The organism is Protofrankia sp. BMG5.30 (assembly GCF_001983005.1).
Lineage (GTDB): Bacteria > Actinomycetota > Actinomycetes > Frankiales > Frankiaceae > Protofrankia > Protofrankia coriariae.
Genome location: NZ_MOME01000009.1, coordinates 57672 through 115342, shown reverse-complemented (window position 1 = coordinate 115342; position 57671 = coordinate 57672). Strand labels below are relative to the sequence as shown.

General features: G+C 71.5%; 43 protein-coding genes and 1 pseudogene (2 of these 44 cut by a window edge). 14 read left to right on the top strand and 30 right to left on the bottom strand.

All coding sequences use genetic code 11. The features are described 5' to 3' along the window. On the bottom strand, positions 1 to 959 hold the start of the coding sequence (locus BL254_RS05395; protein WP_076842691.1) for an HAD-IC family P-type ATPase. The gene continues 1696 nt to the left of window position 1, outside the view; 959 of the gene's 2655 nt are visible here — the first part of the coding sequence; it begins with the start codon at positions 957 to 959; its stop codon lies off the left edge, out of view. Positions 960 to 1440: 481 nt separating this feature from the next. On the opposite strand from BL254_RS05395, the gene BL254_RS05390 reads away from it, so the two are divergent. From BL254_RS05390 to BL254_RS26840, 8 genes are all read left to right on the top strand, one after another. Then, positions 1441 to 2319, top strand: coding sequence for a LysR family transcriptional regulator (locus tag BL254_RS05390; RefSeq protein ID WP_047222258.1), 879 nt, complete (start codon positions 1441 to 1443; stop codon positions 2317 to 2319). Between the two features lie 522 nt (positions 2320 to 2841). Beyond that, positions 2842 to 3834, top strand: a complete 993-nt coding sequence (locus BL254_RS05385) for a PDR/VanB family oxidoreductase (RefSeq protein WP_047222257.1) — start codon at positions 2842 to 2844, stop codon at positions 3832 to 3834. A gap of 518 nt (positions 3835 to 4352) precedes the next feature. Beyond that, positions 4353 to 5531 carry an ABC transporter ATP-binding protein gene (locus BL254_RS05380; RefSeq protein WP_047222256.1) on the top strand — a complete coding sequence of 393 codons (1179 nt, stop codon included), beginning with the start codon at positions 4353 to 4355 and terminating at the stop codon, positions 5529 to 5531. A gap of 165 nt (positions 5532 to 5696) precedes the next feature. After that, a complete protein-coding gene (locus tag BL254_RS05375; RefSeq protein WP_076842700.1) occupies positions 5697 to 7079 on the top strand; it encodes an ABC transporter substrate-binding protein in 1383 nt (460 codons plus the stop codon). Positions 7080 to 7119: 40 nt separating this feature from the next. Continuing rightward, complete coding sequence (locus BL254_RS05370; RefSeq protein ID WP_235433383.1) at positions 7120 to 8100, top strand: metallophosphoesterase; 981 nt, start codon at positions 7120 to 7122, stop codon at positions 8098 to 8100. Beyond that, complete coding sequence (locus BL254_RS05365) at positions 8091 to 9038, top strand: carbohydrate ABC transporter permease (protein ID WP_076842689.1); 948 nt, start codon at positions 8091 to 8093, stop codon at positions 9036 to 9038. Before BL254_RS05370 ends, BL254_RS05365 begins: the two co-directional genes overlap by 10 nt. Before the next feature lie 256 nt (positions 9039 to 9294). Further along, positions 9295 to 10317: a carbohydrate ABC transporter permease gene (locus BL254_RS05360; protein WP_083730856.1), complete on the top strand. Its 1023-nt coding sequence runs from the start codon at positions 9295 to 9297 to the stop codon at positions 10315 to 10317. Positions 10318 to 10525: 208 nt separating this feature from the next. Then, entirely contained in the window at positions 10526 to 10687 is a 162-nt protein-coding gene (locus BL254_RS26840) for a hypothetical protein (protein WP_175648293.1), read from the top strand. Between the two features lie 149 nt (positions 10688 to 10836). Here the strand turns inward: BL254_RS26840 and BL254_RS28175 are convergent, their stop codons facing one another. Next, the gene (locus BL254_RS28175; protein WP_235433382.1) at positions 10837 to 11016 is read right to left on the bottom strand and encodes a hypothetical protein; all 180 of its coding nucleotides are present in this window, start codon (positions 11014 to 11016) and stop codon (positions 10837 to 10839) included. A gap of 282 nt (positions 11017 to 11298) precedes the next feature. On the opposite strand from BL254_RS28175, the gene BL254_RS05345 reads away from it, so the two are divergent. Both BL254_RS05345 and BL254_RS05340 read left to right on the top strand, forming a co-directional pair. Continuing rightward, positions 11299 to 11562 (top strand): hypothetical protein, encoded by a 264-nt coding sequence (locus tag BL254_RS05345; RefSeq protein ID WP_047222252.1) that lies wholly within the window; start codon positions 11299 to 11301, stop codon positions 11560 to 11562. Further along, entirely contained in the window at positions 11559 to 11975 is a 417-nt protein-coding gene (locus BL254_RS05340) for a PIN domain-containing protein (protein WP_047222251.1), read from the top strand. The genes BL254_RS05345 and BL254_RS05340 overlap by 4 nt, the downstream gene beginning before the upstream one ends. 29 nt (positions 11976 to 12004) lie before the next feature. Here the strand turns inward: BL254_RS05340 and BL254_RS28170 are convergent, their stop codons facing one another. From BL254_RS28170 to BL254_RS05210, 25 genes are all read right to left on the bottom strand, one after another. Next, a complete protein-coding gene (locus tag BL254_RS28170; RefSeq protein ID WP_235433381.1) occupies positions 12005 to 13153 on the bottom strand; it encodes a C45 family peptidase in 1149 nt (382 codons plus the stop codon). Positions 13154 to 13298: 145 nt separating this feature from the next. Continuing rightward, a complete protein-coding gene (locus BL254_RS05330; RefSeq protein ID WP_076842688.1) occupies positions 13299 to 13898 on the bottom strand; it encodes a GNAT family N-acetyltransferase in 600 nt (199 codons plus the stop codon). 18 nt (positions 13899 to 13916) lie between these two features. Continuing rightward, positions 13917 to 14180, bottom strand: coding sequence for a hypothetical protein (locus BL254_RS05325; RefSeq protein WP_086055298.1), 264 nt, complete (start codon positions 14178 to 14180; stop codon positions 13917 to 13919). A gap of 7 nt (positions 14181 to 14187) precedes the next feature. Next, positions 14188 to 15771, bottom strand: a complete 1584-nt coding sequence (locus BL254_RS05320) for an AMP-binding protein (protein WP_047222248.1) — start codon at positions 15769 to 15771, stop codon at positions 14188 to 14190. Further along, complete coding sequence (locus BL254_RS05315; RefSeq protein ID WP_047222247.1) at positions 15768 to 17825, bottom strand: class I tRNA ligase family protein; 2058 nt, start codon at positions 17823 to 17825, stop codon at positions 15768 to 15770. The genes BL254_RS05320 and BL254_RS05315 overlap by 4 nt, the downstream gene beginning before the upstream one ends. Next, the gene (locus tag BL254_RS05310; RefSeq protein ID WP_139342191.1) at positions 17822 to 18919 is read right to left on the bottom strand and encodes an FAD-dependent oxidoreductase; all 1098 of its coding nucleotides are present in this window, start codon (positions 18917 to 18919) and stop codon (positions 17822 to 17824) included. The genes BL254_RS05315 and BL254_RS05310 overlap by 4 nt, the downstream gene beginning before the upstream one ends. A 59-nt stretch (positions 18920 to 18978) precedes the next feature. Then, positions 18979 to 20274 (bottom strand): lysine N(6)-hydroxylase/L-ornithine N(5)-oxygenase family protein, encoded by a 1296-nt coding sequence (locus BL254_RS05305; RefSeq protein WP_047222246.1) that lies wholly within the window; start codon positions 20272 to 20274, stop codon positions 18979 to 18981. Next, a complete protein-coding gene (locus tag BL254_RS05300; RefSeq protein ID WP_047222245.1) occupies positions 20264 to 21508 on the bottom strand; it encodes an acyl-CoA dehydrogenase family protein in 1245 nt (414 codons plus the stop codon). The genes BL254_RS05305 and BL254_RS05300 overlap by 11 nt, the downstream gene beginning before the upstream one ends. 25 nt (positions 21509 to 21533) lie before the next feature. Next, positions 21534 to 23807, bottom strand: a complete 2274-nt coding sequence (locus BL254_RS05295; protein ID WP_076842687.1) for an iron-containing redox enzyme family protein — start codon at positions 23805 to 23807, stop codon at positions 21534 to 21536. Beyond that, positions 23804 to 24484, bottom strand: a complete 681-nt coding sequence (locus BL254_RS05290) for an SGNH/GDSL hydrolase family protein (RefSeq protein WP_047222244.1) — start codon at positions 24482 to 24484, stop codon at positions 23804 to 23806. Before BL254_RS05290 ends, BL254_RS05295 begins: the two co-directional genes overlap by 4 nt. Before the next feature lie 229 nt (positions 24485 to 24713). Next, entirely contained in the window at positions 24714 to 25847 is a 1134-nt protein-coding gene (locus tag BL254_RS05285; protein ID WP_047222243.1) for a diiron oxygenase, read from the bottom strand. A 79-nt stretch (positions 25848 to 25926) separates the two neighbouring features. Continuing rightward, complete coding sequence (locus tag BL254_RS05280; RefSeq protein ID WP_254857828.1) at positions 25927 to 26967, bottom strand: transglutaminase domain-containing protein; 1041 nt, start codon at positions 26965 to 26967, stop codon at positions 25927 to 25929. 17 nt (positions 26968 to 26984) lie between these two features. Next, positions 26985 to 27224 carry an acyl carrier protein gene (locus BL254_RS05275; RefSeq protein ID WP_013874118.1) on the bottom strand — a complete coding sequence of 80 codons (240 nt, stop codon included), beginning with the start codon at positions 27222 to 27224 and terminating at the stop codon, positions 26985 to 26987. A gap of 31 nt (positions 27225 to 27255) precedes the next feature. Next, on the bottom strand, positions 27256 to 28911 hold the full coding sequence (locus BL254_RS05270; protein ID WP_076842685.1) for an AMP-binding protein: 1656 nt from the start codon (positions 28909 to 28911) through the stop codon (positions 27256 to 27258). A gap of 60 nt (positions 28912 to 28971) precedes the next feature. After that, a complete protein-coding gene (locus tag BL254_RS05265) occupies positions 28972 to 30318 on the bottom strand; it encodes an acetyl/propionyl/methylcrotonyl-CoA carboxylase subunit alpha (RefSeq protein ID WP_047222242.1) in 1347 nt (448 codons plus the stop codon). Then, entirely contained in the window at positions 30315 to 30917 is a 603-nt protein-coding gene (locus BL254_RS05260) for a biotin/lipoyl-containing protein (RefSeq protein WP_076842684.1), read from the bottom strand. The genes BL254_RS05265 and BL254_RS05260 overlap by 4 nt, the downstream gene beginning before the upstream one ends. Further along, positions 30917 to 32875 carry an acetyl-CoA carboxylase, carboxyltransferase subunit beta gene (accD, locus tag BL254_RS05255; protein ID WP_076842683.1) on the bottom strand — a complete coding sequence of 653 codons (1959 nt, stop codon included), beginning with the start codon at positions 32873 to 32875 and terminating at the stop codon, positions 30917 to 30919. Before accD ends, BL254_RS05260 begins: the two co-directional genes overlap by 1 nt. After that, a complete protein-coding gene (locus BL254_RS05250) occupies positions 32872 to 34593 on the bottom strand; it encodes a PfaD family polyunsaturated fatty acid/polyketide biosynthesis protein (protein WP_076842682.1) in 1722 nt (573 codons plus the stop codon). Before BL254_RS05250 ends, accD begins: the two co-directional genes overlap by 4 nt. Then, positions 34587 to 37250 (bottom strand): beta-ketoacyl synthase, encoded by a 2664-nt coding sequence (locus BL254_RS05245; protein ID WP_076842681.1) that lies wholly within the window; start codon positions 37248 to 37250, stop codon positions 34587 to 34589. Before BL254_RS05245 ends, BL254_RS05250 begins: the two co-directional genes overlap by 7 nt. A 76-nt stretch (positions 37251 to 37326) precedes the next feature. After that, positions 37327 to 44373, bottom strand: a complete 7047-nt coding sequence (locus BL254_RS05240; RefSeq protein ID WP_076842680.1) for a type I polyketide synthase — start codon at positions 44371 to 44373, stop codon at positions 37327 to 37329. 476 nt (positions 44374 to 44849) lie between these two features. Further along, positions 44850 to 45500: an SGNH/GDSL hydrolase family protein gene (locus BL254_RS05230; protein WP_047222278.1), complete on the bottom strand. Its 651-nt coding sequence runs from the start codon at positions 45498 to 45500 to the stop codon at positions 44850 to 44852. Between the two features lie 525 nt (positions 45501 to 46025). Beyond that, positions 46026 to 46550 carry a PaaI family thioesterase gene (locus BL254_RS05225; RefSeq protein ID WP_235433376.1) on the bottom strand — a complete coding sequence of 175 codons (525 nt, stop codon included), beginning with the start codon at positions 46548 to 46550 and terminating at the stop codon, positions 46026 to 46028. Between the two features lie 169 nt (positions 46551 to 46719). After that, positions 46720 to 47946, bottom strand: coding sequence for an acyl-CoA dehydrogenase family protein (locus tag BL254_RS05220; protein ID WP_083730855.1), 1227 nt, complete (start codon positions 47944 to 47946; stop codon positions 46720 to 46722). 198 nt (positions 47947 to 48144) lie between these two features. Further along, complete coding sequence (locus BL254_RS05215; protein ID WP_076842679.1) at positions 48145 to 49383, bottom strand: NAD(P)/FAD-dependent oxidoreductase; 1239 nt, start codon at positions 49381 to 49383, stop codon at positions 48145 to 48147. Positions 49384 to 49646: 263 nt separating this feature from the next. Then, positions 49647 to 51449 (bottom strand): long-chain fatty acid--CoA ligase, encoded by a 1803-nt coding sequence (locus tag BL254_RS05210; RefSeq protein WP_076842678.1) that lies wholly within the window; start codon positions 51447 to 51449, stop codon positions 49647 to 49649. 541 nt (positions 51450 to 51990) lie between these two features. On the opposite strand from BL254_RS05210, the gene BL254_RS05205 reads away from it, so the two are divergent. From BL254_RS05205 to BL254_RS05195, 3 genes and pseudogenes are all read left to right on the top strand, one after another. After that, on the top strand, positions 51991 to 53523 hold the full coding sequence (locus tag BL254_RS05205; protein WP_047222234.1) for an MFS transporter: 1533 nt from the start codon (positions 51991 to 51993) through the stop codon (positions 53521 to 53523). A 57-nt stretch (positions 53524 to 53580) separates the two neighbouring features. After that, a pseudogene (locus BL254_RS29255) lies at positions 53581 to 53786 on the top strand (GNAT family N-acetyltransferase); the annotation flags it as partial. 532 nt (positions 53787 to 54318) lie between these two features. Beyond that, positions 54319 to 54801: a PaaI family thioesterase gene (locus BL254_RS05195; protein ID WP_043606559.1), complete on the top strand. Its 483-nt coding sequence runs from the start codon at positions 54319 to 54321 to the stop codon at positions 54799 to 54801. A gap of 42 nt (positions 54802 to 54843) precedes the next feature. Here BL254_RS05195 and BL254_RS05190 read toward each other — a convergent pair whose 3' ends face one another. The 3 genes from BL254_RS05190 to BL254_RS25720 all read right to left on the bottom strand — a co-directional run bounded on the left by BL254_RS05190 (position 54844) and on the right by BL254_RS25720 (position 56963). Next, positions 54844 to 55509: an HAD family phosphatase gene (locus BL254_RS05190; protein ID WP_047222276.1), complete on the bottom strand. Its 666-nt coding sequence runs from the start codon at positions 55507 to 55509 to the stop codon at positions 54844 to 54846. A gap of 87 nt (positions 55510 to 55596) precedes the next feature. Then, the gene (locus BL254_RS05185; RefSeq protein WP_047222232.1) at positions 55597 to 56448 is read right to left on the bottom strand and encodes an MBL fold metallo-hydrolase; all 852 of its coding nucleotides are present in this window, start codon (positions 56446 to 56448) and stop codon (positions 55597 to 55599) included. 272 nt (positions 56449 to 56720) lie between these two features. Continuing rightward, on the bottom strand, positions 56721 to 56963 hold the full coding sequence (locus BL254_RS25720; RefSeq protein WP_139342189.1) for a hypothetical protein: 243 nt from the start codon (positions 56961 to 56963) through the stop codon (positions 56721 to 56723). A 489-nt stretch (positions 56964 to 57452) separates the two neighbouring features. Between BL254_RS25720 and BL254_RS05180 the strand changes: the two genes are divergently transcribed. Beyond that, positions 57453 to 57671: the 5' end (the start) of an AMP-binding protein gene (locus BL254_RS05180; RefSeq protein WP_076842677.1), read on the top strand. Its footprint extends 1506 nt past the window's final position; the window shows 219 of its 1725 coding nt (coding positions 1–219); the start codon lies at positions 57453 to 57455; the stop codon falls past the right edge of the window.

Below are 57671 nucleotides of genomic sequence, written 5' to 3'. Positions count from 1 at the left end.
CACACGACGCTGACCCTGGCCAGTCCCTCGATGGCGGGCAGCTCCTGYACCAGGCACTTGCGGCGCCCCAGCCGGATGACACCGATCGCGAACGCGACGCTGGTGAGCAGGATGAGCCCTTCGGGGACCATGGGGACGAGYGCGGCCACCATCCCGCGCACCGCGTCGTCCGGGTCGGCGTCGTCGAGCCGGAACTGACTGAAGATCGTCAACGCRCCGGCGGGAATGATCAGAAAGGTGACGAACGTCAGGATCCGGTCGATGCCGCCACGCAGCTCCGAACGCACGAGCGTGAACCGGCTGGCCTCCTCCGCCAGCCGGGCGGCATAGGCCTCCCGACCGACCTTGGTCGCACGGAACACCCCGGTCCCGGCCACCGCGAAGCTGCCGGACATGACGGGATCCCCGGGGCTCTTGTCCACCGGGTCGGCCTCACCGCTGAGCAGCGACTCGTCGATCTCCAGCCCGTCCGCGGCCAGCACCACCCCGTCGACGACGACCCGGTCGCCGGGCCCGAGCTCGATGACGTCGTCGAGCACGACCTCGCTGGCGGAGATCTCGACCGCCCGGCCGTCCCGGCGGACCCGGGGCCGGGCCTCACCGATGATCGCGAGCCGTTCCAGGGTGCGTTTGGCCCGCACCTCCTGGACGATGCCGATCGCGGTGTTGACCACGATGATCAGCCCGAACAGGCCGTCGGGAACGACCGGCCCGATCACCACGATGACGGCGAAGAGCGCACCGATGATCGCGTTGAACCGGGTCAGGACGTTGGCCCGGACGATCTCGGCGACCGAACGGCTCGCCCGAACCGGAACGTCGTTGGTGCTGCCCGCCGCGATGCGCGCGGCCACATCCGCGGCGGTCAGGCCATCGTCGAGCCTGACAGCGGACTCCTGCGGAAGATCGACCGTTGCCACGGCAACGAGGCTATCGAGACAGTGGCCGACACCACGCATGCTCCCGCCCCGGATGCGGTCATGCCGTGCCCCCGGATCAGCTTCCGGGCCCCTGGGTCTGCTTCCAGCCGCCGTCCACGACGCCCGCGCGGGGACACACGGTCACGCGGGAGCCACTCCGTATTTCGTGTCCCGCGGCGCGCCGCCCGGGACACGAGTGACCATTTCGGGACGGATACGGGCACGCCGGGCGCTCGCCGTCCCGCCATATCCGCCCCGCCATATCCGTGTCACAGTACACGCCACCGTAATACAYGGTGTCTGCAATACACACCACCGTAATAAATGTCGCCGCAATATACGTCGCTGTACACGTGCGTATACGCGCTGTTTGTATGCGTATCATGCGCACGCCGCCGTCACACTATTCCCACCGGCGCCCCCGCCAACCGGCCCGACAGTTCTTCCGGACAACACTTACCCGTCACCGCTGGTTAGTCACCGCACGTAGGCTGTGCTGGGYCTGCGGAGGGGAGGCGCGATGGAGTTCCGGCACCTGGTGTCTTTTCTGGCGATAGCGGACGAGCTGCACTTCGGACGGGCCGCGGGCAAGCTCCACCTGGCCCAGCCCTCGCTGAGCCAGCATCTGCAACGCCTTGAACGTGAGGTCGGCGTCAAGYTGGTCGCCCGCACCTCCCACGARGTTCGGCTGACCCCGGCGGGCGTCGCGTTCCAGGCCGAGGCGAAGCGGATCCTCGACCAGGCGAGCCGGGCCGTGCAGGCGGCGCGGGACGCCGCCGCCGGCCGCGCCGGCACGATCAACATCGGCTACAACTTCCCGGCCGGCCAGCGCATCCTGCAGCCGACCCTGTTACGGCTGAACAACACCCACCCCGGGCTGACCGCCCACCTGTGGGAAAGGCGCACCGGTCCCCAGCTCAAGGGCCTGCTCAGCGGCGAGCTCGACATCGGCTTCATCTTCGGGCTGCCACCCACCAGCGACCTGCGTTCCCGGGAGGTGCTGCGGCTGCCGCTGGTCGCCGTGGTCGGAGAACAGCACGACTGGGCCTGCCGGGAACAGGTGTCGTTTCGCGAGCTACAGAACCAGGCCTGCATTCTGTTCAGCCGCACCCAGTCACCGGCGATGTACGACACGATCGTCACCACGGCCGAACGGGTCCGGATCAGCCTGCGGGTCGCCGCCGAAGTCGACGACCCGGGCGCGACCGCCCTCGTGGTCACCACCCGCCCGCTGGTGGGGTTCGCCTCGGTCGAACGAGCCCGCCGGACGAGAGGGCCGGTCGCCATCCCCCTCGTCGACCCGATCCCGATGCTCTCCGTGCACGTGGTGTGGCGGCCGCAGCGGAGCAAGGTCGTCGACGCCCTGCTGGACGCCCTCGACGAGGCCGGGCCCTTCTGACCGGCCGCCCGGCCGTCGAGCCTGATCCACCCGGCGGACGCCACCGGCGCCGCGAAACACCTGACCGGACCACCCGCCCCTTTGATCGCACCGTCCTCGACCGGACTCGCCGGCGGCGGCCCACACCGATGTGAAAACGACTCGAAGAACGACGGCGCCGCTTTTGGCCAAGCTGCCAGAAATAGCCTTCGGCGACGCATGTGAGCCCCGGTCGTGGTTATTGGAAAATCCAATCGCCCGAGTTGATTTTCCGTCTGTCGGCGACTTCTCCGGCCAGTCGGGAAATCAGTTGCGAAGATGTGGCCAGGCCCTGCGCCACGGGTGGTCCTACCGATAGAATTCGATGATGACCCGCCCGTTCGACCGACGTGCCGATCGCTGTTTCGGGCAGCTCGCTGTTTCGATCGACGTGCCGGCCAGCGGCCGGGACGGCGGATTTGCCGCCCAGAACGCGGACCCGGCAGGACGCCGGGAACCTGTACGTCCATTCCGACACGCCCAGAACTCCGCCGGAGGTCGGTCATGCCCGCCCCAGCATCCCACGATCAGTCGACCACGGTGCCAGCACCATCGGCCACCGCATTCCTGACCGTCGTCAGCAGGACCGTCGAGGCGGACGACGTCGTTTCCCTCGTCCTCGCCGATCCCGGCGGGCGGCCGCTCGCCCCGTGGGCTCCCGGCGCGCACGTCGACGTCGTCGCCGGGCCCGGGCGCGTCCGGCAGTACTCGCTGTGCGGCGATCCGGCCGACCGCGCGACCTGGCGTATCGCGGTCCTGCGCGAGGCGGCCGGCCGGGGCGGCTCGGTGTACCTGCACGACGAGGCCCGCGCCGGGTCGACGCTGGAGGTGGGGGCGCCGCGCAACAACTTCCCCCTGGCCGACGCCGGGCGTTACGTCCTGATCGCGGGCGGGATAGGGATCACACCGCTCCTCCCGATGATCGCCGAGCTGGCCGGGCGCGGCGCCGACTGGACGCTGCTCTACGGCGGGCGGCAACGAACGAGCATGGCGTTCCTCGCCACGCTGTCCGCCCACGGCGACCGGGTCGTCGTCCACCCCGAGCAGGAGCACGGGCTGCTGCCGCTCGACACCGTCCTCGCCCGGCCCGAGGAGGGCACGGCCGTCTACTGCTGCGGCCCGGAGGGCCTGCTCAGCGCGGTCGAGGCCGCCTGCGGCAGCTGGCCGTCCGGCGCCCTGCACGTCGAACGCTTCCGGCCCCGGGAGCCGGCCGGCGACGCCGCCGCGGACACCGCCTTCGACGTCCTGATCGCCAGCACCGGGCAGCGGGTACGGGTGGCCGCGGGCCGCAGCATCCTCGAGGCGCTCGAACGCGCCGGCCTGGACATGCCCTCCTCGTGCCGCGAGGGGACCTGCGGCAACTGCGAGACCCGGTTCGTCGAGGGCGAGGTCGACCACCGCGACTCCGTGCTGAGCCCGCAGGAGCAGCGCGACGGGGACGCCATGATGATCTGCGTCTCCCGGGCCCACGGCGACCAACTGGTCCTCGACCTCTGACCCGGAACATCCAGCCCGGGTCAGAGGTCCCGGGGCATCCGGCCCGGCCTGCGGCGGTGCGGGCAGCGTGGGTTGTATAGGCGATATGGGTGATATAGGCGGTATGGCAACAGCCGCGGGCGGGCGTTGGGCGGCCCCGCCGACGCGGGACGAATTCCGCTGCCGGCCCGCCCGCGCACCTCGGCAGCGGCCGCGGCGGCCATCGATGAATTCTATCGAATAATCAACAACGTCAATCGATGCTGGCCAGCTGGCCTGATCACGACGTTTCACAGCACTTGACGCACCGCAAATTTTCAGCATGTTTCCTTCCCGTACACGGATCCGACGTTGAATTCAGCGGTCCACGGACGATAAGAAGCACTGGCAAAAATTTTCGGGCGGCCACCGGCACCGGGCACGGCCCGAACCGGGGATCCACCTTCCGACTTCCAGACCCACCAGCCCACCCACGGCAGGCAGGGAATACCAGGCCGGTCCGGCACGCCGCCGGGCCGGTACGAAAGGAGAGCCAGGCTGTGAGCCGGATCCAGGTCGAAGGACTGACCAAGCGTTTCGGCGAGGTCGCCGCCGTCGACCGGGTGAGCCTGGACATCAGCCACGGCGATTTCCTCGTCCTGCTCGGCCCGAGCGGATGCGGAAAGTCGACGCTGCTCCGGATGATCGCCGGTCTGATCGAGCCGAGCGGCGGGCGCGTTCTGCTGGACGGCCGCGACGTCACTTTCGCCCCGCCCCGGGAACGCGACATGGCAATGGTATTCCAGAGCTACGCTCTTTACCCCCACCTGACCGTCGAGCGCAACATCGGATTCCCGTTGCGGTCACGTCGCCGGCCACGGGCGGAGATACGCCAGAAGGTACGCGAGGTGGCCGCGCTGCTCGATCTCGCGGAGCTGCTCGACCGCCGGCCGCGGGAGCTCTCCGGCGGGCAGCGGCAGCGGGTCGCGGTCGGGCGGGCGCTCGTCCGTGACCCCGGTGCCTTCCTGATGGACGAGCCGCTGTCCAACCTCGACGCGAAGTTGCGGACGGCAACCCGCGGCCAGCTGCGGGCCCTGCACCACACGCTCGGCTCGACCATCGTCTACGTCACGCACGACCAGGTCGAGGCCATGACCATGGCCACCCGGGTGGCCCTGCTCAACGCCGGCCGGCTTGAGCAGGTCGGCACCCCCACCGACGTCTACGACGAGCCGGCGTCGGTGTTCGTGGCGGGTTTCCTGGGCTCGCCCGCGATGAACCTGCTCCCCGCGCGGATCGAGAGCCGGGCCGGACGCGTCCAGGTGCTCGCCCCCGGCGTCGAGCTGTCGCTGTGGACGGCGGACGACCAGCCCGCCCGCGAGGTGACCCTCGGCGTCCGCCCGGAGCACCTGGTCCTGCTCCCGCCGACCTCCGCCTCCCTCGCCTCCTCGCCCACGTCGACGTCCCCCGTGTTCCGGGGAGTGGTGGAGACGGTGGAGAACCTCGGCGGCGAGGAGGTCGCCCAGTGCGCGGTGGGCGACGCCCGGTTGCTGGCCCGAGGGCCGCGGCCACTCGGCCTGCGTCCCGGCGAACCGGTGGCCTTCGGCGTCCCCGCGGACCGGGTGCACCTGTTCGACCGGGCCAGCGGCCGCCGGCTGGTCTGGCAGCCGGCCAGCGGGGACATCCCCCGCGAGCGCGATCACGTCCATGACTCCGCCGCCGCCGTCGCCGGCTCCTGAGGGCAGGTTCCTGAACGCGTCCACCGTCTGATCACCAGCCTTCGACGTCCCCGCCCTTCTCGAACCGTCCCGCCGTCGGGTCTTTCGAACCTGTCGAAACGTCCGACGCCTTTCCCGGCCCCGGTCCTCGCCGGTGCCGTGTTCATCTCGCTCAAGGAGCATCCCGTGAAAAAACTGCGCCAGCTCGGGGGGCTGGCGGYCGCGCTCACCCTGGCACTGACCGCCGCCGCCTGCGGAGACAGTGGCTCGAGCGCACCCGCCCAGCCGAGCACCGTGGTTCCCGAACTCCGGCCGGACCAGCAGGTCTCGATCACCTTTGAGAGCTACAACCTGTCACAGGCCGGGGCCTGGACGGACACCTTCACCGATCTGATCAACAGGTTCCAGGCCGCCCACCCCAACATCAAGGTGACGGCTCAGAAGCCCGCGACCGCGACCGCGAGCGGCTACGGGTCGGCCTCGGCCGCCAGCATCCAGCGCCAGATCGCGGCGGGCAACCCGCCCGACGTCGGCCAGCTGGTCTTCGGCGACATCCGGTACGCCGTCAAGGGCCTGGGCGCCACCCCGCTCGACGACGTCGTCGGACGCGACGCCGTGCAGGCGAACTTCGGCGGCGCCCACCCGTTCGCGCCGGCCGCGCGCACCCTCGGTGACGTCGAGGGCAAGACCTTCGCCGTGCCGTTCGTGTTCTCCACGCCGATCCTGTACTACAACGCCAGCCTGTTCACCCAGGCCGGCCTCGACCCGAACAAGCCGCCGACCACCTGGGCGGAGGTGAAGACGGCCGCGCTGGCCATCAAGAGCAAGACCGGCAAGGACGGCGCCTACATCGACTGCCTGACCAAGAAGACCAATGACTGGTGCTACCAGTCCCTGGTCGCCTCCAACGGCGGAACCGTGATCTCCGACGACCAGACCCGGCTCACCTTCGCCGACGCCCCCGCGGTCGAGGCCGTCAGGGTGGCCCAGGACCTGGTCAACTCCGGCGCCAGCCCCAAGCTCTCCCAGGAGCAGGCCTACCCCGCGTTCGCCCGCGGTGAGGTAGGCATGATCCTGGAGAGCAGCGCCGCCGAGGCGGTCTTCCGCAAGGGCGCCACCAGCGCGAACCCGCCGTGGGAGCTGCGGGCCGGCTACGAGCCGAGCTTCGACGGCAAGAAGGTGCAGCCGACCAACTCCGGGGCGGCCCTGCTGATGTTCGCCAAGGACCCGGCCCGGCAGCGGGCGGCCTGGGAGCTCATCAAGTTCCTGACCAGCGACGAGGCGTACACGCAGATCACCAGCAAGATCGGCTACCTGCCGCTGCGCACGAGCCTGCTCGACGACCCGGGCGCCCTGAAGGACTGGGCGGCCAAGAACCCGCTGATCAAGCCGAACATCGACCAGCTCGCCCGGCTGTACCCGACAGCGTCGTTCCCCGGCGACAACTACGTCCAGATCAGGGACGGCATGCTCGAGGCCGTCGAGAAGGTGGTCTACAGCGGGGCCGACCCGCAGTCGACGCTGACCGCGGCGCAGGAGCAGGCGACCAAGCTCCTCCCGAAGGGCTGACGCCGTGCCGTCGGTGCCGACCGTGCCATCGGTGACATCGGTGACGTCCACGCCGCCGGTGCCATCGGTGCCGGCGGCACCGCCGGCCCGGGTGCCACGCCACACCCTGATCCAGTTCAGCGACGTCCACCTCGTCGACGGCGGGGAGCTGCCGCACGGCGGGGTGGACACACACGCGAACCTGGAGTCCGCGGCCCGCGCGGTCGTGGACTCCAGGACCGCGGTGGCGGGCCTGCTGCTGACCGGGGATCTCGCCGACAGCGGCTCCCCCGTCGCCTACCGGCGGCTGCGGGCGGTGGTCGAACCGCTCGCGCGCCACCTGGGCGCCCCGGTCATCTACGCGATGGGCAACCACGACGAGCGGACGGCGTTCCGCCGCGAGCTGCTGGGCGCCGCGCCGACGACCGACGGCCTCTCGACGATCCCGTGCGACAGCGTCCACTGGATCGCGGGCCTGCGGATCGTGGTGCTCGACAGCACCACGCCGGGTTACGACAGCGGCCATCTCACCGACGACCAGCTCGTGTGGCTGCGCGACGAGCTCGCCCGCCCGGCACCGGACGGGACGGTGCTCGTCCTGCACCACCCGCCGGTGCCGTCGCCGATGCTCGTCGTCGAACTGATGACGCTGCGTGAGCCCGACCGGCTCGCGCGGGTCGTGGCGGGCAGCGACGTGCGGATCATCCTGTCCGGCCACGCCCACCACGCCAGCTGCGGCCTGCTCGCCGGCATCCCGGTCTGGGTGTCGCCGGCCACCGCGTTCGGCGCGGACCTGCTCTCGCCCGCGGGCCGGGCCCGCGCGCTGCGCACGGCGGCCTGCAGCCGCATCGACATCTACCCCGACACCGTGGTGGCCAGCGTCGTGACGCTCGCCCCCGCGGAAACCCTCTTCGACAACGACGAGAGCGACATGGCACGACACATCGACCAGGCCGCCATCCAAGCCGCCACCCAGGCCGCCGACCGGAACCCAGCCGCCGGCCGGACGCCGACAGGACAGGGGCGGGCAGCGTGTTCGTAGAGCTCGCTCCCCTCGCGGCGCCCGCCGAGCACGTGGCGGTCGATGCGGCCCGGCCACCGGTGGCGCGCCGGGTACTGCGGGCGCTGCCGCCCTTCCTCTACCTCGCCCCGGGGCTGGGCTGCCTGATCGTGTGGACCTACCGTCCCCTGGTCGAGGCCGTCCAGCTCTCCTTCTACCAGTGGAACCTGCTGCCGACCCGGCCGAAGGTGCCGGTCGGGCTGGACAACTACCAGCAGGTCGTCCAACTCCCCGAGCTCAGGCACTCGCTGTGGCTGACGGTGGCAACGATCGTGTTCCTGCTGCCGTTCTCGGTCCTGCTGCCCACGATCATCTCCCTGCTCACCCGCCGGATCCACGGCCGGGCCGGCGGCGCCTACCGCGCGCTGGTGTTCGCGCCGGTGCTGGTCCCGCCGGTGGCCAGCGCGGCGATGTGGATGTGGCTGCTGGACCCGCGGCACGGGCTGGTGGACCGTATGATCGGCAATCCGGTCAACTGGCTGCACGAACGAGGCCCGGCCCAGCTCGCCATCATCGGCATCACCGGCTGGYACCTGCTCGGGTTCGCCGTCCTCGTCGTCACCGCCGGCCTGGCCAACATCAACGACGAGTACTCGGCCGCGGCCCAGCTCGACGGAGCGACCAGGCGGCAGATCACCCGGTGGATCATCCTGCCGCTGCTGTCACCGACCCTGGTCCTGCTGACCCTCATGACCGTGCTGCTGTCCGGCCAGCTGACCTTCCCGCTGATCGACGCGCTCACTCAGGGCGGCCCCGACGACGCGACGACCAACGCCTACTACCTGCTCTGGGAGTACTGCTTCAAGAGCTTCAACGCGGGTCTGGCCTCCGCCGCCGGCCTGGCCTTCTTCCTGGCCTTCGGCCTGGTCGCCCTCTTCCTGGTCTGGCTGTTCGAAAAACTCAGCTTCCACGACAACTGACCGCCCGGCGGCCATCCACCCGACGACCCACCGCCCAACACCCCACCGCAAACACCCCACCGCAAACACCCCGGCAACCGCGTCCCCCGAACCGCGAAACAACCTCCCGAGAAATGAGTACGAAAGTGGCTGCTACAGCGACCACTTGCTCCCTCATTTGTATGAGCAACGATATTCGGCCGCGGGGCGGGGGTGGGGTTGTGGGGCGGGGAAACGATGTCGCGGGAACTACCGCGAGGACTACGAGGAGTGATTCATGGCCGTCTCCAYGCCGGACGCACCGGCGGCAGGCGACGCCGCTGTGCCGCCGCCCGGGCAGCACAGCGGCGGGCAGCATGACGGCAGGAACCGTGACGACGGCGGGAACCGCGGCGGCGGCCGGCACGGCGGCGGAGACCATGGCGGCGGACGCCGCTGGCGCCGGCGCGGCCACCGCGGCCACGGCGGGGCCGGCGGGCCGGTCGGCGGCCGGTCACCGCTGAGCTCGTTCGTCGGCCATGCCGTCCTGGCCGTCCTCAGCGTTGCCTGCATCTTTCCGATCTGCTGGATGTACGCGACGTCGCTGCGCCGCCCCGGCGACATCTACGACACGTCGCTGCTGCCCTGGCCGCTGTCGATCGGCAACTACCGGCACGCCGCGGACGTGATCCCGATCGGGCGGATGCTGCTCAACACGTTCGTCGTGGCGTCGCTGACCGCCCTCGGGCAGCTGCTGACCGGCCTGCTCGCCGCGTACGCCTTCACCGCCTGGCGCTTCCGCGGGCAGCGGCTGCTCTACCTGTTGTTCGTGGGGACGTGGCTGGTGCCGTTCCAGGTGACGATGGTGTCCAACTACACGCTGCTGTTCGAGTTCGGCCTGCTGAACACACTCGCCGGAGTGGTCATTCCGACGCTGTGCACGGCGCTCGGCGTCCTGCTGCTGCGCCAGCACATGGAAAGCTTCCCCAAGGAGGTGCTGGAGGCGGCCCGCGTCGACGGCCGGTCGTCCTGGTCGACGCTGTGGACCGTCGTCGTGCCCAACCTGCGGCCGGCGCTGGCGGCGCTGGGCATCGTGCTGTTCATCAACGCCTGGAACGAGTATTTCTGGCCGTCCATGGCGCTCCAGCAGGCGAACTCCATGATCCAGCTCGGGCTGCGCGGCTTCCTCGGCGGGACCGAGGGCAACGACTGGGGCGGGATCATGGCCGCCTCCGGGCTCGCCTGCCTACCGATCTTCGGCCTCTACCTGGTGCTCCAGCGACACATCGTCAACGCCTTCGTCCACTCCGGCCTGAAATAGGACAATCCTGAAGCTGAGTACCAGAATTCGAGGAGTACGTCTGTAGAAAAATACCAACTTCCCCACACCTATAAGGGGCGTTTCTCACACATCGTACGCATGGCGCCTGACATAGTCTGCTTCCACCATTGCCGGTAAGGTGCTCCGGACCGGGCCGGGCCCGATTCCTCGGCCCGGAGCGCCGTCCACACCGATGGATGGAGAGCCGATGGACGGAGAGACGGTCGATCACCTGCCCCTGCGGCCGGCGAACTCCGGCATTTCCACACCGATCGAGTTCTTCGACGACCTGGCCGTGCTCCAACGGGTCGCCGACAGCCTCCGCGCCCTCGACTGGGACCTGCCCCCGGACGACGAGGCCCAGCCGTAGCCCGCTCGCCGGCAGACTGGTAGCCGCGGCCTGTAAGCGCCGCCCACCGGAGGACGGCTGCATCAGGCCGCCACGATATCTGCCGGCGCGGCCGTTGATTCCAGCGGTTCGGCCGCCACGGCGCCACTCCTACCGCAACGCGTGCGTGCTCATGCTGATTCGCGGAAGACGCGTCGGGCTATCTCCTCGACCTGCGCGACGGTCAACACCAGCGCATCAGGTTCGTGCACGGCCCGGGCGAGGATACGCCGGATCAGCGCCGAGGTGGGGATGCGCTCGGTTGCTGCCTGGGCCCTGAGGGTTTCGGCAAGGGATGCGGGTACCCGCACCGACACCACAAGCCTGCTCGTTCTCCAGCGCCTCGGCTCCGGCTGCCTCGGCTTCCTCCACGGCATACTCGGCACGGATGGCATCCCGTCGAGCGCGATCCGGATGGTCGGCCATAACCCACCCTCCCCCTCCCAGACAGTCCCGCAGATCGGCGCCGCGGGTCTTCCACGCGGTGATCCTGGCCTTGTCCATCGAATCGGCAACCACCGTGAGCACGAAACCGACACCCGGAGAGTAACCGACGAGCCAGATCGAGGGGCATCCACGGTAGGATAAGGGGTATGAGCGAGCCTACTCAGAAGTATTCGATCACAATGCCTCGTGACATCGCGGAGGCCGCCCGCGCCCGCAGCGGCCCCTCGGGCCTGTCCGCCTACGTCGCCGCGGCCGTCGCCCGCCAGATCGAACGCGACAACCTCAACGAACTCATCGCGGTCGCCGAGGCCGAGCACGGGCCGATCGGCGACGAGGAGATCCGATCCCGGCGGGATGCCCTGCTACAGGCCCGCGAGCAGCAGCGCTCTTCGGACCCACACGCGGCATGACCCGCTCGGTCGCCGTGCCGGGAGGCACCCTGGTCCTCGACAGTGAAGGACTCGCCAGGGCCATCCAGCGAGACCGCGACGTCACCGGCTGGCTCGCCCTCGCCCGCGCCGACGACATGCGCGTGATCACCAGTGCGGTGACCCTGGTCGAAGTGATCCATCCGCGGATCAGGCGTTCCGCCTTCGCGTGGACCGTGTCCCGGATCGTCGTGGAGCCTGTCACGGAGCCTGTTGCCCGGCATGCGGCCGAGTTACTGGGGGAGACGGGACTACATGGCCACAGATATGCGATCGATGCGGTGCTCTGCGCGACCGCACTCGCCGCCCCTGGTCCAGTTACCGTACTCACCTCGGATCCCGAAGATCTCAAGATGCTGTGCGGTACGGGAGGAGTCACCATTATCAAAATCTAGTGACTACGGGTGGATCGTCGTCCTGGCTGCTACTTCAGGCGGAAGGTTTCGGTGGTGGACAGGGCGGGGTCGCCGGGGCGGAGGTGTAGTTCGCCGAGGGCTGGGAGGAGGACCGCTGCCGCGACGGTGCGTTCTCGGCGGATGTCGCCGTTGCCGGGGACTCGGATGGGTGGGGTGGACAGCAGTGCGAGGTGTTCCTCGGGGTGCGGGCCGAGGGTGGGGAGCGCCGCCGTGGCCGCCGCGAGCCGTCTGACGGAGGAGTTGCGGGCGAAGACGTTGATCTCGTCGTGGGGGGCGAGGTCGGGGTGGAGGAAGTGGTTGGTGTGGACGGTTTGYGGCGCCTGCACGGCCCGCAGTTCGTCGCCGATGATCTCTACCCAGGCGGCCTGGGTGGCGTCGCGGAGCGTCAGTGAGCGGGAGCTGGCCAGCCGCAGGCCGCGCAGGACGTCGAGCGCTTCATCGACGCTCGCCGCCGTGTCGAGCAGGTGCCGGACGGCCAGGTACGGGGGCAGGCCCGCCCGCCAGTCGCCGCCCAGGACGAGGTTGATCCCGACCGCGAGGCCGCGGCTGTTCAGGCCGAGGTAGCCGAGCAGGCCGCCGAAGCTCAGCACGAGCGAGCGGCCGACCGGCGAGGCGACGTCGAGGACGGCGATCTGGTCGTCGAGGTCGCCGCTCAGGTCGACGGTCTGGGCGAGCAGCGGGCCGGCGGCCCCCGGGTAGGTGGTCGCGTAGGTGGTGCAGTCACCCGCGGTGAGGATCTCCTCCGAGATGGGGACCACGGTGGGGATCCCGGTGGGAAGCTCGCCTGAGGCGGGGGTCGCGGTGGGAAGCTCGGTCGGGACCGCGGTGGGGATCGCTGCGGGGGCCGCGGTGGGGATTCGGGTGTAGCCGAGGATTTCGCGTCGCAGTTGGAGCAGCCAGGCCTCGTCCTCGGTCAGGCCGGCGCCGGACGCGAGCCCGGCGACCTCGGCCGCGAGCCGCGGGGTGGCCCGCTCGATCTCCGCGCGGTGGCGGGCGATCGTCGGGCGCAGGCCGTCCAGTGTCACCGGGCCGGGCAGCAGCCGGCCGAGCCGGCAGACGTGGTCGTCCACGAACGACCGCAGCCGCCCCGCCAGCGCCGCCCCGTGGGCCCGCCCCAGCTCCGCCGGCTGCCCGTCCGCCCTGATCAGGATGGTCACTCGACGCCCCCGGACGCGGTCGGGCCGAGCGCTTCCCATCCGTCCACTCCGACTATAACGATCATGAAACGGCCTCCGCAGCGAACATCGCAGGCCGCACGGCAGCCGAGGAGCGCGGCGGAGGATGCTGCCGAGGCGACACCGGTCACGGGCGGATTTTCGGGTGTTCGGTGAGTGTTTTCTTCACGAGCGGCCATTCGTCGGCCAGGACGCTGTAGTAGACCGCGTCGCGGCGGCTGCCGTCCGGCATGGGGTTGTAGCTGCGTAGCACGCCMTCCTCGACGGCGCCGATGTTGCGCAGGCCGCGGCGGGCCTGGGTGTTGCGCACGTCGGTCTTGAACTCCACCCGCAGCGCGCCCAGGCGTTCGAAGGCGTGTTCCAGCAGCAGCAGCTTGGCCCACCGGTTGGTCCCGGTGCCGCGGAAGTCGCGGCCGAGCCACGACCAGCCGATCTCCAGCCGGGCGTCCGGCTCGGAGAGGTTGCCGTAGCTCATGCTGCCCGCGGTCCGGCCGGTGCGCCGGTCGGTGATGACGAAGACGTGCCGCCGGCCGGCGAAGTGGTCGGCGAGGGTGGCGTCGAAGAACGCCTCGAAGTCGGCGTCGGACTCCACCCGGGAGACGAAGTACCGCCAGATGTCCGGGTCGAGGGCGATCGCCCGCAGCGGCTCCCGGTCGGCCTCGGTGACGGGTGCGAGGCGGACGTGGTCGTTGCTCAGGACGGCCGGACCGGCCGTGTGCCAGTCCACCGGGTACCGGGCCACCGGTCAGGCCCCCGCCGGGACGTGCCTGGACAGGATGTGCACGCAGTCGCGCAGGGTGTGCATCCTGGCCAGATCGTCCTCGGTGAGGTGGGCGGTGTCGACGCCGGTGTCCCGGCACAGCGAGGTCAGGAACAGGACCTTGTTCAGCGAGGTCAGCCCGTAGATGGCGGTGAGGCCGACGTCGGGCTGGATCTCCTCGGGGGCGATGTCGGCGGCCAGTACCGCGGCCAGGTTCTCCCGGGCGGCGGTCTCGACGTCGGGCCGTATGGATCTGTCAGGCCGCATGGATTCCCTTCCTCGGGTCGCCGAGCTGGCGCTGGTACACCGCCCGGATCTGCTTGCGCCTGGGCTTGTACTGGGAGGTCAGCAGGCCGTTGCCGATGCTGAACGGCTCGTCGGCCACCACGACCCGGTGGATGTACTGGTCGCCGCCGAGCGCCCGGTTGGTGGCGGTGAGCTGTGCGGCGATGGCGCCGGTGTCCACCGGCACCGACGCCGGTGAGACGACCGCCACCAGCTCGGTCTGGGCCGGGCAGTAGAGCACGCACTCGGCGATCGCTGGGCTGGCCTTCAGGTGCTCCTCGATCTGCCTGACGACGATCTTCCTGCCGTTGTCCAGCACGATCGTGTCGTCGGCGCGGCCGAGGACGAACAGGAAGCCGTCGGCGTCGAGGTGTCCGATGTCGCCGGTGCGCACGACGCCGTCCGCACCGAAGACCCGCTCGCTGTCACCCGGCTCGCAGTAGTCGTACCGCCGGTTCACCGGGTGCTCGGCACGGACGCTGATCACCCCGTCGTCACCGATGATCACCTCTTTGCCCGGCAGCACCCGGCCGACGCTGCCCGCCCGGTGCGTGCCCGGGTGGTTCTTGGCCACGATGCACGTCTCGTTGAGGCCGTAGCCCTCGTAGATCGGCAGGCCGAGCCGGTTGAGGAACGCGAGGGTGGCGGGGTCGGCGGGCGCCGAGCCCGTCCACAGGTAGCGGATGCGGCCGCCGAAGATGTCGCGGGCCGCGTCGGCGAGGTCCCGGCCGGTGCGCCGGGCGTGGCGTTCGATCTGGCCGCGGGCGCTTTCGAAGAAGCCGGGCACGCCCATGACGACGGTCGGCCGCACCTGGGTGAGCGCGACGAACGCCGACTCGTAGGTGCAGACCGTGACGTCGTGGCCGTACCGCAGCGCCGAGTACACCCAGTAACGCTGCTGGAGCAGCGACAGCGGCAGGAACACCAGCAGGTTGTCGCCGGGGCCGTGGCCGAACATGTCCTGGACGGCGTCCAGCGAGCTGTCGATGCTGCCGACGGTGGCGCCGAGGCCCTTGGGTGTGCCGGTGCTCCCCGAGGTGAACTTGATCGTGGTGATCTCGTCGGGGGCGTATCTGACCGGTGGCGGCGGGGCCGCGCCGACCGCGCCGACCGCGCCGGCCGCGTCAGTCGTGTTGTCGGCGCCGGACGTGTCGTCAGCGCCAGCCGTGCCAGCCGTGCCAGCCGTGTCGGGCAGGTCGTCGAGGAGGGTCGTGAGCCGCTCGACGCCGGGGATGTCGCACGGACGGTCGGTGAACAGCAGGGAGAGGCTGTAGCGCTCCATCAGCTCGCGGGTGGGGGTGAACTTGCCCGGTTCCAGGCCGGCGGTGACGACCTTCAGGCGCAGGGCGGCCAGGTCGAGCACCACCCACTCGAGGCTGTTGGCGGCGAGGATGCCGATCCGGTCGCCCGCGCCGAGGCCGCGGGCGCGCAGCCCGGCCGCGACCAGGCCGGACAGTCGCCAGACCTCGGCGAGCGGGATCTCGCGGGTGCCGGCCAGCCTGGTGACGTGCAGCGTCCCACGGTTCGGTGTGGACGCCAGAAGTTCGTTGATCATGCAAGGCTCCCGCTGGACTGGGACCGCGAGGCGTCCGACGGGTGTTCGGCCGCGTGGGCTGCACCGAGCGGGCCGAGCGGCCGGGGCGGGTGGAAGAACGTGATCTGAGCAAGGGTGATCTTGCTACCTGGCGGGATCAGTTCGACCGTGGCGGGCCACTGCCGMGGCGCAGGCTGACCGAGGGCCTCGGCCAGCCGGGCGGCGAAACGCGGCATCACCGGCGTGGCCGCGTGCGCGAGCAGCCAGGCCGCGGCCAGCTCCAGCGCCGTGGCCGTGCGCACCTCGTCCGGCATGCCGCCGGCCTGGGCCAGCGCGCGTTCCCGACGGCTGAACCGGACCGTGTCGGTGACCAGGGCGTCCAACTCGGCGGCGGACTGGTTGAGCGAGAAGCCGCCGGGCCGCAGGCTGGCGGCCAGCGCGCCGAGCCGGGCGGCGAGCTGGCCGAGGAACCCGGCGTGCTCGGGTGTCCAGTTGCCGGCGTCGGGGGCCACCCCGTCGTAGTGGTCGGCCACGCGCTGGCCGAGGTCGTGCAGCCAGGCCTGCCAGGTGCCGATCAGGGTGGCGGTGAGCGTGTGCTCGTAGGCGTCGAGCGTGAAGTTCGTCCGCTCCACCTCGGGACGGTTGCGGGCGAGGAAGTAGCGGACCGCGTCCACGCTGTCGGCGTCGAGGATCTGCTTGCCCCAGACGGCGTGCCGGCGGCTGGTGGAGAACTTCAGGCCGTCGTAGAGGAGGAACTCGTTGACGTGGTAGTCGATGTCCGGCGTCCAGCCGGGCAGGGCGAGCCGGTAGAGCACCGGGTAGAGGATCGCGTGGTAGAAGCTGTTGTCATAGCCGAAGAAGTGGACGACCTTCCAGTCGTCGGCTGGCCTGGCTGCCGTCCAGTCGCGGCCGAGGCGCTCGCCGAGCCGCTGGATGCCGTGCAGGAAGCCGAAGGCCATCTCCGGCCAGGCCCAGATCACCTGGCCGGCGCCGTCCGCCTCGTGCGGGGTGATGCCCCAGTCGCCGGGATGGCTGACCGGGATGTCGATCCGCTCCCGGCGGAACAGCCGGGCGGCGAGCTCCCGCAGCCGGGCCGGGACGCGGCCGCGGCGCTGGTGGTCGAGCACCGCGTCGGCGTGCTCGTGCAGCGGCAGCACGTAGCGGCGGGCCGTGCCGGTGACGGGCGCTCCGCCGGATGGCCCGGCGACCGGGCCGGCCAGGTCGACCACGGTGTTCGGCTCGCCGCACAGCTCGCAGATGTTGCCGGCGGTGGCCTCGCCGCAGCCGGGGCAGCCGCCGTGGACGTCGACCTCGTAGAGGTACTGGCCGGTCCGCGGGTCGAACAGCGCCGGCCCGTCGGCCGGGGCGATCGCGCCGGAGCTGACCAGCCTGGTGAAGAAGTCCTTCAGCGCGGGGACGTAGCCGGGGTCGGCGTTCGTGACGGTGTACTGGTCGAGCGGGATGTCCATCAGCCGCAGGGTTTCCGCGATCTCGGCGCTGTAGTACGCGGCCACCTCGGCGCTCGACCGGCCCTCCCGGCGGGCACGGTCGACCACGTAGGACTGGAAGTCGTCGCTGCCGGTCAGGTGCCAGGCGCTGGCACCGTTCATCCGCTGGAACCGGACGTAGGCGTCGGCGCCCAGATACGGGCCGGCAAGGTGACCGAGATGCAGGTCGCCGTTGGGGGTGGGCGGCGTCGAGAAGACGAACACCGGGCGCTCGCCGTGCTCGCTGGCCACCGGGGCGGCCGAGGACACCGCGCGGGCGCCGTCACGCCAGTACTGGGTGAGGAAGACCAGGTCCTCCTCCCCGGTGTTCGCCACGACGTGGTCCTCGAACGGCTCGAGCAGGGCGACGGTGCCCGCGGCGACCGGATGGTGCGCGGCTCCCACGGCGAGTTCGCCGCGGCCGGCGACGATGACCAGCAGCTCGGTCTCGTCGTGCCGCTGGTGTGTCGTGGCAACACCCGGCGCGACACGGCCCCAGGCGGCTCCGGTGCCCAGCCCGTCGACCGAGCCCATGTCGATCCCGAACGCCGCGGAGAGCGCGGTGGCGTCAAAACGGTCAATGATCATGCGGTGTCCTTCTCGTCGAGCCCGTCGAGCAGATCGGCGGCCGCGGCGGCGATCGCGGGGGCCAGCCGGTAGCCGGAGCCGCMCGCCGCGCCGGCGAACAGCACCCGGCCGTCGGCGGTGACCGGGCGCAYGATCGGCGCGCGGTCGGGGCTGTAGGCGTCGCAGAACACGCGGCCGGAGACGCAGTACGGGGCGAGCGCCGGGGCGTGGCGCTCCAGAACCGCCCGGCCACGGTCGAGGTCGTCGGCGGACAGCCCGCCGGTCAGCGCGTCCGGGGTGACGTGCCAGTCAGGTGAGGTGTAGCTGAACAGCCAGTGGCCGCGGTGGGCCAGCGGCAGCAGGAAGGCGTCATCGTCGTGGAAGACGGTCGCACGGTCGTGCGGGGCGACGGGCCGTTCGACGTGCAGGGCGACGACCTTCTTGACGCGGACGCCGAGCGGGGCGAGCAGCAGCGGCCAGGGCAGCCAGGGGCCCGGCGCCAGCACGACACGGCTGGCGGTAAGCCGGATGCCGCTACCCAGTGTGAGGACAACGCCGTCCGGGGTGGAGCGCACGGCGGTGACCGCGCTGCCCTCCCGGAACGCCGCGCGGCCGCGCAGCCGGGCGGCCAGCAGTTCGGTGAGCGCCGCGACGTCGGCGTGGTGGGCGCCGTCGCCGTCCCAGCCCCGCTCGGCCGGGTGCAGCCGCGCCTCGGGGAACCGCGCCTCGGGGAGCGGGCGCAGCCGCGCCTCGGGGAGCGGGCGCAGCCGCGCCTCGGGGAGGTAGTGCTCCCGGACGGTGGCCTCGTCGGCGCTGACCACTGTCATGCCCACCGGGTGGATCGGCACCCGGGGGTCGCGTCGGCGCAGGTCGGCGTACCAGCGCTGGCTGTAGGCGCTCATCGCCCGCACCCGCGGGGTGGCCCCGCGCGGGAAGTGCAGCCCGGCGGAGAACCGGGACGCTCCCCCACCGGCCAGCCCCCTGTCGACCACCATGACCCGCCGGCGCGGCGCGCGGGCCAGGACCTCGGTAGCCACCAGGCAGCCGACCACGCCGGCCCCGACCACGACAACGTCGGCGTCCCCAGCCCCAGCCCCAGCGTCCATGGTCAGCATCTCTGGAAGAGCGGCCTCCGGGCGTGCGGCTTCGCCATGATCGCACGCCCTTCGGCCCATCAGCGGGCTCCTGTCTTGGGTGACCATTCGATGAACGCCGGGTGCTGGTCCCTGCTGCGGACGCCGCGGATCCGGTCGACGATGCGCTGGCTGCGCCAGGCGTTGAGGCTGAGGTTGGGGTCGGCGAGGCCGCGCTGCCCGCGGGCGGCGTTCTGCAGGAACAGGTTCCGGTCGGCCGGGCCGTCCCAGCAGGCGGCGAAGTCGGCGTCCACCTGGTACTCGTCGTTCTCCCGTTCCAGACGCGGCTGAAGGGGCGCCAGGAAGTCCATCGGGGCCGGCCGGAACCCGGTGGCCCAGATGATCACGTCCGCCTCGAAGATCTCCAGGCAGCTCGCCGGGTCGTTGTGCCGGACGGAGATGCTCCAGCCCTCCGGCGAGCACGGCTCGACGCTGACCACCTCGCGGTTGGGGTAGAGCCCGGTCAGCTGCGGGGCGCCGGTGATGAACCGGTGGACGTAGATCCGCTGGTAGATCTCCCGGGCGGTGGCCTCGGAGATGCCGTCGCTGGTCAGCACCTGCTGGCTGTTGACCTCGGCCCGCACGCTCGGGCCAAGCTCGGCGAAGTAGTCGGAGTGGCAGGGCATGTAGAACTCGTTGGTGAACGGCGAGTCGTCGAGCGGGAAGTAGTTGCGCCGGCGGGACAGCCACGACACCCGGTGCGGCAGCTCGCCGTCCGGCCGGGAGATCAGGTCGAGGAACGCCTCGGCGCCGGACTGGCCGCCGCCGATCACCGCCACCCGCCGGTCGCGCAGGCCGGCGGCCCTCGACCGGAACTCGCTGACGTGGAACTGGGTGCCGCCCAGGTGCGGGCGGGCGAACCGCGGCACCCACGGCACGGTGCCGACGCCGACCACCACGTTGTCGGCGAGCAGGGTGCGTTTGTCGGTCCGCACGACGAAGGTGTCACCGACGAAGTCGACGGACCGCGCCTCCTCGCCGAACACGACGTTCTCGATGCGGCTGCTGGCCCAGTCCAGGTAGTTGCGGAACTCCTGACGGGGGACGCTGTCGAACTGCGCGTTGAGATAGTGGTAGATCCGCCCGCGGTCGTGCAGGTACGCCATGAACGAGAACGGGCTGGTCGGGTCGGACAGGCTGACCAGGTCCTTGAACAGCGACACCTGCAGGGCCGCCCCGGGGATGAGCTGATCGTCGTGCCAGCTGAACTCGGCCTTCCTGTCGATGACCAGGTTCGGCGTCTCCGGGTCGCCGTGCAGCAGGGCCGCCAGGCTCAGGTTGGCCGGTCCGGCCCCGATCCCGACACAGCGGTACCGCGCCGCGGACTCACTCCTCATGAGAAGAACTCGCTTTCAGCGTCTTCGGCGGACGGCCCGCGTCCGTCCGGGAAACATGCGACGCGGCCGGTGGCAGGGCGTCGGCGATGGCGAGCCGCTGCACCTCGGAGGCGCCCTCGTAGATCCGCAGCGACCGGATCTGCCGGTACAGCCGCTCCGGCAGGCTGTCGCGCACCAGCCCGGCGGCGCCGAACACCTGCACGGCCGCGTCCACAACCTGCTGGGCGGCCTCGGTGGCGTACAGCTTCGCGATGCTGGAGTGCTTGGCGAAGCTGGAGCGCTTCGCCAAGCTGGCGGGCTCAGTCGGCGGGGTGCCCCGGTCGGCCTCCCAGGCGGCCCTGGCCACCAGCAGCGCGGTGGCGTTCAGCCGCACCTCGACGTCGGCGAGGCTGGCCTTCACCGTCGGCAGGTCGAACAGCCGCCCGCCGTACGCGGCCCGCCCCCGGGCCCTGGCCAGGGCGGCGTCGGCGGCCCGGCGGGCGAAGCCGAGCGCCGCCGCGCCAACGGTGAGCCGGAAGCGTTCGAGCAGCTCCATGGCCACGACGAACCCGCCGCCCCGGCCGCCCAGGACGGCGTCGGCCGCAACCCGGCAGCCGTCGAACTCCAGCCGGGCGATGTCGCGTTCGGCCAGCATGTCGATCGGCTCGATCCGCAGGCCCGGTGTGCCGGCCGGGACGAGCAGCGCGGTCAGGCCCAGCGCGGCCGGGCCGTCGCCGGTGCGGGCCACCACGCAGAAGACGTCGGCGCCCGCCGCACCGGCGATCCACGTCTTGTGCCCGTCCAGGACGTATCCCGTGCCGTGCCCGTCCGGGACGGCACGCAGGGCGAGCGCGGCGACGTCCGAACCGGCCTGCTCCTCCGAGAGCGCGAACGCGCCGGCCAGCTCGCCGCGGGCCATGCCGGGCAGCCAGCGCCGCTTCTGCTCGTCGGTGCCGTGACGTTGGATCGGCCAGGTGGCCAGCGCCTGGATCGAGAACGCGAAGTCGAGCAGGTCCTCGGTGTAGGCCAGGGCCTCCCTGGTCAGGCACAGGCCGCGCAGGTCGGTGGGTGTCAGCAGGCCCGCGTCCCCCAGCGCGCGCAGCACGCGGGCGGTGTACTTCTCCGGCGCGCCGGTGCGGGCCGCCGCCACCAGTTCGGCGTGGGTGTCGCAGAACCGGCCGAGCGCCTCGGCCAGCTCGCGGTGCGGCCGCTCGTAGAACGGCAGCGCCAGCAGCCGCGGGTCCAGGGTGCTCACCGGCGCGCCCTCCTCGTGTCGGAGCTCATGCGGCGGCCCGCCGTGCCAGCAGGCGTCTGGCCAGATGCGGCTCGACGAAGAACGCGAACGAGGCGTAGCCGCGCCACACCCGCCGCCAGGCCCGCTCGACGGCGACCGGGCCGCCGGTGCGTCCGACGTGGTCGAGGTAGGCGACGATCAGGTCGGTCGCCTGGCGGGTGTGGCCGGCCGAGATGTTGTCGATGGACAGGTGCACGTCCTCGTAGGCGGTGTCGAAGCCGTGACGGCGCATCTTCTGCGTCTCGTGCAGCCGCAGCTCACCGAGACCGAACATCTCGACGCCCAGGTGGTAGCCGAGGATCTCCTCGTAGCGGGAGTCCGGGAACAGCGCCAGGCCGAGCTGGTAGGTGGCGTACGGGTAGCTCGGGTCGGGCAGCTCGGTCTGGGTGCGGAACTCCTCCGAGCGCAGGTGCGGCAGGTGGATACCCATGCTGGCCAGGGCCTGGTTGATCAGCGTGAGGTGGTTGCGTGCGACGTCGCCGCGGCCCATCTCGTCGGCGTAGAGGGCGAACAGCGGCCTGTCGCTGGGACGGTGGAAGCGGCCGGTGTTGCCGATCCGGTGCGTGCAGGCGCCGTCGACGAGGTTGCCCAGCGCGAACCGCTTCTGGCCGTTGATCACCTCTGCCCGGGGCGGGATGTCGGCCAGCGGCCGGTAGGGCCCGACGAGCTTCGTCCAGTAGATGCTCTCCACCCGCTCCCGCAGCGCGGCGGGGCTGTAGTCGAACCAGGTGGCGTCGGTGTGGCGGCCGGCGGCTCCCAGCTCGAACATCCCCTCGGCCTGGGCGAGCACCTGCTCGACGCGGGTGTGGGCGGCGGCCAGCACGCCGGGGAACCGCTCGACGTTGACCAGGCGGTACAGGAACTGGCGTTCGTCGAGCGCCGGAGGCTCGGCGACGACGATGTCGCCGGGATCGGCGGACGCGAGCGCACACTGCCAGGCGGCGGCGTCCTCGTCGCCGGCGGTGCAGGCGGCCAGGTCTGCGCCGGGCGGCTCACCCGCGGCGGCGGCGGCCGCCCACCGCTCGAGCGTGCGCGCCTCGGCGGCGTCGAAGATCCCGAACATTGGCCCGCCGAACCTGATCGCCCTGGTGAAGGGGCAGCCGCCGGTCGGCAGTGGCCTGAGGTAGCTGGAGGATCGGAGCTGGCGGACGAACGCGGCGGCGTCGCACGCCGGGCCGGCGAGCAGGCCGTCCAGGGGGACACCGGAGATCCGCACCCGGTGGTGCTGACGGCCGGCGTACGGCGCGTGCCTGGCGACGATCAGCGCCACCTCGGCGTCCGGCGACAGGTCCTGGTGCCAGCTCGCGAGCTCGTCGAGCATCGCCACGTGCGCGCTCTCCAGGCGCGTGACGAGCCGGATCGCCGCGAGCAGCCGCGCCCGGTCGGCCGGGCCGGTGGGTGAGAGCTCGGTGAGCGCCAGGTACTCCGCCAGCAGCGGCACCGGATCGTACCCGCGGCTGCCCACACCGTCCGGGCTGGACGGCCCAGCCAGCCCAGCCAGCTCAGCCAGCTCAGCCAGCTCAGCCAGTCTGGCCGGGCCGGCCCGGCCGAACAGCGCGGCGTCGGTGCCCAGCGCCCGGAAGGCACAGTGCACGCCGACCACCTCGGGCAGAAAACTGGCCGGCAGGCGGGACAGCGCCAGGTAGAAGACGGCCGTCACCACGGTGAGTGGCCGGGCCTGCGCCGCGGCCAGGAAGTCGGTGGCCAGCAGGTCGGGGAGCTCCACGCCGTGCTCCGCCAGCAGCCGGCGGCGCCGACCGGCCAGGGTGTGCTCGACCACGCCACCGCCGAGCAGCTCCAACTGCTCGGCACCGAGCCGATTGACGATCACGGCGGGCTGGGTTGCCGGCTGCGACACGGTGTCCAGCCAGCAGCCCTCGATCAGCGCGAGCGGGGCGCGCTGCCGCAGCACGGTGGCCACGGTCCCGGCCGGGGCGGCGCGCAGCCGGGCTGCGACCCGCGCGATCGCCGCCCGGGTGGCGGCCAGCTCGGCGAACACCCGCTCCTCGTCCAGCGGCCCGTCCGCCCGCCCGTCCGGATGCCCGTCCAGCTCCTCGTCCTCGCCCGGGCCGGTGGCCTCCGGCAGAAAGGCGGCGAGCACCCGGCGGGCGGCCACCAGCGTGGCCTCGGACTCCTGCTCGACCAGCAACCGGCGGTACAGCGCGGCCGGCGGCCCGGCCACGGCCGCGGCCGCCTCGGCGAACGCGGCCGGGCCGCACTCGAACGGCCCCCGCGGCAGCGACGTCGTCAGGTCCGTCATGCGGCTTCGCTCCTCGCGGCCAGGTGGGCGGCGAGCGCGCGCATCTTCTCGGCGGCCTCGAACGCCTGGCCGCGGCAGTTGAGGTGCAGCCCGTCGCCGCAGTAGATGCCGGCGTCGGCGCAGAGCGGATGGTCGGTGAACGAGGCGAAGATCGCGCCGTGTTCCCGGGCGACCTCCCGCGTGATCCGGGTGACGATCCTGGTCGCCCTGCCGATCGCCTCCGCGTGTTTCGCGGAGACGATGCCCGCCCGGCTGATGTCGAGCATCCCGATGGTGAGGATGTCGGCGCCGGTCGCCCGGACCCTGGAGACGATCTCGGTCAGCTCGGCGCGCACGGTGGCCGGGTCGAACCCCGGCCTGATGAAGTCGTTGCCGCCGCCGGAGAGGAACACCAGGTCGGGCCGGAAGTCCAGGGCTGGCCGCAGCTGCGTCCGGCGGATCTCGGTGAGCGTCAGATCGCGCCTGGCCAGCCGGATCTCGTCGAGGTCGGGGTGGACGCGGCGCAGCACGGCGCTGATCCGATCCACCCAGGACAGGTCCTGGTAGCCGGGCACGGCCTCGCGGATGCCGGCCGAGATACTGTCGCCGATCACCGCGATCCGCTTCCACGGCGCGCCTGCCAACAGCCGCGCGCCGGCTTCGGTGGACAGGACGTACGGGTCGGTGGCCTCCGTCATTTCGCCCGGTCCACCCGTTCTGGCCGATGCGCCTGTTTCGACCTGCACGCCTGTTTCTGCCGGTCCGCTCATTTCGGCTGGCTCATGTGTTTTGACTGACTCATATTTTTCGGCTGTCTTACTTGTTCGGCTGTCTTACTTGTTTCGGCTGGTTCACTTGTTTCGGCTGGTTCACTTGTTTCGGCTGGTTCAGCCAGTTCGGTGGACGCGGTCGGTTCGGTGTGTTCTGTCATTTCGGTCGTTCCTCGTCCTTGCCGGCGTCGTCCTTGCCGGCGTCGTCGGATCCGGCGCCGCGGGCCACGGCCGCGGACACCTCCCGCTGCCGGACGGCAAGCTCCAGCGCGGCGATGTCGTCGGCGATCCGCTCGTCCTCGGCGGAGGTCTCGGCTCCGTCGACCCGGCTGAACCCGAGAACACCCAGCTCGCGCAGGGCTTCCCGCATCCTGGGTCCGAACAGGTTGATGTCCTTCAACGTCGGGACGATCCGGGTGAACAGCCGGCGGCGGAACTCGCGCTGGCCGGGTGAGCGGTTGGCCAGCGCGACGCACTCGTCGGCGCCGTAGTCGAGGTTGCGCCACATGTCCTCGCCGGCGAACCGGTCCCTGAGCACCCAGCACGCCTCGACCGCGAAATCCTCACGCTCACGCAGTTCGGCGGTGCTGAGCTGGCTGTAGTAGTCACGCAGGGCCAGCCGCCCGAACGCGACGTGGCGCGCCTCGTCCTGCAGCACGTAGGCGTTGAGCGCCCGCGCCAGTGGGTCGCGCATCCGGTCCCGCTGGATGCTGAACGACGCCAGCGCCAGACCTTCGATCATCACCTGCATGCCGAGGTAGGTGATGTCCCAGCGGCTGTCACCGATGGTCGTCTCAAGCAGGCCGCGCAGCCCGGCGGAGATCGGGTAGTGCAGCTTGATCTTGTCATGCAGCATGCGCTGGTACGCCTCGACGTGCCTGGCCTCGTCCACCACCTGGGTGGCGGCGTAGAACTTCGAGGCGATGTCCGGCACGGTCTGGACGACCTTCGCCGCGCACACCAGCGCGCCCTGCTCGCCGTGCAGGAACTGGGAGTAGAGCCAGCCCGCCAGGTGCCGGCGGACGGTGATCCGCTCCGCCTCCGGCAGGCGCTCCCACAGCGGCGTGCCGGCGATCCAGATGAACGTGTCGGGCAGGCCGAGCGGATTGTCCGGGTCGACGTCGTGGTCCCAGTCCAGCCGCGTCTCGGCGTCCCACTGGCGCTGCTTGCCACGGGAGTACAGGCTCAGCATCTGCTCGGTTCCGGCGTCGTAGTCCCAGGTGAACAGCGCGTCCCCGCCGAGCGGGACGGCCCAGTTGCCGGCCGGCTCCGCCGTCGCGTCTGGCTTCATGACCGCTCTCTTCAGCTCTTTTCAGGGCTCTTCGGGGCTCAGGTGGCGTCTGTTCGGGCTGGTGACATCTGTTTCGGGCTCAGGTGACGGCGGCGCGCCGACGCAACCGGTGAAGCTGGTGCAGACGTGCGGACACGGCGCCGAAGGCCCACGCCGGGGCGGGCGTGCCGGCCGGCCGCAGGAACAGCGCGGCGGACTCGGCCACGGCGCACGGCAGCAGACGGTTGAACCGGCTGCCCCGGCAGGCCGCCCGGAACTGCCCCCCGCCGTCACGGCCGTGCTCGGCCGCGAGGTGGGCGAACACCGGGTCCAGGGTGCGCCACCGGCCGTCGAGGTGGACCTCGCACCAGCCGTGGTCGTTGCCGACGAGGCCGAGCAGGAAGCCGCGGCGGGCCCGCGCCCGGAACCCCTCGGCCCGCAGCCGGTCGGCGAGGACCCGCCCCGCCACGACGCAGTCGGCGACGCCCAGTTCCCAGGACCGCCGGTGGTCGGCGCGCAGCGGTTCGGCGATCGCCTGATAGCGCACCGCGCCGGTGTCCAGGGCGTCGAGGACGTCGTCGAACGCCGCGCGGATCCGGCGGTCGGTGACGTCGTAGCGCTCGCCGGTGAGCCGGACGCGCACCTGGTACGGACTGCTCTGATGGCCCTCGGTGACGACCGGCAGCGGCAGGTCACCGGCCGAGCCGCCAGTCGGACCACCAGTAGGGCCGCCAGTCGGACCACCAGTCGGGCCGTCGGCCGAACTGCCAGTCGGGCCGTCGGCCAGGAGTTCCAGGAGTTCGACGCCCTCGGCGCCCAGGTCCGGGACCGCCACCTGGAAGGTCTCGCCGCTGGCCGCCCGGTGTACCGCGACCGTCCAGTCCGCGGGGGCGAACCAGTCGTCGGGCTCGGCCGCCACGAACCGCATGAGCAGCCGCCTGGCCAGCTCGGGCACGGTGGCGCCGGTGCCCGAGTGCAGCCCCGCGTTGGCGACGTCGGTGTAGTCGAGCAGGCCGTCGACCTGCCGCAGGCCGAGGGCTGCGACCCCGGCCTCGTCGGTGCGCAGCACGGTGGCCGCGTCGGTGAGGGTGGTGTCGAAGACCGCCAGATCCGGCGGGGTCGGCTCGAAGCGGCGGCTCACCCGAGGCCCCTGACGAGTCACATGAGTTCCTGGACGAGCGCGGCGAGATCACGCGCGGTGACCGCCTCGAACGGGACGTCGTCGGGGATCGCCACCCCCAGAACATCCTCAAGATCCACCACCACGCTGAGGATCACCACCGACTCGATCCTCGGCAGCAGGTGCATGGGGAGATCGAGGTCGATGTCGGCCTTGTCCATCTGCAGCCGGTTGGCCAGGGCGGTGGCCACCGCGTCCTCGACGGTCCGCGTACTCATGAGGCGTCCTTCACGGGTCTTCTGGTAGCCCTTACGGCTTTACGGTGGCCTCTGCCGTGCTCCGGTAGAGGGCCCTGGCGGCGTGGCGGCGCACCTTGCCGGAGCTGGTGCGCGGGATGGAGCGGACGGGCACGGGATGCACGGACGCCACCGCGGGGCCGAGTTCGGCGGCGATGGCCGCCTCGACGGCGTTCACCAGGGCGGTGGCCGCCGCGCCCGCGAGCGGCGTCTCGACCAACACCGCGATGTGCTCGACGTCGCCGTCCCCGGCCTGCAGGGCGGCGCAGACCCGGACGTCGAAGCCCTGGACGCGACGCGCGATCTGTTCGACGTCCTCGGCGTAGTAGTTCTGGCCGCGGATGATCGCCATGTCCTTGACGCGTCCGACCAGGAACAGCTCGTCCTCGGCCTCGAAGCCGAGGTCGCCGGTGCGCAGCCAGCCGTCGGCGGTGAAGGGCTGCCGCTCGGCGGGCAGCCCGAGGTAGCCGCTCATCACGGCCGCGCCGCGGACCTGGACCTCGCCGACCCGCCCGGGGGCCGGGGCGTCGACCCGGACGGCGATGCCCGGCGCCGCCGAGCCGCAGGAGACGACCTGGCGGGCGCCCGCGGCACCCGGGGTGACGTGGACGACCCTGTCGCCCGGCGCGAGGGCGAACCGGTCGACGCTGAGCTGCCACGGCCGCTCCCCCAGTGCCGCCAGGCTGATGACGAGCGTGGCTTCGGCCATGCCGTAGGACGGCAGCATCGCCTCGGGCCGGAACCCGCAGGGGCCGAACACCCGGTTGAACGCCTCCAGCGTCGACCACTGCACGGGCTCGGAGCCGTTGCAGGCCAGCCGCCAGCCGGACATGTCGAGCCCGTCGGGAGCCCCATCAGCCTCGACCGCGTCGAYCAGGCGCTGGTAGGCGAAGTTGGGCATGGGCAGCACGGTGGCGCCGGACGCCGCCGCGGCGGCCAGCCAGCCGCGGGTGTCGCGGATGAAGTCGGTGGTGCGCCAGAGATGGACCGAGCACCCTCTGGCCAGGTGGGCGAGCGTGCCGAACAGGCTCATGTCGTGGAACAGCGGCGACCAGATGCCGATCTCGTCGGCGTCGGTCAGGCCCAGGCCCCCGTCGATGGCCGCCAGACCGGCCAGGACGTTGTCGGCGGTCAGCGCGACGCCCTTGGGCGCCGAGGTGCTGCCGGACGTGTACTGGATCACCGCGAACTCGTCGGCCGGGTTCTCGTCGACCGGCCCGGCCGGCTCGATCTGCCCAGGCGGCCCGACCAGCCCGGCTGGACCGGCTGGCGCGGGCACCCGCGTGATGTCGACCAGCCGGACGTCCGGCGGTGCCGCGAGCCGGCCGAGCAGGCGCGCGCTCTGCTCGTCCACCAGCAGGGCCGCAAGCTCGGCGTCCTCGACGATGCGGCGCAGGTGCCGCTGGTAGCCCTCGCTGCCCCCGAACGCCACGGGCAGGGCGATGGGCACCGCGGCGGCCCCCGCCCGGAAGCACGCGAGCAGCCCGCGCAGCCAGGGCTCGCCGTTGGCCATCAGGATGCCGACGCGGCGCTGGCCCGCGATCAGTGTCGCCGTCCGTTCGGCGTTGGCCAGCAGGCGCGTGACGGGTACGGATCGTCCCTCGGACGGCAGGTGCAGCACCGTCCGAGGGCGGGCGTTGGTACTCACCGCGGCCCAGAGCGCGTTCACCGGATCTCCTCTCTGGAGACGTTCACAGACCGCCGCGGATACCGAGGACCACTGCCGGCCTCAGCCCGTCAGCTCGTTGATGAGCGAGGTGTCGTGCTCGGCCTGGCGGAAACGGGGATGGTCCAGGACCTCGCGCAGGAACGCGGCGGTGGTCACCACATGCGGGCCGCGCAGCCGCAGCTCGTCAAGCGCCCGGTCCATCCGCGCCAGCGCCTGCTCCCGGTCGGGCGCCCAGACGACGAGCTTGGCCAGCAGCGAGTCGTACAGCGCGGGGACCTGATAGCCGGCGTAGACGTGGGTGTCGACGCGGACGAACGGGCCACCGGGCAGCGCGAACTCGCTGACCACCCCCGGGGTGGGCACGAAACCGGCCGCCGGGTCCTCGGCGTTGATCCGGCACTCGATCGCCACCCCGCGCGGGACGACGTCGGCCTGGTCGAAGCCGAGCGGCTCACCGGCGGCGACCCGAAGCTGCTCGCGGACCAGGTCCGTCCCGGTGACCATCTCGGTGACCGGGTGCTCCACCTGGAGGCGGCAGTTGACCTCCATGAAGTAGAACCGGCCGTCGCCGTCCACCAGGAACTCGAACGTGCCCGCTCCCACATACCCGGCCGCCCGCGCCCCCTGGACGGCCGCCTCGCACATCTGCTCCACGGTCCGCGCGGGCAGCCGCGGCGCGGGGGTCTCCTCCACGAGCTTCTGGTGCCGGCGCTGCAACGAGCAGTCGCGCGCGCCCAGGTGGACGACGTTGCCATGGGCGTCGGCGAGGATCTGCACCTCGACGTGCCGCGCGGAGGCCAGGTAACGCTCCACGTACAGCCGGCCGTCCCGGAACACCGTCTGGGCGCTGGCGCGGGTCTGGCTGTAGGACCGCAGGAACGCGTCGGGCTCGTGCACCACGCTCATCCCGCGCCCGCCGCCGCCGGCCACCGCCTTGATGATGACCGGGTACCCGATCCCGGCGGCGAACTCCGCGGCCTCGTCGGCGTGCTCGAGCGCGTCCCGGCTGCCCGGCAGGAGCGGCAGCCCCGCGTCCGACATGATCGAACGGGCGCTGGCCTTGTCACCGAGACGGCTCATCACCGATGCCGGCGGGCCGACGAAGGTGATGCCCTCCTCCTCGCACACCTCGGCGAAGTCCGGGTTCTCCGAGAGGAACCCGTAGCCGGGGTGGATGGCGTCGGCGCCCCAGCCCCGCGCCGCCTCGATGACGGCGGGGATGTTGAGGTAGCTGGCCTTGGCCGGGCCGGGGCCGATCTGCACCGACTCGTCGGCGAACCGGACGACCGCCGAGTCGCGGTCGGCGGCGGAGTGGACCGCCAGCGTGGCCAGCCCGAGCTCACGGCAGGTACGGGCGACCCGCAGCGCGATCTCGCCACGGTTGGCGATCAGCACCTTTTTGATCATCGGCCCGGACCTGCCCGGTCGGCGTCGCCGGTGGCCACCGTCAGCAGGGGTTGGCCGTGCTCGACCGGGGTGCCGTCGGCCACCAGGATCTCAAGCACCCGGCCGGACGCGTCCGCCTCCACCGGGATCATCAGCTTCATCGCCTCGATGATCGCCACCTGCTGACCGCGGGTGATCAGGTCACCCTCGGCGACGAACGGCTTGGCTCCGGGCTCGGGGGCCCGGTAGAACACGCCCACGGTGGCGGCCCGCAGGATGTGCGCGTCGGCGTCCGCGACGGCCGGCGGCTGGGCCGGCCCGCCGCGGGTCGCCGGTTCCGGCCGTGGCGACGCCGTGGCCGGAACCGACGCCGTGGCGGCCGACACCGGCGGCGCTGCCGGTGCGACCAGTTCGGTGGATGCCGGCGGCACCGCGTCCGGCCAGGCGATCTCGATGAAGACCTCGCCGGCCGCCGCCCGCACCCGGCTGGGCACCCGGGACGTCTGCGCGCTCAGGGTGAGCAGATGATCGCGGAGCACCGTCATGATCTCGTCGAGCTCACCGGCGCCGGGCACCGCCGTGCGCACCGGTGGAACCCCGTTGACCTGGACAGGACTCATCAGGCGCTTTCCTTCTCGTCAAGATCGTCCCGGTCGAGGTCACGCTGGTCACGACCGTCCCGGTCGTCATCGATGCCGTGGCCGCCGACACCGGCCCGGTCGAAGTCACGATCAAGCTCATGGTCGAGATCGCGGTCGATGTCGCGGTCGTCGTCGAGCGTGGTGAGCGTGTCGGCGCCGAAGCGGCGGAACCGAGCGCGGCGCCCGGTGACGAGGGTCATCTGGTCCCGCGGCAGCAGCTGCGCCAGCGTGCTGGTCAGCGCGTCGCGCAGGGCGTGCGCCGCGAGCAGGTGGTCGCTGTCGGCGCCCGCCTCGGGCTCGGGCACCACACCGTCGACGATCCCGCCGCGCAGCAGCTCGCGGGCGTCCACCCGCAGCGCCGCCGCGGCCTTCGGCCCGGCGGCCGCGTCCTTCCACAGGATCGCGGCGCACCCTTCCGGACTGATCACCGAGTAGACGGCGTTGGCGCACATCAGGACGCGGTCGGCGATCGCGAGGGCGAGCGCGCCGCCGCTGCCGCCCTCGCCGGTCACCACCGCCACCACCGGGACGGGCAGGCCCGCCATCAGCCGCAGGTTCTCGGCGATCGCGACCGACTGCCCGTTCTGCTCGGCGTCGATGCCGGGGAAGGCGCCCGCGGTGTCGATGAGGGTGACCACCGGCAGCCCGAGCTTGGCGGCCAGCCGCATCGCCCGGGCGGYCTTGCGGTAGCCGGCCGGCGACGGCATCCCGTAGTTGCGCGCGGACAGCTCGGCCGCGCTGTGTCCCTTCTGCGTGCCGATCACGACGACCGGCGTGCCCTCCAGCCGGCCGAGCCCGCAGACCATCGCCGGGCAGTCCGCGGCCATGCGGTCCCCGTGCAGCTCCGCCCAGTCCTCGATCATCAGAGCGATGTAGTCCAGGGTCGTCGGCCGACCGAGCCGGCGGGCCAGCCGCACCGACTCCCACTGCTCCCGCGCGGGCAGCCGCTCCGGGTCGACGACCAGCGCGCCGCCCGCCGGCAACTGCGAGACGGACGGCTGTGGCACGGGCGGCTGCGACGCCGATGGCTGTGACGCCGACGATCGTGACACCGGCGGCCGGGGCGGCGCGGACCGCGGCGCGGGCACGGCCGTGCGCGCCGCCCGGCGGCTGCCCACGGTCAGCAGCCGGGCCAGGGTGGCGCGCAGCTCGGCCCGCGGCCGGATCATGTCGACGACACCGTGCCGCAACAGGAACTCCGCGGTCTGGAACCCCGGCGGCAGGGTCTGCCGGATGGTCTGCTGGATCACCCGCGGCCCGGCGAACCCCAGCCGCGCCCCCGGCTCGGCGATGATGATGTCCGGCAGCGTCGCGAAGGACGCGGCCACCCCGCCGAAGGTCGGGTCGGTGATCAGCGCCAGGGTGAGGATCCCCGCCTCGTCGAGCTGCCCGAGGGCCTGGCTGGTCTTGGCCATCTGCATCAGGGACAGCACGCCCTCCTGCATGCGCGCCCCGCCGGAGGCGGTCACCAGCAGCAGCGGCGTGCGTTCCCGCAGCGCGATCTCGGCCGTCTGGGTGACGGCCTCACCGACCGCGGCGCCGAGGCTGCCCCCCATGAACCGGAAGTCCATGGCCGCCACGACCACCGGGTTGCCGTCGATGCGGCCGCGGGCGCTCACGACCGCCTCGGCCAGGCCGGTGGCGGCCCGCGCGTCGCGCAGCCGGTCGACGTAGGGACGGCTGTCGACGAACTCCAGCGGGTCGCTGTCGGCGACGACCGTGTCCACCAGCGCCACGGACCCGGGATCCAGCAGTGTCGTGAGCCGCTCGACGGCGGTCAGCGGGGCGTGCCAGCCGCACTCCGGGCAGACCCGCAGGGACCGGGCGAACCTCTTCGCGTAGATGATCGCTTGGCATCCGCCGCAGACCAGCCAGGATGCGTCCCGGGTCGTCCTGGCATCCGTGCCGTCCGCCTGCCTGGGCAGAGTCACTGTCATGATTGCTCCCACCGGTCGAGCCCCGCTGCCGCGCCGGTCCGCGGCGGGGACGGGATAAGGGACGGGATGTAGGTGGCGCAGCGCACGGGCAGCCGCACCCCCGCGGACCGCAGGTGGCCGACCCGGCTGCTGAAGGCGGCACCGCGCATGATCTGTGTGGCGATGTCGGCCACCCGCCTGTTCTCCACCGGGGCCAGGTAGGTGCCGGCGACCCAGGTGTTGAACGCGCCCATCGCCGGCCCGCACCAGATCTGGTAGTCCGTGGCCCGGCTCGGCTCCCCCGCGATGCTCCAGCCCGAGGACAGGCCGAGGTACCAGCGGAAGACCAGCGCCATCCGCCGCTTCGGGTTGTCGGCCGCGCGGGCGATCTGGTCGGGGTCACGCTCGGTGAAGAACCGCACGGTGTCCGCCCAGACGTCGTCCAGCGGCCGCAGGAAGATCTTCCGTTCCAGGGCGTCCCGCTCGGCGGCCGGGATCGCCTCGATGCCGTCGTGGGCCCGGTAGACCTCGTACAGCCGCCGGGCCCGGCTCGCGAACATCGTCCCGCGTTGCAGGACCTGCACCTCGACGCCCATCTCGAACATGTCCGCGGACGGGGCCATGACGCAGTCGGCCGTGCCCGCACCGGCCAGCAGCCGCTTCGTCGCCGGCGACTGGGACGCCTCCACCGACGCCTGGTTGACCGACCCGGTCACCACGTAGGCCGCGCCGAGAGCGAACGCCGCCGCGGCGGCGGCCGGTGTCCCGATCCCGCCGGCCGCGCCGACCCGGACCTGCCAGGGCTGACCCGACCCGGCCAGCTCACGCCGCACCCGGTCACGCAGAGCGATGATCTCGGGGAGCAGGACGGTCAGCGGCCGGCGGTCGGTGTGGCCGCCGGAATCAGCCTCGACGGTGATGTCGTCCGCCACCGGCACCCCCCGGGCGAGCTCGGCCTGCTCGGCGGTGACCAGGCCGGCGTCGAGCAGCCCGCGGACGATCGGTTCGGGTGCCGGGCGCAGGAAGCGTTCGGCCACCTCGGCCCGGGAGATCTTGGCGACCAGCCGGTTGCCGGCCCGCACCTGGCCGGAGGCCGCCCGGGACAGCCCGGCCAGCCGGTAGCGCACCACCTGCGGGGTCAGGTCGAGGAACGCCGACGCCTCGACGCAGCGCACCTGGTGGCGCAGGCACAGGTCGACCACGTCCCGTTCCATGGCCAGCTCGTTCGGGCTGTGGATGAGGTTGCAGGCGAACCCCGTGCCGGCGGGCACCCGCCGGCTGATCGTCGCCAGCGCCTCGTCGACGCGGGCCGACAGCACCCCGGCCGCGCCGAAGGAGGCCAGGAAACCCGCTCCGGCCAGCGCCACGACCAGTTCCGCCGACGCGATCCCGTTGGCCATCGCCCCGGCCATGTACGGGTGGCGGACGCCGTGGTCGCGGGGGAAGTCCGGCGACCCCAGCCGTTCGGGCGGCGCCGGCGGCACCGCCGCGAGCACCTGCGTGCCCGGGCCGAGCAGCCGCTCGTCGTTGGTGGCCGCGATCCCCTGGGCGTCCCGGACGACGAAGGCGGGCCGCTCCAGGGTCGCGAGCACGTCGTAGATCTCGTCCGCGCCGCGCGCGAGACCGGTGGCACGACCGGTGCTGTGGCCGGTGGGGTGGCCGGCGGTACGGCCGGTGGGGGTGTGGCCGGCGTCCGCCGGCCGGCTGGGCGCGGCTGGGCCGGCCTGGGCGGTCACCATGGCGGGGCTCCTTCGTCGCGTAGTTCGACGGCGACATCGGTCAGTTCGTAGATGCGCATGGTCGGCTTCCACACGCTCGCGTCCGCCACCACCCGCACCCGGCCGGGCCGCCGCTCGACGGACTTGACGTGCACTTCGAGGGTGGTCTCGCTGTCCGTCGACAGGAACTGGCCGCGGTACTTCCACGTCATCGGCAGCCCGACCGGCAGCACGAACCCGGGCCGGGCGAAGCCCGCCGTGTGGCCGCCGTCGACGAGCCACTCCTGGATCGCCTGGATCACCGCCTCCACCCCGAGCGAGCCGGGGATGACCGGGTCCAGGACGAAGTGGCGGGCGAAGAACCAGTCGTGCGGGTCGATGGGGCGGGCCGCCCGCAGGTAGCCCTGCCCGTACCGGCCGCCGCCGTCGACGACTTCGACGTCGTCGAGCAGCGCGAGATGGCCCCGCGAGCACAGCGGCGCCGACGGGTCGGCCCGGCGGGCGGCGACGTCGATGGTCCGCACCGGTGGGCGGGGCTGCTGCTCGTCCAGCCAGGTCGGCACGAGCCGGCCGGCGTCGAGCCCGCTCTGCCTGGCCAGCGCCGCCTCGTTGAAGTAGCCGAACATCGACTCGCCCTCGTAGACGGGCTCGCCGTCCACGGAGAACCGGTAGGAGAACTCCTGCAGCACCGACCCGGGCATGGGGGTGGTGGACAGCAGGGTCGAGTGCTGCCGGAGGGTCCTGTTTCGCAGGTCCACCTCGCGCAGCAGCATGGCGGTGCCGCCGAGGTTGCGCAGGCTGTGCTCCCCGCCCAGGTCGGTGAGGGTGGCGCCCAGGTAGTAGCCGAGGACGAGCGCCGACTGCAGCGAGGTCTCCATGTAGACGCAGTTCGGCATCGACGCGTTGGCCGTGTCCTGGTAGTACCAGGAGCCGGCGGGCGAGTCGTACTCGGTCTGGTGGGTGGCGCCCCCGCGCAGGCTCTCCCGCTTCCCCCGCTCCCCCTGGACGGSGACGATCCGGTCGACCAGGCGCAGGCCACCGTCGGGCAGCCGGGTCGCCCGGATGCCGCGGTAGCGGGAGAACTCCGGCCCCAGGGCGATGCCCGGATCCCCCTTGGAGCAGTGGGCCATGTGGAACTCGTTGAGCATCACCGGCTCGCCGAGGCTGTTCCGGCGCCCGAGGAAACGCGCCACGGTGCCGCCGGCCTGCGGGCCGATCGGGACGCCCGGCTTCTCCTGGACACCCAGCGTCACCCCCCGCACCCTGGCGACGACCTCGCCACCGACGCGGAACTCGGCGTCGACGGACAGCCACGGCCGCGGGACGAGGTCGACGCCGGTGACCTCCAGGGCCAGCTCGACATCGGCGTCCGGCGTCGGCCCGAGGATCTCGACCTGGCAGCGGTCCGGCTCGCCCGGCGCGTCGGGCCCGCCCGGCACACCGCGGGCGAAGGTGGCGTCGGCGAAGCCCAGGTGCAGACCCAGGTACAGGGCGAACACCTCGGCGGCCTGCGCTGCCGACTCGGCGAGGAGCACGGCCTGCTCCCCCGCCGGCGTGCCCTGTGACTGGACGCCCTGTGCCTGGACGCCCTGGTCCGGCCCGGCCTGCGCCGGGGGGCCCGCGGCCACGGCACCCGGCCGCAGCCCGGCGCGCAGCGCTCCGTGGCCCCAGGCGCCGCCGCGCACGTCCAGGCCGTCCACCCAGCTCAGCAGCAGCCCGGGGACCCCGGCCCGCGGCAGCGCCAGGCGGATCGACGGGTTGGCGCCGTCCTGGTCGTAGGCGGCGCCGAACACGCTCGCGATCGACCCCTCGGCGAGACGGGTGAGATCGGCGGCGTCCAGCCGGTTCCTGTCACTGCGCGCGAGCGGCTTGAACGCCGCCTCCGTGGACACCCGGGTGGGCGCCGGTGCCACGGACGGCCGCGACAACACACTCGGTCGCCCGTCGACCACCTCGAACACCTCGGTGACGGCCGGGGCCGGGGCGGCCGCGTCATCCCGTTGGAGGCCCTGCTGGGCGCCCCGCGGGACACCACCCTCCCGGGCAACGGGCAGGGCCGCCCGGACCGGCCCCGCCTGGACGCCGGGCACCGTCGGAGCGGGCGCCGGGCTCACAGGCTGTGGGCGCGCCAAGCCCGCCGAGATGCCGGGCGCCGGGGCTGCCGCGGACAGCCCGCCCGCCGGTCGGACAGCGTTGTCCGCCGGGCTCACCAGGCTCGCCGATCCTGCCGGGTTCGCCGGACTCGCCGGCTGTCCGGACGCCGCGAGCGCCGCGAGCACCCGGTTCTGCACGCTCGTCTGGGCCCGCAGGGCGCTGGCGTGCGCGGCCACGACAACCGCCCGTACCTGCCGGGCGATCGAGGCCGCCAGTTCGGCCGGTTCCAGTTCACCGGCGGGCACCGACGGAGAACCGACGGGGGCTGACGGCCGGCGGACGAAGCCGGTCCCGTCCGCGTCCCTGTCGGCCGGCCCGGACGACAGGTCAGACGCGCCGGCCGAGCCAACCGAGCCAGCCCCGCCGTGCCCGGCCGCCGACGGCCGCGGCTGCGGCGGCGCGTCGGCCCGAATGGTGTCGGCCGACCACCGGGTGGGGTCGAAGGGCTCGCCGTCGAACTCCAGGGCATCGATCTCCAGGGCGTCGACGTCCACCACCTGGGACGCCACCTGCTCCGCTGTCATCGCCTGTCCTCCGTCGGTCTGGTCGAACCGGCCCGTGCGAGACGGACGGGGCCGGGGTGCGTCAGCGGTCGCACGGTCACGCCCCCTCCCCCGGCAGCCACCACCGCACGRCCGCGGCGAACTTCGCGGCCATGTCGGGGGTCCCGATCATCGACACGTCGCGCAGGCGCTGGAGCACGCGTCCGCCGGGGTCACTGGCGGTCACCGTCACCGTGATGGAGGACGCGGCGCGCCGGACGTCGTCCAGGACGACGACGAACGGCTCCCCGTCCGGCAGCGGGGCGAAGTACTCCCAGCGCCCGACGGCCAGCGGCAGGCAGGCCAGGCCCGTCAGCCACCGGCCCAGCACCGACGGCCCGTGCAGGAGGATGTCGGCGAGCACCGGGCTGTGCAGCGCGCCGGCGAACGCCCCGTCGGCGACGACCTGGTCGGCCAGCCGGCACTCCAGGACGACCCGGTCGTCGCTGCGCTGCAGGATGCGGCGGATGCCCTGCAGGGCCGGGCCGTGGAACAGGGTGCCCCCGGTGTAGATCTCCACGCCGTCCTCGGGACCGCTGCCCACCGCCTCGCCCGGCCGGCCCGGCGCGACCGGCGCGGCGGGCGGGGCCTCGGCCAGCACGAACGTGCCGACATAGTGCGAGACGGGCAGGGCGCTGCCGCTGCCGGCACCACTGCCAGCACCGCTGCCGGTACCGCCGGCGGCGGCACGGACGGCGGCCCGCACCGTCAGCCGGCCGTCCCGGGCTTCGGCCAGGGGCACCTCGACCTGGTACGCGCGGCTGTGCGCGCCGTCGAACACGATCCCCTTGTGCACCTCGAACCCGCTGGCTTCGATCACCTGAAGCCCCGGGTGGGCGCGTTCGAGCACGTTGACCAGCCAGCCGAGCCCGAACGTGGCGGGCAGGACCGGGGAGGCGTCGATGCGGTGCGCCTGGAGCACCTCGGTGTCCTCGATGCCGGTCAGCTCGCGGCGGGCCGTGAAGGCCCGGCCGGGACGCGGGCCGGTACCGTCGGTGAGCGCCTTGCGCTGGCCGACCAGCACACACACGTCGTCGACGCGCTCGGCGCCGAACTGCTCCACGAACATCCGCGCGCCCGTCGCCGGCGCCAGCAGCTCGACACCGCGGGCGTGGAAGAGCTCCCGCAGGTCGGCGGCGACCATCCCGCCGTCCCAGGCGCCCCAGTCGATGGCGGTGACATGACGGTCGGGATGCTCCCGCTTCAGGCTGGCCGCGACCCGGCACAGCGCCTCGTTCGCGGCGGCGTAGTCGGCCTGGCCGGCGTTGCCGAACAGCCCGGCCACCGAGGTGAACAGGACGACGTGGCGGATCGGCGCGCCGTCGAGCGCGTCCAGGACGTTGCGCAGACCGGCGAGCTTCGGGGTGAAGACCCGTCGGACGTCGTCGGGTGTCTTGGTGCGCACGAGCCCGTCCGCAAGGGTTCCCGCGCCGTGGACCACACCCGTGATCCGGTCACGGTGCGCCGCGAGCGCGTCCCGCACTGCGGCGGCATCGCCGACGTCCACCTGCAGGTAGCTGGCTGCCGCGGCGGATCCGCTGCCGGCCAGGGCGTCGAGCGTCGCGCGGATCTCGCGCTGGGCCTGGATGTCGCGCAGGACGGCGTCGACCTGCCGCGGCGTCGGCGGCCTGCCGCCACCGGCCCCCAGGGCGGCGATCGCCGCGCGCTTGAGGTCGGCGTCGGCCACACCCGCGGCCCAGTCGGGCTCCGCGGCAAGCGCCGTGCGCCCGAGCAGCAGGAACTCCACCTGGCTGTGCTCACCGAGCGCCCGCACACAGGACGCCGTGACCCCCCGCGCCCCGCCCGTCACCACGAACACGTCACCCGCGCCGACCGTGGGCGCCGACGGGACCGCACCGGTCGCCGCCACGCCCGTGCCGGCGACGGAGCCGGCCACGGGAGCGACGGTGGCGCCGGTGGCCACCGCGGTGGACGCCCGCGGCGACCCGTACGGCGCGGGGATCACGGTCCACCTGCGGCGGGCGGCGTCGACCCCCACCTCGAGGGTGTCCGTGGCCGCGTCCGCGATCTCGTCCAGCAGGACGGCGAGCGCGTCGTCGCCGCCGAGCTCAGGGTCGATGTCGAGCGCGCGGCAGAAGATCGACGGTTCCTCGTGGGCGAGCGTCTTGACCACACCGCCGACCCCGCCGAGCAGCGCCTCGGCGGCCCCGCGCCCGCCGCGATGACCGAGACCGCCGTCGAGGCGGGTGACGGTCACGAAGGCTGCGCGGTCACCGGAGCGGGCGGCCGTGGCCAGCGGCACGCTGGCATGCTTGGCCACCAGCACGGCGTCGGCAAGCTGCCGGACGCCATGGTCCCACGCGTCCTGCCGGACACTGTGATCCCCGGTGGTGTCCTGCCGGACACCGTGATCATCCGCGGTGTCGCTCCCCCCGAGAACGGTGAGGAAGAGGTCGATCCTGCCGGTCGCGCCCAGAGCGTCGGTGAGTGCCTCGGAGAGCCGGCGCTCGACGGCCTCGCCGTCCCAGGCGGCCAGGTCGGACGACCCGTCCCCGCCCGGGGCTGGCAGGCTCACCCGCGTCACCGTCCAGCCGGCCTCCTCAAGACCCGCCGCGAACGTCTCGTCCGCCTGCTCTGCGGGGTGGACGACGACGGCTACCGGGCCAGCCGGGTAGGGCTGTCCGATCCTGTCGACCGGGGGCAGTCCGACGATCTCGACGGGGTGCCGCGCGACCTGCTCGACGGGCGGGGCCTGCTCCTCGGCGGACGGGGCCGCGGGCGCCGCCGTGGCGGCCGCCCCGGTCGGGGCAGGCGCGGCGGCGCTCACCAGGAAATCGATGATGTGCTCCAGCGTCCGCAGCTCACCCAACAACTCCGGACCCACACTCGGCACCTGGGGAAAACGCTCCTGCACCGCCCCCAGAATCTGCACCCGCTTGATCGAGTCAACACCCAGATCCGCTTCCAGATCCATCCCGGTGTCAATCATCTCCGCCGGATAACCCGTCCGCTCCGCCACCACACCCACCAACGCCGACCGCAACAACCCCGCATCCACCGAACCAGCGGAAGCAGAGCCCGTGACGGCAGGAGCCGTGGAAACAGGAGCCGAAGCCACCGCGGACGAACCGGCGGCACTCACCAGGAAATCGATGATGTGCTCCAGCGTCCGCAGCTCACCCAACAACTCCGGACCCACACTCGGCACCTGGGGAAAACGCTCCTGCACCGCCCCCAGAATCTGCACCCGCTTGATCGAGTCAACACCCAGATCCGCTTCCAGATCCATCCCGGTGTCAATCATCTCCGCCGGATAACCCGTCCGCTCCGCCACCACACCCACCAACGCCGACCGCAACAACCCCGCATCCACCGAACCAGCGGACACAGCGGCGTCGACGGGAACGGGCGGCGCGGTGTCCGCCGGAGTCGGTGCGGGAGCCGCCGAGGCCGGGGCCGCTTCGGCCGACGGCACCGGAACCGGCACCGGTGCGGGAGCCGACACCGGTGCGGAGGCTGGGGCGAAGGCCGGGACCGGTGTCGGCGCGGAGGCCGGAGCCGGAGACGGCGCCGCGGCGATTTCCGTCCGGCGTGGCTGTTCCGGCAGGACCGGCAGCGGCGGAGCGGCCGGGCCGAAGGCCGCTGGTGCTGGTGCTGGGTAGCCGTTGACCGTCGGGGAGCGRTGCCCGCCGCGCTCGATCTCGGCCAGCGACGAGAGGATCTCGTTGGCGCGGATGTGCGCCTGCCCGATCGCCAGGCTCTGGTCCTTCACGCTCTCGACCGCCCGCGCGAGCCAGGCCCCGCCGCCCGCGTCCACACCGGGCTGCTGCTGGTGCAGGATCTCCACCAGTCCTTCGGTGACCTGCAACTGGCTTTCCAGATACCGGGAGTGCAGCGCCACATGCTGCGCGACCACGTCGTCGAGGCCGACGTCCTCTCCGGCATCGGCGCTGTGGGCGTGAGCCGCCGGTGGTTCGGCGACGCCGGCGGCTGGCGGCCACGCTGCCGCCGGCTGTACGGTCGCCAGCGACGTGGCTGGCGATGATGCGGCCGTCGATGGTGCGGCATGGTCGGCGGAGAGGACCGACAGGTCAGGGGTTGGCAGGTCACTCGGCACCGCCGCGTCCACCGGAACCTGCTGACCGGCCTGACGAGCGGCCTGGTGAGCGTCCGTGATGTCCGCGCCGATCCCCGCGCCGAGGCCGAAGCCGTTGTCACTGCCGACGTTGCCACCGCCGACCCCGTTGCCGCCGGCCCCGCCGACCCCGTTGGTGCTGGTGGCGGCCGGGGTGACGATCGACGCCCGGAAACCGTCGTTGAGCGCGGCCCGGTAGGCGGCACGGCGGGATTCCGGCACGTAGTCCGCCCCGTTCAGGGTCACGGCCATGCCCCGGGGTTTCAGCGCGACCCAGGCGGGGGCGTCGTGCCGGTTGACCCCACTGATCGGCGCGCCGAGAACCGCGAGTTGGACGGCGGCCTGCTTCAATGCGACGTCGCTGTCGCCGAGCGGGCCGGCGTCGGTCGGGACCGCGACGATGCCGGCGGCCTCGAGGGTCCGCCTGGCCAGCGCGGTCAGCACCTGCTTGGGGCCGAACTCGACGAACACGTTGCAGCCGTCGGCGCGGATGGCTTCGAGGGCCTGGACGAACTCGACCGGCTGGAGGAGCTGCTCGGTCAGCGCACGCCTGTTCGCCTCGACGTCCGGCCCGTACCGGACGCCCGCGGTGTTGGCGTAGACCGGCTGCCGCGGCTCGCCGATCCGCGCCGAGGAGACGGCGTGCCCGAACGCCTCGACGGCATGCGCCACATGGGAGGTGTGGAAGGCCGCGGAGACGGGCAGCAGCCGGGCGCCCAGCTGCCGCTGCTTGCACTCCTGGACGACCTCGCCGACCGCCTGGGTGTCCCCGCCGACGACCACCTGGTCCGGCGCGTTGTGATTGCAGATCACCACGTTCGGGAAGGCGCGGAGGATGTCGATGACCTGCTCCCGGGTGGCCTGGACGGCGGCCATGGTGCCCGGGTCGTGGTCGGGGTCCTCGGCGGGCGGGGCCATCGCCTCGCCGCGGGCGCGGGCGAGGCGGAAGAAGTCCGCGTCGTCGAGAGCGCCCGCGGCCCACAGCGCGGTGAGCTCCCCGAAGCTGTGCCCGAGGAATCCCGAGCAGCGCAGGCCCAGTTCGGCGAGGTAGCGGAACTGGCCGACCGAGATCGCTCCGATCGCCGGCTGGGCGTACTCGGTCCGGCGCAGCCGGCTTTCCTGCTCCTGCCGCAGCTCCGCGTCGAAGACCGGCGGCGGGTAGATGATCGCGCCCAGTCGGTGGTCGGCTCCGGCGAACGCCTCGTTCGCGTCGTCGACGGCCCCGGCCACGGTCGGGATGTTGAGCGCCGCTTCCAGGCCCATGTCCAGGTACTGGCTGCCCTGCCCGGCGAACAGCGCGCCCACCTTCAGGTCGGCCAGCGCCCGGGCGCGGAAGAACACCCCCGCCGGATGCGTCCACTGCTGCGCGTCCGGGGCGGCGGCGAGCTGCTCGACCGCCAGGGCGAGCAGGCGCTGGACGGTCTCGTCGTCCGCGGCGACGAAGCCGACCCGGGCGTGCTCCGCCGGGATCTGCGTGCTGTCGTCCGGTTCGGCACCGGACCGCAGCAGCTCCAGCAGGCTGGCCGTGTCGGCCGCGTGCCAGAGGTGGGCGCGGGCGGTGCGGTGCAGTGTCGTGGTGGCGCGGCGCTCGCCGGTGTGCTCCTCAAGGACGACGTGGAAGTTCGTCCCGCCGAAGCCCATCGCCGAGGCGGCGGCCCGGCGGACCGGCCGGTCCGGGTCGCGGATCCACGGCCGGGTCCGGGTGTTGACGTACAGCGGCCCGCCGGTGAAGTCGATCGCGCTGTTGGGATGCTCCACGTTGATCGTCGGCGGCAGCGTCCGGTGGTGCAGGGCGAGCGCGAGCTTCATCAGGCTCGCCGTGCCCGCGGCACCCTTGGTGTGGCCGATCTGCGACTTCACGCTGCCGACCGCGGCGAAGTGCCGCTCGCCGCTCGCCTCCGACAGCGCTTCGGTCAGCGCGGAGAGTTCGGTCCTGTCCCCCACCGCGGTGCCGGTGGCGTGCGCCTCGAACAGCTCGACGGACGCGGGCGAGCAGTCGGCGTCGGCGTAGGCGCGGGCCAGCGCCAGCCGCTGCCCTTCGGCGCGGGGCGCGTAGATGCTCTTGGACCGGCCGTCGCTGGACGAGCCGATGCCGCGGATGACCGCGTAGACACGGTTGCCGTCCCGCTCGGCGTCGGCGAGACGCTTCAGCGCGATCATGCCGATGCCCTCGCCGATGAGGGTGCCGTCGGCGGCGTCGTCGAACGGCCTGATCTGCCCGCTCTTCGACAGGGCCTGGGTCTTGCTGAAGCACATGTACCCGAAGATCGAGTTTTCGGTGTCGGCGCCACCGGCGATCATCATCTCGGCTCGGCCGTCGACCAGTTCGGCCACGGCCATCCGCAGGGCCGACAGCGACGCCGCGCAGGCCGCGTCCACCGTGCAGTTCATCCCGCCCAGCCCCAGGCGGTTGGCGACCCGGCCGGAGACCACGTTGGCCAGCAGGCCGGGGAAGGAGTTCTCCTCCCACGGCGCGAACGCCTGGACGTACTTGGCTGCGATGGCCTCGGCGTCGGCGGCGGTGAGCCCGCAGCTACGGACCACTTCCTTCAGGACGGGGGTCGACAGCCGGGCCGCCAGCGGATGCATCAGCGGGACCGGCCCGGTGACCCCCAGGACAACCCCCGTACGGGTGGCGTCGTACCAGTCGGAGTCGGTCGCGCCCGCGTCGCGCAGCAGGTCCCGGGCCACGATCAGGCTCAGTGTCTGCATGACGCTGGTGACCTCGAGCTGGTTCGGCGGGATGCCGAACTCCAGCGGGTCGAAGTCGACGTCGGGGATGAAGCCGCCGCGGCGCGAGTAGGTCATGTCCGGGACGGTCGGGTCGGGGTCGTAGTAGTCGTCGAGGTTCCACCGGCTCGCCGGGACGTCCTGTGTGCAGTCCGTCGCGTCGACGATGTTCTGCCAGTACTCCCGGTAGTTGTAGGCGTTCGGGAAGAGACCGGCCATACCGACTATCGCGATCGGGTTGTCGGCCAGGCGCCGTTGCGCCAGCGTGTCGCCGCTCACCGTTTTCCTCTCCTGAGCTTTCCTTGAGCTTTGTCGCAGCGGATGGTCCCGACCTTTTCCGCGGCCCGGGCCGCGCGTTTCCGGGTCTTGTCCTCCTCGGTCTTGTCCTCCCCGGTCTCGTGCTCCCGGACCCGACGGTCCCGGGCGGCCGCCGGCGGATGTTTCGGAACCGGCGTGTTCCGCCGGCCCGCCCGGTGCTCACAGGCACACGAAAGAGCCGGGACGGGGAGCCAGCGGTGCTGGTTCCCCACTCGGCCGTGCCACGCGGCGGCCCGGGAACCCGGGCCGGTCGGACCTTCTGGATCGGCGTGCGGACATCCGCGACCGGCGGCCGGCCGGCGCGGGAAAAACCGTGATCGTGCCTGTTCTGCCGTTCTGCCGCGCCGGCCGTCCTGGCATTTCTGGTGGCCTGGTATTTCTGGTGGCCTGATATTTCTGGTGGCGTAGTATTTCGGGTGGCCTGTATTCAGGCTGGTCTAGTACGACAGTGGTCCGGCACCAGCGCCGGCGAACGGGGACGCCGTGGGCAGCGGCACCATTCCGGTGGCCAGGGCGACGAGGTCCGCCATGGCCTCGGCGAAGCGCTGGTGGCCGACGGGGCTCGGATGCAGGCCGTCGGCCGACCACATGGCCGGGTCCGCCCATTCCCGGCCGTCGACGACGTCCAGGCAGAGCGCGCCGGTACGCGCGGAGATCTCCCGCAGGTGCTCGTTCGCCTCGGCGAAACGGCCCCGCAGGAGCTCCTGGAAGGACGCCGGCAACGGGAGGTTACGGGGGATGTCCGCGTAGGTCGCGGTGAACATCACCGTGTCCGGGCCGGACAGTGTCGTGAATATCGACTCGAGATTCCGCCGGAAGCGGGCCGCGTCGTAGTCCCGGATCAGGTCGTTGACCCCGGCCACGAACCCGATCAGCGGGGCCTTGTTCACCAGCGCGACCCGAAGCTGCCGGTCGACCACGTCCTGGGTGGTCGCGTCGAAGGTCCCCAGGTTGAGGCAGCCACCGCTCGGGATCCCGAACATCTCGGCGAACCGGGGCACCCAGCCGCGGTACGTCCCGTCCGGGGCGGGGTCGCCCCGGCCCTCGACGAAACTGTCACCGACGACCGTCATCCGCGCTTTCGCCATCATGTTCCCCGATCCATCCCGAGCTGCCCGCGAAAAGATTTCCTGAGTTGGACGCCAGCCCACCCGCCCGTGAAATAGTCACACATTGTTCACGTCCCTGTCATTTTATCCGGCAGGTGTCGGCACGGGCATTCGCCAGCAAGCTTCCTCTCAATTGTGCGGAACATCCGAAAGAACGGTCAACGCCAATCCCGGATACCTATTGCCCGATCGGAGCGGGCGATCGACGGTACTCGCGGGAAAAACAGATGCCCGTTCCGAGATTTCTTGACGCATTCCGGCGGAGTTCACCGCCCGGCGGGATCCGCCATGCCCGCCGACGCGCCGGATCCGACGGCGGAGAAACCATCCGCGCGAGACGYCCCGACAACCGGATGCCGGCCGCGGCCAACGGCCGTGGACGGCCCGGAAACGGCCCGGGGACGGTCGTTCCAGGCTGCCTCCCGAGCGCGCCGGGAACATCGTCGTGCGCTCTTCGGGCTGTCTGGGTACCAGTGTTCGTACGCGGTGCCGACGGAACCCCGGTCAGCTCGCCGCGATGCTGCAGGCGTAGTCGAAGCGGAACTTGGCCACCAGCACGTCGGCGTCGTCATAGAGCAGTGCCTTGCCGTCCAGGTCGAACTGTTCCGCGGCGGTGCTGGCCAGGACCCGCCGTGCCTCTCTTTCGTCCACGGTGGCGATCGCGCGGACCCGGCCGACGGCCGGCTTCCGGAAGGTCGACCGCGCGTCCCGGACCACCGTGTACTCGACCCGGGCGAGGCGCGGTGCCAGCGCGCCGGCCAGGGCGGCGGCCCCGGCGATGTCCGCGGCCAGGAAGAGCGCGCCGGCATGCACCGTACCCAGATGATTGGTGAGGTTCCGGTCCGCCGGAATCTCGACGACCGCGCGGTCCGGCCCCACCTCGGTGATATCGACCCCGACGAATCTGCCGAAGGGCACGAGCGAGTTCGTGATCTCACGAATTCGCTCGTAGTCGACAGCTCCGCTGGTGGCCTCGCTGAATATCGCGTACCCGGTCCGGGCGGGCGAAACCCGCGTGTCACTAGTCACGTCTGCCATCCCAACACTGTTTTCCTACCGGCCCGTGAACAGGCGCCGAACCGGTTACCGGAAGCGGCGGAAAAAGAGGTGAAGTCACCGTGCGGGCAGGAGCGCGCGGGGCGGGAGAGAAGACGCCCGCGCCACCGGCTGTCCGCGCCACCGGCGATGTCGACCGGCCTCATCGGTGAGCGCGCAGCACCCGGCGGGCGATGGACCAGCGCAGCACTTCGGACGGGCCCTCGTAGATCCGGAAACCCCGCGCCTCGACAAGAAAGCGGGCGACCAGTTCGTCCTCGCACACACCGAGCCCGCCGTAGAGCTGGACCACGCGGTCGAGCACCCGCCAGACCGCCTCCGACACGAAGGTCTTGGTGATCGCGGACGCGTGGCGCGCGGCGCCGCTGAGCGCGCCACGCTCGTCGATCACGGCGGCTGTCGAGTGGACGAGCGCCCGGGCGGCCGTGATGTCGATCTCGTTGTCGGCGACGTGGGCCTGGGCCATCCCGTGGGCGGCGACCGCCGCCCCGAACGCCTCGCGGCCGACGATCCGCGCCGCCGCCATCTCGTGCGCCCGCACGGCCACCCCCAGCCAGCTCATCGAGAACATGATGCGGGAGGGCGCCAGCCGCGCCTGGATCTGCTCGAAGCCCTTCCCGACCTCGCCGAGCACGGCGTCGTCGGGTACGAAGCAGTCGTCGAAGGTCACTTCGCAGTGGCCGCCCGGAGCGCTGTGGTCCAGCGTCGGCATGCGGCGGYCGACGGTGAGCCCCGGGTTGTCCTGGTCCACCAGGAAGATGGTCGCGCCGCCGCCGGCGGTGGCGGCCATGCAGATACTGAACGCCGCCCCGTCGGCTCCGGTGACGAAGTGCTTCACTCCGTTGATCTTCCAGCCGCCGGGGGCCTTCTCGGCGGCCGTGCGCAGCATCGTGAGATCCGACCCCGCCCCCGGGGACGGTTCGGACACCGCGAGGGACGAGCGGATCTCACCGCGCGCCAACGGTTCCAGGTACCGCCGCGCCTGTTCGGCGGTGGCGAGGTGGGCGAGCAGGTGGATGTTGCCGTCGTCCGGGGCGGACGCGTTCACCGCGATCGGGCCGATCAGGCTCGCGCCGGCGGCCTCCAGCACGTGCGCCAGGGCACGGGTGTCGAGGCCGAGCCCGCCGTAGGCCACCGGCGACAGCGGGCCGAAGACCCCGGCCTGACGTGCCTCCTCCTGCAGCCGCACCCGCAGCGCGTCGTCCATCGGGCGCCCGCTGACGATGATCTCCCGCTCGACCGGGAAGACATGTTCCTGGACGAACGCCTTCGTGCGTTCGGCGATTCGCCGCGGGCCGTCGCCCGCGCTGGGCGCGGCGGGCGCGCTGCCCGTGGCGGACTCGGTGAGTGCGCTGGGTGCGGCGTTCACGGCTGGGCACGCTCCTGGTCTGTGTCGGCGCCGCAGCCGCGCAGGGGCGGCGGGCGGCGCGTTCGTCCTCCTGCCGCGCCGCCCGGTTCACCGGCTCCCCGCTCCCCTGACCCCCGGTACCAGGGCACCTGGTGATCGAGAAGCGGGGCAGGTGCGGAACAATACAGGCGGATGTCGGCAGATATGGGCGAGAAGCGGTCAGGCGGCCGTGAGCAGCCGCTTGTCCCGCGGCGTCCCAACCTCTTCGTAGAGCTTCTCCAGGTTCTCCGGAGCGAAGAACTCCTCGCTGTGGATACCCCCGCCTATCATCCCGTAGAACTTCTTCGTGTATTCGGGGCTCTGGCTCGCGGCGCGCAGTACCGAGTCGAAGAAGGGGGGCAGGGGAAGGAGTTCGGAGATCRTACACGTGAACTCGAAGGTGCTCTTGCTCCGCTCGTCGCGGAGCCTGGCGTACTCCGCCACCGCGTCGTCGATCGGACGCTCGCCGGCCAGCCCCTCGTGCAGGTGGTCCGCCAGGAGCTGGGCGTACACGAAGGCGTCGGTGATTCCCCAGCCGGTGAACGGGTCCTTGTGGTATCCGGCGTCCCCCACCAGCGCCCAGCCCGGCCCGTTGGAGCGGCGGTAGTAGTTGTCCGGGTAACGCATCACCCGGAAGTTCTCCTCCCGCTTCCCCTTGGCCCGCAGTTCCTCGCCGAGTTCGGGGACGACCTCGTCGTACACCGCGTGGAAGTTGTTCTCCACGTCGGTGCGGAACGCGCTGAAGTGCTCCCGCCGGCGCAGCAGGGACAGCAGGTTCAGACCGTCGTTGGTCGGCCACGTGCCTATCTGCTGCTCGTTGAAGCCGGTCCGGTGCTGGAAGGTCCAGTCCAGGCCACTGAAATACGAGTAGTAGACGAAGCAGCTCGCCGGGACCACCCGGTAGAAGTCAGCCCCGACCTTGTCCGCGATCGTCGAGTTCCGGCCGTCCGCGCCGACGACGAACGACCCGCGGAACTCCTGCGCCGGCCCGTCGCCGAGCTGGCCCCGGATACCGGCCGCCCGGCCGTCCTCGAAGATCACATCCTGGACGGTGAACCCCTCGAGGACCTCTGCGCCGGCCGCGCGCGCCGCGTCGACGAGAATGCTGTCCAGGACGGTGCGCCGTGGGGAGTAGACCTCGGTGATGCCCTCGATCGGGTCGGCGAAGCCCTCGATGTGAATGCCAGTGTAGGACATGATCAGATTTCTTATCGGCGGGACGCCCGACGCCGCGAGGCGGTCGAGCAGGCCCCAGTCCCGCAGCCGGGCAAGGCCGGTCTGGTGAATGTAGTGCGTCGAGACGGTGTCACTCGGGAAGGTTGCCCGATCGACGACAAGGACCCGGTGGCCTCGCCTGGCGAGCAGCAGCGCCAGAGGTGAACCGGCGCAGCGCGCACCGACAACGATGACGTCGTACATGAGTAGTGTGCTCCTGTCGTGAACCCGGCGAAGCCCGCGGTGATATTACACACGGCAGTGGTACGAATCGATTTTCCACAACTGTCGGAACGAGAGTCAACAGCTACTGCCGAGACACATCGTCCGATTGGACGACACAATCAACCCATAATCCGGGAACGGTACGGAAGAATGCCCGAAAAAATACGTGGAGAATTCTCCACCAGTTCACCGGACGGTGGGAGGAGGGAGCGGGAGGAGGGGGAGGAGGAAGGAAGAAGCGGTCAGCCGTACACCGCCGCGATGTCCGCGGCGAATTCGGCCTCGATGACGTTACGGCGCAGCTTCATCGATGGCGTCAGATGCCCGGCGGCCACGGTGAAGTCGCTCGCGAGCACCCGGAACGCCCGGATCGACTCGGCGCGCGAGACCAGGCTGTTCGCGTCGTCCACCGCGGTCTGGATCTCCGCGAGCAGCTCGGGGTCGTGGCTCCAGGAGTCGTCGTCGGCGGCAAGCCCTCGGCTCGCCTTCCAGCCGGCGAGCGCGGCGGGGTCGATCGTCACCAGCGCGCTGACGAAGGGCCGCCCGTCACCCACCACCATGCAGTTGCTCACCAGCGGATGCAGCCGGACGCGGTCCTCCAACGGAGCGGGCGCGACGTTCTTGCCACCGCTGGTGACCAKGATCTCCTTGCGGCGGCCCGTGATGTAGAGGAAGCCGTCGTCGTCCAGCCGGCCGAGGTCGCCGGTGTGCAGCCACGGGCCCTCACCGCCCTGTGTCGCGTCCCGGTCGGTGGGCTGCGGGCTTCCCTTCCAGTACCCCGGCGAGACGTTGAGGCCGCGGATGAGCAGCTCGCTGTCGTCCGCGATCGCCACCGTGGTGCCCGGGATCGGGCGCCCGGTGCTGCCCATCCGGTTGGTGGCCGGGACGTTCACCGTCACCGCCGTCGCGGCCTCGGTCAGCCCGTAGCAGTTGAGAATCCGCACCCCCACTCCGCCGTAGAAGGCCGCGGTCGAGTCGTCGAGCGACGCGCCGCCGCAGATCACATCCYGGAAACGGCCACCGAAGGAGGCCCGTACCCGGCTGTAGACCCGCTCGTCGAACACGGCGTGCGCGGCGCGCAGGCCGTCGTCGACCGGCAGCCCGCGCGCGCTGGCGAGGCCGAACTCGATCGCGACCCGCTCCGCCTCGGCGTCGACCACGCCGGCCCCGCCGGCCGCGGGCACGCGTACCCGCTTGCGGATCTTCTCCAACGCGTACGGCACGAGCGCGAGGAAGCTCGGCCGGAACACCGGGAACTGCCCGATCAGCTCCGGGATGCCCGCCACCAGACCGGTCCGGGTGCCCCCGTACAGGCAGGCGATGAGGATCGTCCGGCCGAAGACGTGCGACAGTGGCAGGCCCAGCAGGGTCGCCGCCTGCTCTCCGTCGGCGGTGCGGAAGAGGTCACCGGTGTGTTCGACGGTGTTGGCGGAGGACGCGTACAGGTTGCGGTGGGTGAGCATGCATCCCTTGGGCATGCCGGTGGTGCCGCTGGTGTAGACGATCGTCGCGAGGTCGTCGGCGCGCACCTTGGCGCGGCGCTCGTCGAACTCGGCGTCCCAGGGCCCGTCCTGGTCGGCGTCCCGCCAGGCCCAGACCGCCGCCAGCGGCCAGGCGCCGACGCGCAGGGCCGCCCCGCCGATCCGGTCGAGCTGGACCCGCTGTTCCTCGGTCTCGGTGAAGCACCAGTTCGCCGCGGAGTCGACCAGCAGGTGGCGCACCTGCTGCTCGGATGCCGTCGGATAGATCGGGACCGTGACCGCGCCGATGCTGAGCACCGCGAAGTCCACCACGGCCCACTCGTAACTGGTCCGTCCCAGCACAGCCACTCGGTCACCGTGCGCGACCCCGTGCGCCAGCAGCACCTTGGCGACGGCCCGGACGTGGTCGGCGAACTGCCGGTAGCTGGCGTCCTGCCAGCCGGCGGCGTTCTGCCAGCTCAGCACCGGGCGGTCCGGGGCCAGCCGGACGCCCTCGTCCAGGATGAGGGAGAGGCCCCGATCCCCGGGAAGAACGACACCGTCCCCGGACTTGTACTGCTGCATATCAACCACCTACTCGCGGCGACGATTTCCGATGTCGAGAAACGAGAACTCACCGGCGACGTCGGGATGCGGACGGGCATGAATACGAAGAAAATCCCCGACGAACACCACCACGAAAGCCGCCACAAAAACTTCGCCCGTTCACAGCACTCCCGTGGCCGGCCGGTTGGACGACGGATCGGGAACCTGGGGCCGGGCATCGGCGGGCACCTCAGTAGTGTGTGAACCTGCCGGGACGGTGTCAACGTCGATTTGGCAGACACAATCGCCCGATCGGCGGAGACGATCGGTAGGGACGACGGCGACGTATTCTCTTGGCCAGCCATTTTGCGAACATTTACCGGAACGTTGCCGTGACGKTTACCACCTGGCAATCTCGACTCGTCCGCGCACACACGGATATTACACTGGCGGAACAGCTTCGCGCACGTACGACCAGCCACGAAAAATGTCGGATCTTATCGTACGACCGATTTCTGGAACCCACCGCGAGTGCCGCATGCCACACGTCATGAGATGACCACCGGCAGGGGATGTTTTCATGAGGCCAGACGGAACACCCGCTTCGACGTCGCGCCGCGACAGTCCTTCGATCCGRCTCGCGCTCGTCTGCGTGGCGACCTTCGTGGTCTATCTGGACGCCAGCATCACTCCGGTCGCCGTGCCGGCGATCCGCGCCGATCTCCACGCCGACGTCACCGCCGCCCAGTGGCTCCTGGACGCCTACACCCTGGGCTTTGCCTGCCTGCTGCTGACCGCGGGATCAGTCGGCGATCGTTTCGGTCGCAAGGCGACCCTGCTGACCGGAACCGCCGGCTTCACAGCCTGCTCGGTGGCCTGCGCGCTCGCCCCGAGCCCGGGAATACTGATCGCCGCGCGCGGCGGYCAGGGCGTGTTCGCGGCAGCGGTCGTACCGCTGTCGCTCGCGGTCACCGCCGAACTGTTCGCGGACCCGAGGCAACGGACCCGTGCCATCGGCGTGTGGGGTGGCGTCGCCGGTACGGCGGTGGCACTCGGACCGATCATCGGTGGGCTGCTGGTCCAGACCGCCGGCTGGGAGAGCATGTTCTGGATCAATCTACCGATCGGCGTGGTGGCGCTCGCCGGCCTGTCCTGGACCCTGCCCTCGTCCCCTCCCCGCCGGCCGTCCCCGTCCCCGAACGGCCGGGCCGTCGACGAACGCCACGACGGCCTGCCCGGCACGGCACCGGCCGGTGGCGTCCGGAAAGACCGGGAAGCCGCCAGCCGGCCGGACACCGTGGGGCAGACGCTGTTCGTGCTCGGTAGCGGATCACTGACGTTCGCGATGATCGAAAGTGGCCGCTTCGGCTGGTCTTCGCCGGTCATCCTCGGGCTCCTGCTCGGCAGCGCCGTGATCCTGACGCTCTTCGTGCGGTGGGAGATCCGCTGCTCACACCCGATGCTCCCGCCGCGCCTGTTGCGCGTTCCCGCGGTCGCCGTGGCCTGCGTCGTGAACTTCCTCGGCCTGTTCGGCATGTACGCGGTGCTGTTCCTGCTGACCGTGTACCTCCAGGAGACCCGGCACCTGTCACCGGTGGAAACCGGGGTGCGTTTCCTGGCGCTCACCGGGTTCCTCGGCGTGGCCTCGATGGGCGCGGCAGCCGTGGTGGCCCGGCTCGGGACCCGCACGACCATGCTCCTGGGCCTGCTCCTCGTGGCGGCCGGGCTCGGCGGACTCACCCTCGTCGAGGACGCGGGCGGCTATTTCACCTACGGATGGGCGCTGGTGCTGCTCGGCGCCGGCATACCCCTGTCCAGCGGTGTGGTCGCGATCCAGGCGATGATGAGCGCGGTACCGGCCGATCTCGCCGGTACCGCGTCCGGCGCGATGAACACGTTCCGGCAGTTCGGGGCCGTCTTCGGGGTGGCGCTCGCGGGTGTCCTCTCGCCACAGCGGGGTGATGCCGTCACCTCGATGAACGTCACCTTCATCGTCGCCGCGGCCGGGGCGCTGGCCGGTGCCGTCGTGACGGTGATCGTGCTACGCGAACGGGGCGATCACGCCAGCCGGGCCATACCCACGGCGGAGCCACAGCAGCCAAGCGTCGCGTAACCTCAACCAGCCCACCGTCACCGGCCTGCCGTCAGGGATTTCCGTTCCACCTGTAAGGCCCACCTGTTACGCAACGCGATCACCCGTACCACCGCGGCAGCGGAGATCGTCGGTGTGCGAGCCTGCTCGTACACGCACTGCACGACCAGGCTCGGCAGTTCTACCTGCATTTCGGGTTCGAACCGTCTCCCACCCACCCGCTCCATCTGTTCCTTCTGATGAAGGATGCCCGGGCTCTGACCAGAGGCGACACATCCGGGTAGCCGGCCTTGTCGGGTAGCGAACGGGCACCCACGGCACCCGGCCGGTTCGACTGCCGGCTCACGGCGGCGGAACCTGTCGACACCAACGAGACGAAATCTTGTAAAAGCTACCGAGTGTTCTGCTCTGGGGCGTCGCCCGGCTGCCCGGCTGCCTGCGACGGCGGGTTGATCCAGGCAGGTGCGGGTAGCGCCGGCTGGGCCGGTGACCGGCGCCGGCCGGCACAGCCAGGAATATCCCGCCGGCCGAACAGCCGTCCATGCCGCTTTCCGGACAGTTCCGTTCCCGGAAATGAAAATCCGGGAAAATGGAAAAGCTCGTTCACCCACCGTGGGGCAACAGAACGTTCACCAGCGGTCCACCGTTCCGTGGTCCTGTTCCAGCGGATATCGGCGTATCGTCCGGTGACGAGCGTCCCGGGTGCGGGACGAGCCGGGGCCGCATGCGGGTGGCGTGCAGAATATCGCGGCCGGCAACACGGCAACTGGAGCCCCGGGAGACAAGAGCACGGCGGGAGACAAAGGAGGCGAGTCCGTGCAGGTGAACGGAACGCGGGAGGAGTCCGCCGCGCAGAACCGCATTCGGGAACTACGGCAGCTGCTGGATTACGGTCTACAGGCCGGAATCGGGGTCGGCCACTCACTCGGTATCACCCTCGAGTCGGTGGACGAGGGCCGGACGGTCTACACGCTCGCGCCCTCACCGGCCACGGCCAACGCGATGTACACCGTGCACGGCGGAGTTCTCGCGACCCTCATGGACACCGCCATGGGGAGCGCGGTCTTCACCAGGCTCCCCGACGGGATTCTTTACACCACGCTCGAGCTGAAGGTCAATTTCGTCCGGTCGGTGAAACTGGACGCGGACCAGCTCACCTGTGAGGGCCTGGCGATCCACGTCGGCAGACGGACCGCGCTCGCGGAAGCGCGCGTCACCGACCCCGCCGGAAAGCTGATAGCCCACGGAACGAGCACCTGCCTGYTGCAGCCCGTGGACACAGCCCGAAACGCGCAGTAGCCGACTGTCCACCCTGCCCCGGTGCGGGTGGGACACCTACCGTCACAATCGCGCCAGGTGCTCCAGGGTCTGTTCCGGCGAGCTGTGCAGGATCGTCTGCCAGCCGCGGGCCTGGGCGGCGGCGCAGTTGACCGGTGTGTCGTCGATGAGCAGGCACTGCCGGGGCGCCACGCCGAAGGCGTCCTCAGCCGTCTGGTAGATCTCCGGGTCGGGCTTGCGGAGCCCGATCTCGTGGGAGTTGATGGTCACCTCGAACACGCCCGCGTCGGGCATCAGCGCCGCGCGGTGCGGTTCCCACTCGGCCACGCTGTTCGTCAGCAGCCCCACCCGCAGCCCGCGGCGCCGGCAGTCGGCCAAACAGCCGAGCAGGGCGTTGTTCATCCGCCGCCCCTCGTACCAGTGGTCGCCGAAACGGGTCAGGTCGACCCGTGGCGTCCACTCCGGGGCAAGCGCCGCGGTGACCCGCAGGCCCCACTCGTGTTGCGTCATCAGCCCGCGTTCCAGCGGTTCGATCATCCGCATGCCGCGCTCGCCGGCGACGGCGTCGATGGCCGACCGCAGGGCCGCGGCCGGCACCCCCGCCGCGGCCACGAACCGGTCGAACGCCTCCGGGATGGGGGAGGTCAGCACACCGCCGAAATCGCACCACACCACCGAGATCTCCACCGGCGACGGGCGCCAGCCGACGGACCGGGCATCGTCAGCCACGTCCGCCTCCCGGGACATCGGCCGGAGGCGCAGCGGCCGGCAGTACGGGCTGGCCGGCGCGGGGCCGGCCGCGGGCGGTCCCGGGAATCATCCGAGAATGCCCCCGGGAATCCACGTGTCGAACCGGGCGGCCGGCGCCGCAATGTGCACCGGGCCGGCGAAGACCTGGCGGGCATCGGCCTGCCGGGCCGCCAGCCACCGCGAGTCGGCGGAGATGAAATGGGTCAGGACGAGTTGCCCGGCGTCTGCCTCGGCCGCCGCGGTACCGGCGTCGGTGGCGCACAGATGACCGTGCGGCCCGTTGTCGGCGAGCTCCAGGGTGGCTTCGGCCAACAACAGGTCCACGTCGCGGGCCAGGGGGATCAACGCGTCGGTCCAACCGGTGTCGCCGGTGTAGGCGAGGCTGCCCGTCGGGCCGTCCAGCCGGACACCGCAGTTGGGGATGGCGTGCCGCAGCGCGTGCATGCTGATCGTGCAGTCACCCACCGTGAAACTCTCGCCCGGGACGTACTCCCGTACGTCAAAGGCGAGGTCGAACGCCCTGTCCAGCAGCGGAATGGTCGCCACCGGAAAAAGCTCCGCGAGCTTCCGCAGGGTCGCGCGCCCACCGGCCGGCACATAGAGCGGAATCGGCGTGAGCGGGGCGGCGTCAGCGGCGTCCCGGATCTCCGGCAGGGTGGGGAAGGACGCGCCATACCGCGCATGCCGGCTCAGGAGAGTTTTTCCGATCGGCAGCAGATCGTAGCAGTGGTCCAGGTGGAAATGACTGATCACTACCGCGTCCAACATTTTTGGATGCCCTATCGAGCTGAGCGCCAGCGCCACACCGGGACCGCAGTCCAGCAGGATCCTGGTGCTGTCAGTGCTCACGAGATAACCCGAACTGCCCTGGCCACCGGAAGGCATTCCCGAACGGCAGCCGAGGACGGTGAGATGCATCTGTGGAATATCCGATCTTCTGAAATACCGGAATCCAGGGACCCCGGAGTACTGGTGTGGTGTGGTGCGCCGAGGCGCTCCGACGGCGCGGTGCGTGGATCTTCGTGATGCCGTCGGGGAACTTTGGAGTTTGGGAATTGGGGGCGCACGGTTCCCCCGGTTCCAGCGATGTTGCTGGCAGCCCGCGGCCCTGGCAACGAGTAACTTTCAGACGTACGATTACGAACGCTTATCGTCACTGCTCACGGCCTTCGTCCGGCCTTCGTCGCCGCTCAGCAGGCCGGGTGTGCCGCTGGGATGCCGTGCCCCGGCCCGGGGTGTGCGCCGGGTACGTCTGGCAGGCCCAGCGGCACCGTCGACACCCGTCCAGGAGCCGGCGCGACGCTCGTCAGCGGTCTGTGGCCTGGAACCCCCTCGGCGGGTATCACCCCCGCGGTGACGCAGGCCCGCAGCGCCGTGGAGTTCATGGCACCCGGCAGGGCGGAGCGAGGGCCGTTCTCAACGGTCCTCGGCATCCCAACGGTCCTTGGCGATGCTCTGGCCGCTGTCTTCGTAGCGGGTCAGAGTCTTCGTGGCGGGTCGGACCGGCAGCGGTTCGGCCACCGCCTGACCGGCGTCCGACACATTACGGCAGGATGTTCACCGGCCGCTTTCCCCAGCTTTCGTCCAGCCCGTCACGGCTCGGTGGTGAACGAGGCACGAAGCGACGACAAATGGTGTGGGAATCCTGCCCGCAAACCATCGGATCCGGCCTCGTCCGATAGCTTTCCCGAATGGATCTATACGATCGGAAAATAACCATTGACGGTCTTCGGCACGCCGCCGAACAATTTTGCCGATGACGGCGTTCACGGCACGGCGGGCACGATTCGCCCACTGGCCACCCAGTGCGCACGTCCCAACCGGCGGTCACCGGAGACGGCGACATGAAGAAACGGCGACGAGAAGAAGGCGACGGCGCGAAGAAGGCGACGGCCGGCTCTTCGTGGACAGAGGGAGGCCGCATGGTCACCGGCACGTTGCACGATGCGCTTGACCGGGTCGCCGCCCACGGCAGGGACACCCGGGTCGACTTCCCGTCTGAGCCGGCGTCGATCACCCTCGGTGAGCTCGCTGACTCCACCCGCGTGATGGCGCGCTCGCTGGCCGCGGCAGGCATCGGGCCTGGCAGCCGGGTCGGGATCTTCAGCCAGAACGCGCCTGAATTCCTCCAGGCGCTGTTC

What these genes read in the sequence shown, in the direction of transcription:
- BL254_RS05185 (WP_047222232.1), bottom strand. Translation starts at nt 56,448, where the DNA reads ATGCATCTCACCGTCCTCGGCTGCCGTTCGGGAATGCCTTCCGGTGGC.
- BL254_RS05265 (WP_047222242.1), bottom strand. Translation starts at nt 30,318, where the DNA reads ATGATCAAAAAGGTGCTGATCGCCAACCGTGGCGAGATCGCGCTGCGG.
- BL254_RS05230 (WP_047222278.1), bottom strand. Translation starts at nt 45,500, where the DNA reads ATGGCGAAAGCGCGGATGACGGTCGTCGGTGACAGTTTCGTCGAGGGC.
- BL254_RS05290 (WP_047222244.1), bottom strand. Translation starts at nt 24,484, where the DNA reads ATGACGGAGGCCACCGACCCGTACGTCCTGTCCACCGAAGCCGGCGCG.
- BL254_RS05295 (WP_076842687.1), bottom strand. Translation starts at nt 23,807, where the DNA reads ATGACGGACCTGACGACGTCGCTGCCGCGGGGGCCGTTCGAGTGCGGC.
- BL254_RS05320 (WP_047222248.1), bottom strand. Translation starts at nt 15,771, where the DNA reads ATGATCAACGAACTTCTGGCGTCCACACCGAACCGTGGGACGCTGCAC.
- BL254_RS05345 (WP_047222252.1), top strand. Translation starts at nt 11,299, where the DNA reads ATGAGCGAGCCTACTCAGAAGTATTCGATCACAATGCCTCGTGACATC.
- BL254_RS05250 (WP_076842682.1), bottom strand. Translation starts at nt 34,593, where the DNA reads ATGGTGACCGCCCAGGCCGGCCCAGCCGCGCCCAGCCGGCCGGCGGAC.
- BL254_RS05285 (WP_047222243.1), bottom strand. Translation starts at nt 25,847, where the DNA reads ATGAAGCCAGACGCGACGGCGGAGCCGGCCGGCAACTGGGCCGTCCCG.
- BL254_RS26840 (WP_175648293.1), top strand. Translation starts at nt 10,526, where the DNA reads ATGGACGGAGAGACGGTCGATCACCTGCCCCTGCGGCCGGCGAACTCC.
- BL254_RS05385 (WP_047222257.1), top strand. Translation starts at nt 2,842, where the DNA reads ATGCCCGCCCCAGCATCCCACGATCAGTCGACCACGGTGCCAGCACCA.
- BL254_RS05260 (WP_076842684.1), bottom strand. Translation starts at nt 30,917, where the DNA reads ATGAGTCCTGTCCAGGTCAACGGGGTTCCACCGGTGCGCACGGCGGTG.
- BL254_RS05305 (WP_047222246.1), bottom strand. Translation starts at nt 20,274, where the DNA reads ATGAGGAGTGAGTCCGCGGCGCGGTACCGCTGTGTCGGGATCGGGGCC.
- BL254_RS25720 (WP_139342189.1), bottom strand. Translation starts at nt 56,963, where the DNA reads ATGCCGAGGACCGTTGAGAACGGCCCTCGCTCCGCCCTGCCGGGTGCC.
- BL254_RS05340 (WP_047222251.1), top strand. Translation starts at nt 11,559, where the DNA reads ATGACCCGCTCGGTCGCCGTGCCGGGAGGCACCCTGGTCCTCGACAGT.
- BL254_RS05275 (WP_013874118.1), bottom strand. Translation starts at nt 27,224, where the DNA reads ATGAGTACGCGGACCGTCGAGGACGCGGTGGCCACCGCCCTGGCCAAC.